Genomic DNA, 46496 nt, shown 5'->3' with positions numbered 1-46496 from the left:
GGCCGGGCGGGCCGCGAAGAAGAGGTCCGGAAGATCATCGGTGTTGCTCCGTGGGGGTCTGGGGGCGGCGCAGGTCGAGCAGGTCCGCGGCGGCCCGGGCGAAGGGGCCGAGCAGGCCGCGGCCCATCTCCAGGCCGAACCAGGCGAGCCAGGTCAGCTTGGCGGCGCGCTTCTCCTGGCCGGTCAGGCGTGGGTCGACCTTGATGCCGTCGATCTGGTCGCGTACGTAGGACTCCGCGGGGACGACGACCTCGCCGGCCAGGTGTGCCGGTTCGCCCTCTCGGCCGAGTTCCACGGTCAGGGCGCGGGTCTGCCGCCACACGTCGCGGCGGGCGCGGGCGTACTTGTGGCCCTCCAGCCACCAGCGGCCCCCGTCGGCGTCGGTCAACTCCAGCCGGTAGCGGAGGAGTTGGTGGCGCAGGCCGTGCCGGTGCGGGATGCCTTCCTCGGGGCGGATCCAGATGTCGCCGCGTGCCACGGTCAGCGGCTCGGGGTGCAGGGCGGGGCAGGTGACCTCGCCGCGGACGTCGACACGGCGTTCCGTGACCAGCTGGTGCATGCTCGCGATGGAGAGGGTGAGGGACATCGAACAGGGGGTGTCGGGGCTGCCGTCGACCGGGCCGACGCCGCCCCGGGTGGTCTCGGTGAACCACAGGTAGGGCTGGTCGTCCTTCTGCGGGAGCCGGGCCAGGCCGTCGTCGGCGAGGCGTTCGAAGGTCTTCAGCTGGGCCCGGGCGTCGTAGCGGGCGGCGGGCGGCAGGCCGAGGGCCTCGACGAGTTGGGTGGTGCGGTCGGCCGTGGCGGCCGGGCCCTTCAGGGTCGCCTCGCACAGTTTCAGGGCGGTGGGGCTCTGCAACACCCGGCTGAGGAAGGTCAGTTCGGGGATCGGCTCGGCCTCCAGGCGGGCGAGGGCGTCCACGCGCCACTCGTCCCAGTCGTGAACGCGGACGTGCATGCCGCCGAACGCCATGTCCCCCACGACGTCGTCGAGGGTGTTGGGCACACCGGTGAGGTTGTAGTCGAAGCCCCAGGCGTCCGGTTCGCAGACGGCGGCGACCACGACGCGGCTGACCCAGTCGACGGGGGCGGCGTTGAGATAGCGGAAGGCAGGAACCGTGCGGAAGCGGCCGAAGGCCGAGATGAGGCCGCTGCTGAGGTCCTGGGGGTTGTAGGCGCCGGTCCTGGTGTGGCCGCCGATGCCGCCTGGGCGCAGGGCCGTGACGACCAGGCCGTGGTCGCGCGCGCGGCGCAGGGCGACCTCGGCGGCCCACTTGGTCTGGTCGTAGCCGGCGACGAGCCGGTCGATGTGGGCGAGCGGGTCGTCCTCGCCCATGGAGGGGATGCCGACCTCGTTGAAGACGGCGATGGAGGAGATGTGGTGCAGGGGCTTGGGGCGTCCGGTCGCCGCCAGTTCGGCGAGGGTGAGGGCGCCGAGGACGTTGCTGCCGCGCAGGGACTGGTAGCCACGCAGGAAGTCCACGGCCGCCGCGACTCCCACGACGCTGTCGAGTTCGTGGGCGAGGGTGTTCCACAGGTCGTCGGACAGGCCCAGACGGGGTCGGCGGATGTCGCCGGGGAGCACGGTGATGCGGCGGCGGACCTCCGAGGACCAGGGCAGCCCGTACTTCTTGAGCGCCTCGCCGAGACGGGCCGTGGCCGCCTCCTCGTCGGCGGCGCGGACCAGGCAGTGGACGTGGGCGTCGCTGTGCCGCAACAGGTCCAGCAGCATGTGGCTGCCGAGGAAGCCGGTGGCGCCGGTCAGCAGCACGCGGCGGGGCGGCAGCGGGTCGGGTGAGGCGGTGAAGGGGAGGCGGTCGGCGAGGGCCAGGTCGGCGAGGATCTGGGTGAGGTCCTCGGGGCGGGCGGTGGAGTGCGGCGGGGCGCTGTGGGGACGCGCGGCCACGGCGGGTGGCGGAGTCGGCCGCGTCGCCGATGGATCGACCGGTTCCGGTACGGCGGTCGGCGGGGTGCTGTGGGGAGGCACGGCTGCCACGACAGTCGGCCGCGTCTCCACGAGTTCGGCCGTTTCCTGTACGGCAGTTGTGGTTCCCCTGGCGTGCAGCCGGCTCTTGGCGAGCGCGACCGGCCTGGCGTCGGCGAAGACCTCGTCCAGGTCGACCGACACGCCCAGCTCGTCCTCCAGCGCCGAGACGAGCTCCACCGCGCTCACGGAGGTGCCCCCGGCGTCGAAGAAGTCGGCGTCGGGCGACAGATGTCCCGCGGGGACGAAGCGACCCGCCACGGCCGCGATGGCGGCGGCGAGTTCGTCGGCGTCACGCGGCAGGGCGTTCCGGGCAGGCGGGGCCGAGCCCGTGACCCTGGCCAGCAGGTCGGAGACGGTCAGACCGACGCCGCCGCGCTCGATCGCCTCCGCGGTCGCCCGCTGGTCGGCGCCTGCCGACACGTTCTCGTTCACCTCACGCATGGGAGCCCTTCACGGTGTTGCCCTGCCCTTTCCTCGCTGCTGTCCGCATGTCCTCGTACCGTCGCCGACCTCGCCGGCCACGCCGGCATCACCCGCGTCACCGCCGTCGCCACGAGCGGAACGTCCGAAGGTGCTCCGGTGTGACCACGGTCTCCAGCCGGTCGTCGTCCTGGTCGCCGCCGCCCAGCGCCGACAGCAGGCGTCGGGCCGGCGTGTTGCGCTCGGTGCGTTCCGCTGTCAGGCGGACCTTCGCGCAGTCCAGTTCCTCGGCCCGGTCGGCCAGCCAGCCCAGCAGCCGTTCCTCGACGCCCCGGCCGAGTGCGCGGCAGCTCATCAGCCAGGCCAGGACGTCGAGCCGGTCGCCCTCGCGGCGGACGGCGAGGAGGCCGATCTGGCCGTAGTCGCCGAAGCGGTCCCGGGCCGTCGCCGTCCAGACCTCGCCGTGCTCGCGCCAGCGGGCGACGTCGCCGCCGTCCGCCGAGCGTGTGCGCAGGGTGAACTGGTTGGTGCGGCGCACGAGTTGCTCCGCCCGTCGCACATCGGCGTCGGACAGCGCGCGGACGTCCACCTCCAGCTCCAGCTGTTCCAGGAACTCCTCGAAACCGGCCTCCGCGCGGACGGCGTCCCGCGCGCGTTCCTGCTCGTAGAACCGTGCGCGCAGCGCGTCCTCGGCGGTGGCCGCCACCGGAACCAGTGGCCACAACCGGCCCAGGAACTCCGGGAGTTCGGCCGCCGAAGGGCAGGTCACCGACAGGACCTGCGGGAGTGCGGCGCGCATCCTGGCGATTTCGGCCGGGTTGTCGTCGAGGAACAGGAAGCTGTCCAGGCCGAGGTCGAGCGTGCGGGCCGCGTCGGCCAGGCGGGCCGGTTTCGGGCCCCACTCGGCGGAGAGCACGCTGAAGTGTTCCGCCTTCAGCGGGCTGTCCGGGCGGTCCAGTACGGCGCGCACCACGTCCTCGTCGTTGTTGCTGACCAGCACCAGCAGTGCGCCGGCCGCCCGCCACTGCAGCAACCTGCGGGCGAGCAGGGCTCGCGGACCGGTCAGGTCCACGGCCTCGGGGCCGGCCTCCCCTGCCACGCCGCCCCACAGGGTCTCGTCGCCGTCGACCGCGATCACCTTGGGCGCCGGACGCCGTACCGCCCGGACGACCTCGGCGAGACGGAGGGCCATGGCCGCCTGGAAGGGCGCGGTGAAGGGGAGGTGGGCCATACGTTCGGTGCGTTCGTCGAAACGTTCCCCGACGGGATGGTGGCGGGTCCAGTCGTCGGGGCCGAGGACGGCGATGCCGGGCGCCTCGGCCAGCTCGGCGGCGACCTCCTGTTCCCACCGGCCGAGCCGGTCCTCCCCCTGGGCGGTGGGCGGGAAGCCGACGATCAGCGGCTTGTGGGTGCGCTCGGCGACCGCGCGCAGCGCTGCCGGGTAGGCGGTGCGCAGTTCGGCGAGCAGCGTGTCGTCGACGGGACCGAAGCGTTGCAGGTCGGTGGCCCGCAGCAGGACGACGCCGGTCGTCGTGGCCGGGTCGGCGAACACTCCGGACGGGTCACGCAGGCTCGCCAGCACATGGTGGTACGGGGCTTCGGCGACGGTGGTCGGGCTGTCCGGTGCCGCGGCGTCGAGGGCCGTCTCGCACATCAGCGGCAGGTTGCCCAGCGCGAAGGTGGCGGCGAGGGCGAGCCTGACGCCCTCGGCCCGGGCCGGCCCGGTGTCCGGCGCCGGGACGCGTACCGGACCCGTCGGGTCCTCAGCCGTCTCCACAAGCAGCCGCAGCAGCTCCTCCCCCAACTCGGCGACCGTCGCCGCGTCCAGGATGTCGAGGTTGTGGTCGAGGCGGATACGGCCCGCGTCCGGGGTCATGGTGACCATCAGGTCGAGGTCGGAATAGCCCGTCCCGGCCGGAAGCACCTCCAGGGCGCTCAGTCCGCCCGCGGCGCGCACGTAGTTGAAGTAGACCTCCACCAGCGGAGCGTTCGCCCGGTACAGGCCCTGCCGGGCCAGCGCCGGCAGCACGTCGGAGAACATGGCGCCCTTGGTCAGCACCCGCTCCAGCCGCCCGTCGGTGCGGCGCAGCACGTCCTCGATCCGCTCCCCCGCGTTCGCCTCGGCCGGGAAGGGCACCGGCACGCCGAAGAAGCCCACCGCGTCGTAGGCGTCGGCGTGGATACGGGTGTCCACGGGCACGGCGAGGACGAAGCGTTCCTGCTCGCGCTTTCTGGCCAGCAGGACGGTCAGGGTGCCGAGGCAGAAGGCGGCGGGGGTCACGGCCAGACGGCTCGCGGCGGTGGAGATCCGGTCCATGAGCCCGTCGGGGATCGGCACGGTGACGCTGCCGGCCCGGTACGAGCGGGTCTGCGGGCGCGGTCGGCTCAGGGTCAGGTCGAGGCGGGCGCTGCCCTGGAAGGCCTCGCGCCAGTCGTCGGCGCCGGCGCGGGCGTCGGCCGGGTTGGCCTGCGCATCGGCATGGCCGCCGGTCTGCTGGGCCTCGATCAGCAGTTGGATGTCGCGGTTGGCGACGGTGTCGCCCAGCGCGTGCCCGGAGAGCTCGGCGTCGATCTCGGCCGCCACCAGCAGCAGCGACTGGAGATCGCTGACCGCGTGGTGGGCACCGTAGACCAGGATCTGGCCGCGATCTCCGCCGTCCAGCAGCTCGAAACGCCACAGGGGCGCTGCGGCCAGGTCGAACGTCGGCTCCAGAAGCTCGCGCAGCCGGTCGGCGGCGTCGAGGGCGACGCCCTGCGGAACAACGCCCTCCTGAACAACCCCCTCCTGAACACCTTTCTCCTCCAGAACGACCGTCCACCGCAGCAGCGTCTCCTGCAGCTCGCGGTCCACCCTCAGCTGCCGTCCGCCCTCGTCGGCGGTGACGATGGCGGTGCGCAGGGCCGCGTGGCGCGCGGTGAGGCGGTCGAGGATGCCGGTGAGTGCCTCGCGGGTGGTGGGGGTGGTCAGGCGTACGGCGAGGCCGACGGCGTGGGCCGCGTCGGGCATGCCGGGCTGGGCGCTGCGCAGCAGGCGTACGACGTCGCGGGTCACGGGGTGCAGTTCGGTCGCCGGTACTTCGGCGGTTTGCTGCGGCTCGTGCGGTGTTGTCGGAGTGTCCCGTTCGGGCAGCGCGGTGCTCAGGGCCTGGGCTAGGCCGCGGATGTCGGCGGCGGAGAAGACGGTGGCGGCGGGGAGTTCGACCCCGAGTTCGCGGGCGAAGGCGTTGCGCAGCCGCACCAGCATGAGGGAGTCGAGGCCGAGTTCCTTCAGCGCCGTGGTCGCGGACACCTGGACCGCGCCGCCGGAGACCTCGCCGACGCGGGCGCGGACGTATGCCTCCAGGCGTACGGCCCGTTCGGCGTCGGTCGTCGCCGCGAACACGTGCTTGACGAGGTCGTCCGTGGCGGGTGTGCCGGTGGGGGCGGTGATCAGGTCGGCCAGGATCGGGCGGCTGCGGGCCGCGTCGGGGTCGAGGGCCAGCAGGTCCCAGTCCAGGGCCATCGGGGCGAGCTGACGGCGGGAGGTGGTCAGCACCCGCTCGAACAGTTCGCCGCCGTCCTGCGCGGAGAAGGCGACCAGTCCGGAGCGGGCCGTCTGCGCCTCGCGAACGCCGGACTCGGACACCATGCCCACGCCGGCCCAGGCGCCCCAGTCGAGGCTCAGCGCTCGGCGGTCGCGGAGGGCGAGGTGGTGCGCCCAGGCGTCGAGGAAGGCGTTGGCCGCCGAGTACGGGCTCTGTCCGGCCGAGCCGAGCAGACCGGCCGCCGAGGCGAACAGGACGAAGTCCTCGGCGTCCGGGGTCAGTTCGGTGAGCAGGGCGGTGCCGAGGACCTTGGGGCCGAGGACGCGCAGGACCCGCTCGTCGGTCAGGCCCGCGATCGTGGCGTCGTCCAGGACACCGGCCGCGTGGACGACCCCGGTGATCGGGCCGAGCGCGTGCCGTACGGCGTCCAGCGCGGCCGCGAGGCCTTCACGGTCGGCGACGTCGGCGCGGGCCAGGTGCACCGTCACGCCCCGCTCTTCGAGCCCCCGGATCCAGCCCAGGGCGTCCGCGTTCGGCGCGCTCCGGCTCATGAGGGCCAGCCGTCGGGCGCCCCGGCGGACCAGCCGCTCGGCGACGACCCGGCCGAGACCGCCCAGACCACCGGTGATCAGGTACGCGCCGTCCGGGGAGGTCGCGCCCTGCCCGGAGTCGTCCGGGCGGGTGCGGGTCAGCCGGGGTACGAGGCGTGTGTCCTCCCGCAGTGCGACGAGCCGTTCGTCGTCGGCGTGCCACAGCTGGGTCCACAGGGCGTCGGCGCCGCCGGTGGGCGGGAGGTCGACGAGGGTGGTCCGCAGCTCGGGGTGTTCCTGGGCGACGGCGAGGGCGAAGCCCCAGGCGAGCGCCTGCTGAGGGTGTGTCACCTGGGCGCTGTCACCGGCGGCTTGGCTTCCCCGGGCGACGACGAAGAGGCGGGGCGCCCTCCCCCGGTCGGCGAGTGCTCGCACCAGATGCAGGGTGCTCAGGCAGCACAGCCGGGCCGCCTCGTCGGCCGTACGACCGTCCTCGATCGCCGGGGCGTCGAGCGCGGAGAGCTGCACGACCCGCTGGGGCGGTTCGTCTGCGAAGGCCTCGTCGAGCAGGCGCGCCAGCTGGGCCGGGTCGGCCGTGTCGAGCACGTACCGGCCGGGGCCCTCGGCGGTGAACTCCTCGCCTCTGCGGGCGATCACGCAGGTCGCGGCGGGCGCGGAGGTCGCGGAGGCGCCGAGTCGCTCGACCAGGTCGGCGGCCACGCCCGACTCGTCGGCCAGGACGAGCCAGCTGCCCGGTACGGGCGGCTCGTCGGCGAGCGGGCGCGGCTGCCAGCGGGTCTCGAACAGCGCTCCGTCCAGCGGTGAGAGCGCGGCCAAGCGGAACTCCTCGGCCTCCAGCAGCAGTTGGTCCTTGTCGTCGTACAGGCGGAGGTCCAGGGTGGCGGTGTCGCCGGACACGGACCGCAGCTCGCAGGTCACCCAGGCGGGGGTGGTGCGCAGTCCGGTGTGGCGAAGGCGTGCGACTCCGGCGGGCACGAACGCCCGTCCCTGGGGTGCGTCGCCGGGCAGTGCGGCGGTGTGGAAGGCGGCGTCGAGGACGGCCGGGTGGAGCAGATGGCCGGCGGCGGGCCGGTCGGCCAGGCGGGCGACGGCGGCCGCGTGGGAACGGCGGCCCGACTCCAGACCCCGGAAGTCGGGTCCGTACTCGATGCCGAGGGTGGCGAGGGTGCCGTACACGGTCGGGAGGTCTGCGGGTTCCGTGCACCGGGCACGCACGTCGGCCGGCGCTGCGGTCGGGTCGTTCTCGGCCGTGGGCTCCGCAGGCGTGACGGCTGTGGGTTCCGCGGGGGTGACGGCCATGCGGCCGTCGACGTGCCGCTCCCAGCGGGCGCGCTGTCCGTCGCCCGCCGGGGCCGACGAGATCGTGAAGTCCCTGATGCCGTCGACGGCCGGTTTCAGGACGAGTTGCAGCCGTGTCGGCCGGGACTCGTCCAGGCGCAGCGGCTGGAGGAAGACGACGTCGTGGAGCCGTACGTCCTCGCCGTCGTGCACGGTGGCCGCGGCCTCCAGCGCCATGCTCAGGAAGGCGGCGCCGGGCAGCCACACCTCGCCGGTGACCCGGTGGTCGGTCAGATAGGCGAAGCGGCTGTCGCGCAGGTCCACCTCGCTCTGGAAGAGGTGCCGGTCGGCCTCGTCGCTGGCCTCGACGTGCGTACCCAGCAGCGGTGAGGCGCCGGTCGCGGTGGCCGGGGCGGGGGCGAGCCAGTGGCGTTCGCGGGCGAAGGCGTAGGTCGGCAGGTCGACGCGGCGTCCGGCCGGAAACAGCGCGGACCAGTCGGGCGTGTGGCCGGCCCCGTACAACTCCCCCAGCCCGCGCAGCAGTACGTCCCGCCCGCCCCGCTGGCGGCGCAGCGAGCCGACGCCGACCGCGTCGATCCCGGCCTCGGCGGCCACGGCCTCGATGGACGAGCCGAGCGAGGGGTGCGGGCTGAGCTCGACGAAGTAGCGGTAGCCGTCGTCCAGCATGCGGGTGATGGTGTCCGAGAAGCGGACCGGTTCGCTGAGGTTGGCGTACCAGTACGCGGGGTCCAGTCGGTCTCCGGGTACGGGCTCGGCCAGCACGGTCGAGTACAGCGGGACGGCGGTCCGCGCGCCTCGGATGCCGGGGAGGCGGTCGAGCAGATCCTGGCGGAGCGGGGCCATGAGCGGGGTGTGGGAGGCGAACGGGGTCGACAGGGTCCGGGCCTCGACGCCCTGCTCGTCGAGGCTGCGGCGCAGCTCGGCCAGCGCGTCGGCGGCGCCGGAGACGGCCGTGGCGTGGGGGCTGTTGACGGCGGCGACGAACAGCCGGCCGGCGTAGGGCGCGAGGAGTTCCTCGACGCGTGGTCGCGGCAGGTCCAGGGACAGCATGCCGCCCCTGCCCGCGACCGGTACGACCGCCTGGGCGCGTCCGGTGACCACCGTCACGGCGTCGTCCAGGGTGAGCGCGCCCGCGCTGTACGCGGCGGCGATCTCGCCCAGGCTGTGCCCGGTCACGGCGTCCGGGGTGACGCCCAGCGAGCGCCAGGCGGCCGTCAGGGCGGCGTTCACCGCGAACAGCGTCGGCTGGAGATACTCGGTGCGCTCCAGCGGGGAGAACTCCTCCGGTGCCCGCAGCGCGTTGAGCACCGACCAGCCGACGCGCCGCTCCACCGCCTCGTCGATCCGGGTCAGCTCCGCGCGGAACGCCTCCGACTCGGCCATCAGGTCCAGGCCCATCCCTGGCCATTGGCCGCCGTGCCCGGCGTAGACGAAGGCGACCTTGCCCGTCTGCTCCTCCCGGGGCGGCGGCAGCGGGAGGCGTCCGGCCGCCAACTCGCCGAGCACGGAGCGGAGTTCGTCCCGGTCCTCGGCCAGGATGGCGGTGCGCCGCTCGAAGTGGCTGCGGTGGCGGGCCAGGGTGTGGGCGATGTCCGGCAGAGCGGTATCGGCCTCCGGGTCGACGGCCGCGAGGTGGTGGGCCAGCGCCGCGGCCTGTCCGCGCAGGCCCGCCTCGCTGCGGCCGGACAGGACGAACAGCCGCTTTCCCGGGGGCGGTTCGACAGCTGGCTCGGCGGTCTGCGGTTCCGCCTCCTCGACGATCACATGCGCGTTGGTGCCGCTGATCCCGAAGGCGCTCACGCCCGCACGTCGGATCCGCTCCGCCGACGCGGGCCAGGCCGTGGCCTCCCGCAGCAGGTGCAGTCCGCTGTCCGCCCAGTCGACGTGGCGGCTGGGGGTGTCGGCGTGCAGGGTGCGCGGGAGGGTCTCGTGGCGCAGCGACTGCACGACCTTGATCAGGCCGACCACGCCCGAAGCCGCCTGTGCGTGCCCGATGTTGGACTTCAGCGAACCCAGGTGGAGCGGGCGGCCCTCGGGACGCGAGGCGCCGAAGACCTCGGCGAGCGCGTTCGCCTCGATGGGGTCGCCGAGGGTCGTGCCGGTGCCGTGGGCCTCGATGTGGTCGATGTCGGCGGGTGTGAGTGCGGACCGCTCCAGCGCTCGCCGGATCACCTGCTCCTGCGCGGGTCCGTTCGGCGCGGACAGGCCCTGGCTGCGGCCGTCCTGGTTGACGGCGGTGCCGCGCAGCACGGCCAGCACCCGGTCGCCGTCGCGCCGGGCGTCGCTCAGTCGTTTCAGTACGACCATGCCGGCGCCCTCGGCCCAGATGGCACCGTCGGCGCTGTCGGAGAAGGAGCGGCAGCGGCCCGTGGGCGACAGGCCGCGCAGCCGGCTGAACTCGACGAAGGTCTGCGGCGTGACCATCAGGGTGACGCCTCCGGCGAGCGCCAGATCGCACTCGCCCGCGCGCAGCGCCTGTGCCGCCAGATGCACGGCCACCAGCGACGAGGAGCACGCGGTGTCCACGGTGAGCGCGGGGCCGTTCAGCCCGAGGGTGTACGCGAGCCGGCCCGAGGCCACGCTCAGGGCGGAGCCCGTGCCGACGTAGCCGTCCAGTTGGTCGAGCCGGGTGCCGGACAGGTAGTCGCTGCCGAACATCCCGACGTACACGCCGGTGGTGCTGCCCGCCAGCTCTGCGGGCACGATGCCGGCGCGCTCCAGCGACTCCCAGGCCGTCTCCAGCAGCAGTCGCTGCTGCGGGTCCATGGCCGCCGCCTCCTTCGGGGTGATGCCGAAGAACGCGGCGTCGAAGGAGTCTATGTCGTCGAGGAACCCGCCTTCGCGGGCGTACGACTTGCCGAGCGCGTCCGGGTCGGGGTCGTACAGCGACTCGACGTCCCACCGGCCCGCCGGGAACGGTCCGACCGCGTCCCGGCCCTCCGCGACCAGACGCCACAGCCCCTCCGGGTCGCGCACGCCGCCGGGCAGCCGGCAGGCCATGGAGACCAGGGCCACCGGCTCGTCCGACGGCGGCGTGTGCGCGGAGGCGGATCCGGGCGCGGATCCGGGCGTGGGCTCGCGGCTCGCGCTGCCCGGTGTCGCCAGGACGCCGGTCAGCAGGTACTCGGCGAGCCGGTCTGGCGTCGGGTGGTCGAAGAGGAGGGTCGCGGGGAGTTTGGAGCCGAGGCGAGTGCTGATGCGGTTGCGCAGGTCGACGGCGGTCACCGAGTCCATGCCGAGGTCCCGCAGCGGCTGGTCGGAGCGGACGGACTCCGCCGAGCGCAGGCCGAGCGCGTGGGCGGCCTCCTCGCGGACCAGGGCGAGGACCCGCGCGGCACGTTCGGGCTCCGGCAGCCGGGCGATCCGGTCGGCCAGGGTGCGGCCGCCGGCCCGGGCGGGGCGGGGCGCGGGAAGCAGCGTGCGCCACAGCGGCCCCGCGGGGGCGGCGGCCCGCAGCCGGGGCAGGTCCAGGGCCCAGGCGACCAGGTGGGCGGTGTCGCGGCGCAGGGCGAGCTCGGTCAGCTCGCGGCCCTGGTCGGGGGTGAGGGCGCGGTGCCCGAGGCGTGCCATCCGCTCCAGGTCGGCGTGCTGTGCCGCGAGCCCTTCGCCCGCCCAGGCGCCGAAGGAGACCGAGACTGCGGGCAGGCCCAGGGCGGCCCGTCGGTGGTGGGCGAGTTGGTCGAGGAAGGCGTTGGCGGCCGCGTAGTTGGCCTGGCCCGCGTTGCCGACGACTCCCGCGGCCGATGACACCAGGAGGAAGAGGTCCAGCGGCCGGCCGGCGGTGAGGCGGTGCAGGTGGGCGGCGCCGTCGACCTTGGGGCGCAGCACCTGTGCGAGGCGCTCGGGGGTCAGCTCGGCCACGACGCCGTCGGCGAGGACCCCGGCACAGTGGACGATGCCCCGCAGCGGCCTTTCGTCCCCGACGCCGGCCAGCAGCTCGGCCACAGCGGCGCCGTCCGCGACGTCGCACGCGGCGACCTCCACCTCGGCGCCGAACGCCGCCAGTTCGGCGACGGTGTCCGCGGCTCGGGGGTCCTCGGCTCCCTGACGAGACGTCAGCAGCAGGCGGGGGACGCCGTTCCCGGCGAGCAGCCGGGCGATGCTGCGGCCCACCGCGCCGAGGCCTCCGGTGATCAGCACCGTGCCGTCGGCGGGGAACGGGGTCTGGCGGTCTGACGGGGCGGGGCGCGCCCGTGTCATACGCGGCGCGAGCAACTGCCCGTCACGTAGGGCGAGTTCGGGCTCGTCCGCGTATGCCGCCGCGGCGAGCAGTGACGGTTCGTCACCGTCGAGATCGGGCTCAAGGTCGAGGTCGACGTCGAGCAGGGTCAGTCCGAGGTCGGGGTGTTCGGCGCGGGCCCCGCGGGCGAGGCCCCAGAGCACCGACTGGGCGAACCCGGGCACCGTGTCCCCGTCGGCTGCCGCGACCGCTCCCCGCGTCACCCAGACGGTACGCGCGGGCGCCTGGTCCGGCGGGAGGGCGATCAGCGTCTGGAGTTCGGCCAGCGCGATGGCCGCCAACTCCTGTGCGGCTGCTGCGGGTTCGGGATCGGGTGCGGTGCGGGGCCAGACGCGTACGACGGTGTCGGCGCCCTCGTCGGTGACCTGGGCGCCGGTCTCGGCCGGCGTCTCCGGTACGGCCGTCCACGCCACCTCGTACAGGTGGCGGCCGTTCTCCGAGGCGCTGTGCAGGTCGGCCGGGTTCGCGGCCCGCAGGCGTACGCCCTCCAGACGGCCCGCCGGGAAGCCGTCGGTGTCCCACAGGGTGACGTCGAGAGTGATGTCGGTCCCGGAGCCGCCTGCCCGGCGCACGGACGCGATCAGGTCCGTCGCGCTGCCGGGCGGCAGGACGCAGCGTGCCATCGCGACGGGCAGCAGGACCCGCTGCTCGGAGCTGTCGAGGGCGGCGGCCACGTGGAGGGCGGCGTCCAGGAGCGCCGGGTGCACCGGGTAGGGGTCGGTCGTGTCGCGGGCCACGGGTGGGAGCGTGAGGCGGGCCAGCAGGGTTCCGTCGCCGGTGACGGCTGCCTGTCGTACGCCCTGGAAGGCGGGGCCGTAACGGAGGCCGAAGTCGGTCAGCCGTTCGTAGGTGTCCTCCTGCCAGGCCGGTTCGGCCGTGTCGGGCCAGGCCGGGGGTTCGTCGGCCGGCGTGGCGGCACGCTCGGCGGCGGACGCCGTGGCGTGCAGGGTCCAGTCCGTGGCTTCCTGGCCGCGGGGACGGCTGTGGATCGTGATCTCCGGCGCGGCCCCTGCGGTGACCACCTCCACCGACACCTCGACGGTGCCGGTGGCGGGCAGGATGAGGGGCGCGAGGAGGAGCAGGTCGCTGACGTCGGCGGGGGTGTCCGGGCGGGCCGTGGCGAGGGCGGCCCGGCAGAGTTCCAGCAGGGTGGTGCCCGAGACCACGGTCCGGTCGAAGACGGTGTGGTCGGGCAGCCAGTCGGCGGTGGCCGGGGACCACTCGTCACGGAAGGTCCAGCGGGTCCGGTCCGTGGACCGGAGCTGGATGCCGAGCAAGGGGTGCGCGGCGCGGTCGAAGAGACCGGGTGCGGTCGCGGAGGCGGCCGGCTCGATCCAGTGGCGCTGTGTGTCCCAGGCGTACGTGGGAAGGTCGGCCGGGGTGGTGTGCGGGACGAGGCGGCGCCAGTCGATCCGCCGTCCGTGGACGTGGAGTTCCGCGGTGGCGCGGTCCAGGCAGGCCGGGCCGTCCTCGTCGCGACGGAGTGATCCGACGGCGACCAGGTCCTCGTCGATGGTGCGCAGGGCGGTGAGCAGCGAGGGGTGCGGGCTGAGCTCGACGAAGCAGCGGTAGCCGTCGGCGGCCATGCGCTCGACGGTGGGTGCGAAGCGGACGGGTTCGCGCAGGTTGGTGTACCAGTAGTCGGCTTCGAGTTCCTCCGTGACCGGCTCGCTCGTGACCGTGGAGTACCAGGTCACGGGCGTGGGGTAGGTGGTGACTCCGTCGAGTTCGTCGAGGATGGTGGTACGGATGGGCTCGACCTGAGCGCTGTGGGAGGCGTAGTCGACATCGAGGCGGCGGATGAAGACCTGCTGCCGGTCGAGGTCGGTGAGCAGGGCCTCCACGGCGTCCACGGCGCCGGCGATCACGGTCGAGCGGCCGCTGTTCACGGCGGCGACGGCGATCTCGCCGCCGTGGTCGGCGAGTCGGACTTCGACCTCGTTGTGCGGCAGGGCGACGACGGCCATGGTGCCGGTGCCGGACAGTTCGGTCAGTGCCTGGCTGCGCAGGGCGACCACGGCCGCGGCGTCGTTGAGGCTCAGCGCCCCGGCGACGCAGGCGGCGGCGACCTCGCCCTGACTGTGTCCGATCACGGCGTCCGGCCGTATGCCGCGGGCACGCCAGACCGCGGCCAGCGACACCATCACGGCGAACAGGGCCGGCTGGACGACGTCGACACGGTCCAGGGCCGGGGCGCCGGAGTCGCCGCGCACGACGGAGGTCACCGACCAGCCGGTGAACGGGCGCAGGGCGGCGTCGCAGCGGTCGAGCTCGTCGGCGAAGACGGGGTCACGGTCGAGCAGATCGCGGGCCATGCCGGCCCACTGGGAGCCCTGTCCGGGGAATACGAACGCCAACTTGCCCGCGGTGAGGGCGTGTTCGGGTCCGGTGATCAGCTCGGCGTCGGGGTGGTCCTCGGCGAGTTCGCGCAGGGCGATGAGCAGTTCGTCGCGGCTGCTCGCCCGGACGACGGCTCGGTGGTCGAAGTGGGTGCGGTGGTGGGCCAGGGTCGCGGCGACGGCGGGGAGCGGCGGCTCCGGTCGCGGTTCGAGGTCTTCCAGGAGGCGGCGGGCCTGTGCGCGCAGGGCGGGGTGAGTGCGGGCGGAGAGCGGGAAGAGGGTTGCGCCGGGGAGCTCGGCAGCCGGCTCCGCCGGCTCTTCCTCGGGCGCTTCCTCCAGCACCACATGGGCGTTGGTGCCGCTGATCCCGAACGCGCTCACCCCGGCGCGCCGCACCCGCTCGGGGTGCCGCGGCCAGGACTGCTGCTCGCCGGTCAGGCGCAGCCCGCTGCGCGCCCAGTCGATGTGCTCGGTCGGCGTCTCGGCGTGCAGGGACGCGGGTATGCGTTCGTGGCCGAGGGCGAGGACGGTCTTGATGACTCCGGCGATGCCCGCGGCGGCCTGGGTGTGGCCGATGTTGGACTTCAGGGATCCGACGCCGAGGGGGCGGTCGGCGTCGCGCCCGGGGCCGAAGACGGCGGCCAGGGCGCCCGCCTCGATGGGGTCGCCCAGGCGGGTGCCGGTGCCGTGGGCCTCGATGTGGTCCAGGTCGTGCGGCTGGAGCCCGGCCGCGTCGAGCGCGGCCCGCAACACCCGTTCCTGAGCCGGGCCGTTGGGGGCGCTGAGGCCCTGGCTGCGGCCGTCCTGGTTGATCGCCGAACCCTTGACGACGGCGAGCACCCGGTCGCCGTCGCGGCGCGCGTCCGCGAGCCGCTTGAGCAGCACCACACCGCAGCCCTCGGCCCACACCACGCCGTCCGCGTCCGCCGAGAACGGACCGCACCGCCCGGACGGCGACAGTCCGCGCAGCCTGCTGAACTCGACATGCCCGCGCGGGGTCACCAGCAGCGTCGCGCCGCCCGCCAGCGCGAGGTCGCACTCGCCGCCCGCCAGGGCCCGCGCGGCCAGATGCAGGGCGACCAGGGAGGACGAGCAGGCGGTGTCGATGGTGACGGCCGGGCCCTGGAGGCCCAGGGTGTAGGCGATACGGCCGGACGCCACGCTGGACGCCGAGCCGGTGCCTACGTGCCCGTCGAGCTGGTCGAGGGCGGCCGAGGCCAGATAGCCGCTGTCGTAGAGGCCGATGTAGACGCCCGTGGAGCTTCCGTTCAGCGTGTCCGGGACGATTCCGGCGCGTTCGATCGCCTCCCAGGCGGTCTGCAGGAGCAGCCGCTGCTGGGGGTCCATGGCGGCGGCCTCGCGCGGTGAGATCCCGAAGAAGGGGGCGTCGAAGCGGTCGATGCCGGAGAGGTAGCCGCCGTGCAGGGAGTAGGCCTTGCCGGTGGCGTCCGGGTCCGGGTCGTGCAGCCCTCGGGTGTCCCAACGGCCCGCCGGTACCTCGGTGATGGCGTCCTCGCCCGCGGCGAGCAGCCGCCAGAGCGCCTCGGGGTCGTCGGCGCCGCCGGGGAGGCGGCAGGCCATGGAGATGATCGCGATGTCGTCGTCGGTGCGCGGCGGCGTGCGGTCGGTGGACGGAACCGCTGCCGGGGTGGGCGTGGGTGTGTCGTCGAAGACCGCCTGGGCGAGGGCCGCGATGGTGGGGTGGTTGAAGATCAGGGAGGGGTCCAGGGTGCGGCCGGTGGCCGCCGACAGGTCGGCCGCCAGTGTCACCAACTGCCTTGATCCCAAGCCGAGTTCGGCGAGCGGACGCTCCGGGTCGACAGCCGGCGGGGCGACCCCGGTCGCCTCGGCGACGGCCGACTCCAGCCAGGCCCGCACACCGTCCGGTGTGGTGAGCGACGGCTCGGAGAACTGCTTCGGGGGCTCGTGCGCAGGCATCTGGAGAGGTGTCCTCGTGGATTCGGGCAGGGGTGGTGGCCGTACGTCGGGGTGGGCGCGCGTGGCGGTACGGCTGCTGGGGCCGCGGCCGGGCGGCGGACACGCGGGCGTACGACGCCCGGCCGGGCGGTGTCAGGTGTCAGCTCGGGTCGGGTGCGGCTACGGCGGCGAGGGTGCCGTTCAGGTAGGCCGCCCGGGTGGCGTGGCGCTGGATCTTGCCGCTGGACGTCTTGGGGATGGTGCCCGGCTCGACCAGGACGACGTCACGCACCGACAGGCCGTGGGCCTCGCCGATCTCGCCGCGGACGACGTCGGTGATCTTCTCCCTCTCGGACGCCGCGTCCGGGGCGATCTCGGCGACGACGACGGGCTGTTCACCGCCGGTGCCTCCCTCGTCTCCCCCGTCTCCCACGTCTCCGCCGTCGACGGAGAACGCGGCGGTGCAGCCGGGGCGCAGGGCCGGGTGGGCCATTTCGGCGGTCAGTTCCAGGTCCTGCGGGTAGTGGTTGCGTCCGTCGATGACGATGAGGTCCTTGAGGCGGCCGGTGACGAAGAGTTCGCCGTCGTGCAGGAACCCGAGGTCGCCGGTGCGCAGGAAGCGTCCCTCGTGGCCGGCGAGGGTGGCGCGGAAGGTCTCGCGGGTGGCGAGGGCGTTGCGCCAGTAGCCCTTGGCGACGCTCGCGCCGCGCAACCAGATCTCGCCGACCTCGCCGTCGGGCAGCTCTTCGTGCCGCTGGGGGTCGGCGATGACGACGGTCACGTGCCGGCCGGGGCGGCCGCAGCTGACGGTCGCGGCGTCGGCCTGGCCGGCGTGCGGGCCGGATTCGGCGGGCCGCAGGAGGGTGGGCGCGGTGTGGGCCGTGCTGCCGGTGACCATCAGGGTGGCCTCGGCGAGGCCGTAGCAGGGGTGGAGGGCCTCGTGGCGGAAGCCGGCCGGCGCGAAGGTCTCGGTGAAGCGCCGCAGGGTGGCGGCCCGGACCGGTTCCGCGCCGTTGACCGCGACCTTCCAGCTGCTGAGGTCGAGGCCGTCCAGGAGCCCGGGGCCGGCGTGCTTCAGGCAGAGTTCGTACGCGAAGTTGGGGCCGCCGCTGGTGTGCGGGCGGTAGCGGCTGATCGCGGTCAGCCAGCGCTCGGGCCGCTGGAGGAAGTGCAGCGGCGAGAAGAGCGTGGCGGTCACACCGAGGTAGGCCGTGTTGAGGACGGGGCCTATGAGGCCCATGTCGTGGTACACGGGCAGCCAGCTGACGAACATCTCGTGGCCGTACTCCTCGATGGTGTCCGGCGTGTGGCCCATGGACTCGGTGAGGATCCGCTCGTTGTCCAGCAGGTTTCCGTGCGTGACCATCACGCCGCGCGGGGCGGAGGTGGAGCCGGAGGTGTACTGGAGGAAGGCGACGGAGTCGGCGGTGAGGTCGGGCTCGCGCCAGGCGGCGGACATCTCGTCGGGGATGTCCTCGGTGGCGACACGGGTGATGTCGGCGAGCTCGGGCAGCTGCTCGGCCATGCCGGCCAGGGCGGTGATCACCTCGCGGTCGCCGAGGATCACCATGGCGTCGGCGTCGGCGATGAGCCGCTTCATCCGGATCAGGGCCCGGTGGTTGTGCGCGCGGCCCTGCGGCGGGACGCCCGGTACGGCGACGACTCCCGCGGCGAGGCAGCCCAGGTAGCCGCTGATGAACTCCAGGCCGGGCGGGTAGAGCAGCATGGCGCGGGTACCGGCCAGGCCGCGCTCCTGGAGCCAGGCGGCGACGGCTCGGGATCGGGCGGCGAGACGGCCGTAGGAGATCTCCTGGATCTCGCCGTCGCAGTCGCCCGTGACGAGGTGGCGGTAGGCGGTTCGGTCGGGGTGGTGCGTGGCGTGCTGGGTCAGCAGATCGACCAGGGATCGAACCATGTGGCGAGTCTCACCTGTCTGGATCGGTGGGCGAGGAACTGGAGTTCGAGAGCCAGGCACTGGATGGGCGCGGCAGCCTCGGTCGACCCGGCCCCCACCCGTCCCCCGTTGGCTTGCTACCGGCGAGTAGCACCATAGCAACTCCGTTCGGTCGACGGGCCGAACGGATGTAAACCCTACGTGTCCAAAGGGCGTTCGCGAAGCGACGCATGCCACACACGGTCCGTCACGACTTCCGACCCGACGAGAACACGGACCGACACACGGACGGACAGACGAAGGCCCGGACACCGGCAGCGCGGTGCCCGGGCCTCGAACGGCCGCTCGGTCAACCGCCGTTCAGCCGCCGTTCAGTCGCCTGCGCAGCAGCGTCTTGCCCAGCTCCGCGCCCTTGCGGCTGTCCGCCTGCGCCTTGCGGAACAGGTCGGCCACCTCGGTGTCCTTGCCGCGTTCCGCGTCCTCGATGTAGGTCTCCAGCCGCAGCGCGTTGCTCAGGCACGCCTCCACGTACCAGATCAGGTTGTAGTCCTTGTCCTGTGTACCGGTCACGCCACCGGTCTCGGTGCCACTGGTCATTCCGGGCCTCCTCCGGCGTGGTCGTTCCTGGGCTCGCCGAGTACCCGTCGTCCGACCGGGCACACACCGTGTCGATCGGGGCAGACATCCGCGTCAACTCCCCCATGTTGTACGTCAATTCAGACAGTCCGCGCAGAAGCGAGCAGAGTCCCGGCAGTTTCGAAACGAAGTATCGATCGACCGTGCGAGACCGGTCGATGACGGTGTGTACTGTGCTCCGAGCGCCTCGCCCCACGGCCGTGGAACCAGCCCTGCCCGACTGTCCCCGATCCGACTCCTGGGAATCCGACTCGATGATCGAACTACCGGACCTGGCGACCGGCGGTCTCGCCGTCGGCATGCTGTCCGCGCTCGCCCTGGGCGGCGGTCTGCTGCGCGCACAGCGGCAACAGGCGAAGCAGCGTGCCGAGATCGAAGCGTTGCGCCGCCAACTCAAGGGCGTGCTCCAGGCGTTCACGGCCGAGGTGGAGCACCTGGCGCAGCAGCGCGTTCCCGCCGCCGCCCGGCAGCTGGCGCACCCCCATGTCACTGTGCCGGGGCCGCTGCATCCGCAGACCGCGGGCTCCGCCCTGGACCTCGCCCTGGAGCAGGTGCTGACCGGGCTGCGCACCGAGCTGGCCACGCAGCGCACGCGCATCGACGCCGCCGCACAGGCGGGCATGCGAGGGGCGACACGCGAGATCCAGGCGGCCCTCTACCGGCTCCAGGACGCCCTGCGCCAGCTCCAGCAGAAGTACGACGACCCGGAGTTGGCGCAGACTCTGTTCCAACTGGACCACGAGAACGAGCAGTCGCTGCGACGAGCTCAGGTCGCCGCCGTGGTGTGCGGGGCCTGGGTCGGGCTCGCCCGCGAGGAGTCGCATCTGGTGGAGGCGGTGACCGGCGGTCAGGCCCGGCTCGCGGGCTACCACCGGGTCCGGGTCCACAACCACCTTGCCGCGGGCACCGGGCTGGTGTCGCACGCGGTGGAGCCGGTCGCGATCATCGTCGCCGAACTCCTGGACAACGCCCTGCGGCACTCCGCGCCGGACACGGACGTCGTGGTCAACCTGGAGCACGTCCACCACGGCGTCTGCGTCACCGTCGACGACTCAGGCCTGGGCATGACCCAGGACGAACGCGCCCGCGCGCAGCGCCTGGTGGCGGGGGCGGAGCCGATCCTGCTCACCGACCTCGGCGATCCGCCGCGCATGGGGCTCGCCGCGATCGGACAGCTGACCCGGCAGTTCGACCTGAGCGTGGACCTGTCCTCGCCGTCGCCGTACGGCGGAGTCCGGGCCGTGCTGCTGGTCGACAGCCACCTGCTCAGCGCCATCGACCCGACCGAGCGGCCGCCCGCCGCGAGCGCGCCGCGCTCCACCCGGAAGGCCGCCCGCGACGAGGCACCCGTCGAGCCCCGGGCCGAGGCGTCCGGCACCTCGCACGACTACGGCGCCGAGCAGGACGACGAAACCGCCGACGCGGTACCCGGGCATCACGCTCCACGCGACGCCGGTGGTCTGCCCCGGCGCCGGCGCCGTACGCGCGTGGCCGCGGCGCGGGAGGTGCCCGAGGCGCGGCCCGCGACACGTCGGCCGGAGCAGGCCGCCGCGGCACTGGGCGCGCTCCAGGCGGGGACCGCAGCGGCCCGCGCCGAGGACGGTCAACGCACCGACGACGATGCCTCCGCCGCCGTGCCGGAGACCGGGCGAGCGGCCGACGAGAACCGTCAGACCGAACAGAGCGACCAGACCGACCAGACCGACCAGAACGTCCACGAAGGGGGAACGGCTCGATGACCAGCCGCGATACGGGAGACACGGCGTGGGTGCTCGAACCGATCCTGGAGGTGTCGCACGTGGTGGCCGCCGTACTGCTGACGCGGGACGGGCTGGTCACCGGGTACACGGACGCCCTCAGCCAGGCCTCGGCCGAGCGGGTGGCGGCGATCACCAGCACCGTGCAGGGGGCGTGCCGTACGGCGGCCGCCGCGTTCGCCGACCGGGACCGGGCCGAGGTACGGCAGGTCGTCATCGAGTCGGACCACGGTTATGTGCTGATCGTGCCGACGGACCACGGCACGTGCGTGGCCGCCTACGGGGACGCGGAGGTGCGCCTGGACCTGCTGGCGCACCGGGTGCACTCGCAGGTGGCGAGACTGGGCGAGAAGGCGATGGCCGCGGCGGCCCGTCATGCCGACGGCGGCGCACCGGTATGACGGGCCGCCCCGGCGGCCGTCCCCTGGTTCCCGCGTATCTGTCGACCGGTGGCGTGGCCCGGCCCAGCCGGCCCCAGCTGGAGCGGCTGTCGGTGCTCACCGGCACCGGCACGTCGCCGCCCACCGGTCTGCCCGCCGCCCAGCTCGCCCTGCTGGACGCCCTGGACGACGGTTCACTGACGGTCGTGGAGGCCGCGGCGCTGCTGCGGCTGCCGGTGTCGGCGGTGCGGGTCCTGGCCGGCGAACTCGTCGACCGGGAGCTGGTGCTGGCCCGCGCGCCGATCCCGCCCGCCGGACGCTTCGACCCCGACCTGCTGGAGAGAGTGGCCGATGGCCTTCGCGCCCTCAAGCACAACTAGCCCCCGACCGGGCACGACGCGGGGCATCCATCTGCCCGACACCGCCCGTGACCTGGTCAAGATCCTGGTCGCCGGCCCGTTCGGCGTGGGCAAGACGACCCTGATCGACTCCGTCTCCGAGATCCGGCCGCTGCACACCGAGGAGCCGCTCAGCGAGGCGTCCGCGCAGGTGGACGATCTGGCCGGGGTGCGGGACAAGTCGACGACCACCGTCGCCGTCGACTTCGGCCGGATCAGCCTGCCGGGCGGGGTCGTGCTGTATCTGTTCGGCACGCCCGGGCAGGAGCGGTTCCGGGCGCTGTGGGACGACATCGCCTACGGCGCGCTGGGCGCTCTCGTGCTGGTCGACAGCCGTCGGATCGACGCGTCGTTCGACGTGCTGGGCCTGGTGGAGGAGTCGGGGCTGCCGTACGCCGTCGCCTTCAACGCCTTCCCGGACGCGCCACGGCACCACACCGAGGAGCAGCTGCGCGCCGCCCTGGACCTGGAGGTGGGGACGCCGATGGTGACGTGCGACGCGCGCGACGCCGGCTCGTCGGTCGACGCGCTGCTCGCGCTGGTCCAGCACCTGATCGACCGCAACGCTTCGGAGGACTCCCGGTGACCACCGACACCCCCGACCGGCAGGCCTTCACCCGCTCGGCGCCCGTGCGGCTGTGGGAGGACGGCTTCGCCCTGGACCCGTACCGCTACTACGCGGCGCTGCGCGCGCAGGGGCCGATCGGCTGGGCGGAGTTGGCTCCGGGCGTGCCCGCGTACGTCGTCACCGACCGGCAGGCCGCGCTGGACCTGCTGCACGACACCGAGACGTTCTCGCACGATCCGCGGCCGTGGGAGTCGACGGTCGCCGACGACTCTCCGATCCTGGGCATGATGCGCTGGCGGCCCAACACGCTGTTCGCCGACGGCGCTGCCCACGTCCGGTACCGCACCTCGCTGATCGACACGTTCGACCTGATCGAGCCGCACGACCTGCGGGCGCGGGTGCACCGGGCGGTGCGGGTGCTGGTGGGCCGGTTCGGGCCGCGGGGCGAGGCCGATCTGGTGGGGGACTTCGCGCGACCGCTGATGGCGCTGGTGTTCAACAACCTCTTCGGTCTGCCGGACAGTCAGAGCGACCGGCTCGACGGAGCGTTGGGCAAGATGATGGAGGGCGGCGCCGAAGCGGCCGAGGGTGAGGCGGAGTACGGCGGTTACGTACTGGAGCTGATCGCGGCCAAGACCGAGCGCCGGGGCGACGACCTGCCGAGCCGGCTGCTGGACCACCCCGCCGGGCTCACGCCCGAGGAGGTCACCTGGCAGGTGTTCCTCACCCTGGGCGCCGGGCACGAGCCGACGGCCAACCTGGTGTCCAACGCGCTGTCCCGAATCCTCGGCAACCCGCTCTACTACTCCACTCTCACCAGCGGGGCCCGCCCGGTAATGGACGCCGTGGTCGAGGTGCTCCACCACGAGACTCCGCTGGCCAACTACGGCATCCACTACGCCCGCAACCCGGTGTCCTTCCACGGCACCTGGCTCAGGGCCGCGGTGCCGGTGGTCGTCTCCTACGGGGCGCTCGCCCACTTCGCCGAGCAGGAGGTCACCGAAGGCCGGCACCCCAAGGACGCCTCGCATCTGTCCTGGTCGGCGGGCCCGCACGCCTGCCCGGTGCGACAGCACACGCTGCTCATCGCCACCGAGGCGATCGAGCGGCTCACCCAGTGGCTGCCCGACCTGGAGCCGGTGCTGCCCCGGGCCCTGCTGACCTGGCGGCCCGGCCCCTTCCACCGCTCGCTGACCTCCCTGCCCGTCCGGTTCAGCCCCCGCTCCCCCGACCAGCCAGGAGTGCCCTCGTGACCGTGACCGACCGCACCGACCGCTTCGCCATCGACCCGTTCGGCTCCGACATCGCCGCCGAGAGCGCCCGGCTGCGCGCCCTCGGCCCGATCGTGCCCGTGGAGCTGCCGGGCGGCATCCCCGCCTGGGCGCCCACGGGTTACGACATCCTCAAGGAACTCATCCTCGACCCGCGGGTCAGCAAGGATCCCCGGCTGCACTGGCGGCTGTGGCCGAAGATCGGCGAACACCCCTCCTGGGGCTGGATCCTGGGCTGGGTCGGCGTGGTCAACATGCTCTCGACGTACGGCCCCGACCACGCGCGGCTGCGCAAGCTGGTCGCGCCGAGCTTCACCCAGCGGCGCACGGAGATGATGCGCCCCCGCGTCCAGGCCATCACCGCCGAGCTGCTCGACGCCCTCGACACGCTCGACGACGGCGGGTCGGGGGGCGAGTCGGCGGTGGATCTGAAGGCCGGGCTCGCGCATCCCCTGCCCATGCGGATGATCTGCGAACTGTTCGGCGTGCCCGAGGAGTTGCGGGAGGCCACCCGCACCCTCATCGCCGCGATCATGGACACCACCGACCCGTCCCCGGAGCACGCCGCGTTCGTGCAGGAGCAGATCGGTACGGTGCTGGGGTCGCTGATCGCCCATCGCAGCGAGCACCCCGGGGACGATCTGACGACCGAGCTGATCCGGGTGCGCGACGAGGACGGCGACCGGCTCAGCGGCGAGGAGCTCGTCTTCACCCTGCTGCTGGTGATCGGCGCCGGCTTCGAGACGACCGTCAATCTCATCGGCAACGCGGTCGTCGCCCTGCTGACCCACCCCGAGCAGCTGGCCGCCGTACGCTCCGGGGAGATCGGCTGGGACGCGGTGATCGACGAGACGCTGCGGGTGCATCCGTCGATCGCGTCGCTCCCTTTGCGGTTCGCCGTCTCCGACATCGAGATCGGGGGCGTGACGGTGCCGGCCGGGGACGCCATCATCACGACGTTCGCCGCGGCGGGACTGGATCCGTTGCACTACGGGCCGGAAGCGGACGGCTTCGACGCGTCGCGCGGGGCGGACGACCATCTGGCGTTCGGGATCGGGGTGCACCGGTGCATCGGCGCCCCGCTGGCCCGCGTCGAGGCCCGCACGGCACTTCCCGCGCTCTTCGACCGCTTCCCGGACCTGCGGCTGGCCGTCGACGAGAAGGAGCTGCGTCAGGTGCCGTCGTTCATCGCGTTCGGCTGGCAGGAGATTCCGGTGCGGCTACGGGCCTGAACGAAGTACACACGCGGGGACGCGACCGGTCCCCCGTTCCGGTCGTGCCCCCGCGGGAAGTCGAACCTACGTCTGCGGCGGAGCGCTTGGGTATCGCGTCGATGCCCGATGCGCCGCCGCCGGGACTCACTTGTGCACAAGTGAGTCCGGAAGGCCCGGTTTCGTCGTCGGCAGTGCGGGCTGATCCAGTTCCCCCACCGCGAGATGGGCCAGGACGACCTCGTACAGGTCGCTGCCGCCGGCGAGGAGCTGGCGTTCCAGGACGGGTTCCGCGCTGCGGACGTGCTCGCGGACGGTCTGGGCGTGTACGCCGAGGGTCTGCGCGGCGCGTTCGGCGTTGCCGCCCTCGGCGATCCAGGTGCGCAGGGTGCGGCGCAGGTCCCGGGTGTCCTTGTCCAGGCGGGCGAGGACGTCCTGTGCCCAGGTGTGCATGGGGGGTCCGGAGAGCAGATCGCGCAGCGAGGCCCGGCCCTGCTCCGGCGTGCCGTCGTCGGCGGGGGCGTCGGCGAGGCTGACCTGGGTGTTGAGCGCGAGGTGGACCACGGCGCGGGCGGTCAGGTCGGAGAAGTCCGTGCGCAGGAGGGCTTCCACGCGTTCCATGCGGGCACGGACGGTGTTGCGGCTGACGCCGAGGACCTTGGCCGCGTTCACGGCGGTGAACTCCAGGCCCAGCCGGGTCGTGGCGAGCAGTTCGGCGCGGGTGTGGTGCGCCAGGGTGTCGAGCGGGTGCAGCAGCCGGGCGGCCCAGCCGCGCAGGGGCGCCGGGTCGATCAGGCGCTCGGGGTGGGTGCGTTCGGCGTACACCGCCGCCTTGTCGGGACGGAAGTGGGCGACGGCCAGGGCACTGACGGCCTGACCGTACGCGGTGGCGGTGCGGGCCAGGCTCTGCCGGGCGCTGCCGCCTATGAAGGTGCGGGGCCGCGGGCCGATCAGCGAGCGCAGTTCCCCGGCCTCCCCTTCCCCGGGCGTCACGACGATGACGTGCTCGTCCACCGCGGGACAGAGCACGACCAGTGCCCGCTCTCCGGTCACCTCCAGGCATTCCTCGGCAAGCCGGTCACGCTCGTCGGCGGGGCTCTCGACGACATGGACGCAGGCGGTGTCGGTGTCGAGCAGACCGGGCCAGAGGCCGGCGGCGACGCGGCGGGCGGAGACGGTGTCCTCCACCATCAGCAACTGAAGGATGGCCAGGCGCAGATCGGAGGTCGCCTGAGCGAGCCGGTGTCCGGCGGCGGTCGTCTCACTCGCCTTCAGCAGGAGTTCGATGACCTGGACGGTGTGCGTGACCATGTCGGAGGCGCGCCGGTCGAAGGGGGCTTCCCGCGACACCGCGAGCACTCCGGCCGACGCCGGGTTCGGGTACGCCACCCTGACCAGCCGCAGGTGGCGGCCCTGGCCCTCCCAGGCGGCGGAGGCGATGCGGCCGGCGGCGACGGCCGCGACGAGGGTGTCGTCCAGGTCCGGGCGGGTGCCCGTGAGCAGGGTGCCGGTGTCGTCCTGCAGTGAGGCGGTGCCCCGCACGGCGTCGGCGAGCCACGCGACGACCCGGCCGACGTCGCGCCCGTTCGGCCGCAGGTGCTCCAGCAACTCCTGCGCCCACACCGAGGTGTCGGCGCCGCCCATCCCCGCCTGACGAACCCCGTCCTCTCTGCCAGCCACGTCGGCCTTCACCTCGTCCTGCACTTCACTCACGGCATACCGCTCGGGACGTTACCTCACCCGTGCGCTGCGGCAAGTCGGCGCTCGCGTCCGGGAACGGTTTCCCGGGAACCCGGCGCGCATTCCACCGGCCCGCCCGGGCCTGCATCGCCGAGGCGGCCGCAGGGCATAGGCTCGTCGAATGGCGAAGTACTTCGACGTGCACCCCGACAACCCTCAGTCGCGCACCATCTCCCAGGTCGCCGACAGCGTCCGCTCCGGTGCGCTCATCGCGTATCCGACGGACTCCTGCTACGCGCTGGGCTGCCGGCTGGGCAGCCGTGACGGCATCGACCGGATCCGGGCCATTCGCCGCCTGGACGACCGGCACCATTTCACCCTCGTCTGCCAGGACTTCGCGCAGCTCGGCCAGTTCGTACGGGTCGACAACGACGTGTTCCGCGCGATCAAGGCGTCGACGCCCGGCAGCTACACGTTCATCCTGCCCGCGACGAGGGAGGTGCCGCGCATGCTGCAGCATCCGAAGAAGAAGACGGTCGGCGTGCGCATCCCCGACCATGTCGTCACCCAGGCGCTGCTCACCGAGCTCGGGGAGCCGCTGCTGTCCAGCACGCTGCTGCTGCCCGACGAGGACGAGCCGATGACCCAGGGCTGGGAGATCAAGGACCGGCTGGACCATGTGCTGGACGCGGTGGTCGACTCCGGGGACTGCGGCACCGAGCCGACGACGGTGATCGACTTCTCGGGCGGCGAGGCCGAGATCGTGCGGAAGGGAGCGGGCGACACGTCCCGGTTCGAGTAAAGCGGCCGGTAAAGCGGCCCCCAAGCCGTCCTCAAACGGGAGGGGGTGCCATGGGTCGTTGAATGCTGCATGAAACCATGTGCGCGACCCGGTTCCACCGGGTCGGCGACCCGTTCGCCGTGAACCGCGCAGAGAGGCAGCCCCCCATGACCTCCGTACAGGGCACCGCCGTGGACATCCCCACCGAGGACGGCACCGCCGACGCCTATCTGACCCACCCCGCCGACGGCGAGCCCCGTCCGGCGGTTCTGCTGTACATGGACGCCTTCGGTCTGCGGCCGCAGCTGCGGGCGATGGCGGACCGGCTTGCCGAGGCCGGGTACACGGTGCTGGTGCCGAACGTGTTCTACCGTCACGGGCGCGCCCCGGTGTTCGAGTTGCCCGAGTTCATCGATCCCGGGGCCCGGCCGGAGATCTTCCAGAGCATCATGCCGGTCATGCAGGCGCTGACGCCCGAGGCGGCGATGCGGGACGCGGACGCCTATCTGTCCTGGCTGGCCGACTGCCCGGTGGCGGCCGACGGGCCGGTGGCGCTGACCGGTTACTGCATGGGCGCCCGGTTGTCGCTGCTGACCGCCGGCACGTTTCCGGACCGGGTCGCGGCGGCGGCCGGCTTCCACGGTGGCCGGCTCGCCACCGAGGAGCCGGACAGCCCGCACCTGGTGGCCGAACACATCACCGCCGAGCTGTACTTCGGCCACGCCGACCAGGATCCGTCCCTGCCCGTCGAGCAGATCGAGCGCCTGGAGAGCGCGCTCACCGAGGCCGGGGTCCGGCATCGCTGCGAGGTCTACCCCGGGGCGGGGCACGGTTTCACCCAGGCCGACACCGCCGCCTACCACCGCGAGGGCGACGAGCGGCACTGGGCGGCGCTGCTGGATCTGTTGAAGCGGACGTTCTGAGCGACGGGCCGGGACGACCACCGGTTGTCGGCTACCGGCTGTCGACGGCGCCCGGTCATTTCACGAACCGGTACTTCAGGTGGGTGGCGAGAGGGGTGTCGACCACCCGGACCGGTTCGAGGCGCCGTGGCCCGGCGCCCGGTCCCTCGAAGAGCCGCAGGCCGTCGCCGAGGAGCGCGGGCACCACGTGCAGTTGCAGCTCGTCGATGAGGCCTTCCCGGAGGAACTGCCGCACGGTGCTCGCCCCGCCCGCGATATCGACGTTCCGGTCACCGGCGGCGGCCTTCGCCTGGTCGAGGGCGTTGTGGACGCCGTCGGTGACGAAGGTGAAGGTGGTGCCGCCCTCTTTCACCAGGGTCGGCCGGGGACGGTGGGTGAGGACGAAGACCGGGGTCCTGAAGGGCGGGTTGTCGCCCCAGAACTCCTCACCCGTGTCGTACATCATCCGCCCCATGACCACCGCGCCGGTGGCGTCGAACCACTCGCGCATCAGCTCGGAGTCCCGGTTCTCCTCCCCACCGGCCATCCCCTGGCGCTCCCGCCAGCTCGCCAGGTTGTGGATCCACTCGAAGAGCGGCTCGGCGCCGTTCCCTCCGGGGTTGTCGAGGGTGACATCGGTGCCGGCGATATAGCCGTCGAGGGAGATGGCCAGGTCCGCGGTCACGATCACGATGGGTGCTCCTGGTTCTTCGGGTGTACTGCTTTCACCCTCACGTCGATCGGGGGCCGCCGCTTTCGACAGGCCGCACACGCCGCGACAGTGATGACCGCCGTCGCGGTCAGGACGATCCCGGCGCCGACGTAGAGCGGTGCCGTGTAGCCGTACCCCGCTGTGATCGCCAGGCCGCCGAGCCAGGCGCCGAGGGCGTTGCCGATGTTGGAGGCCGAGACGTTGGCGCCGGCGGCGAGTGCGGCGCCGTGGGCGTGGTCGGTGACGCGGGTGATCAGGCCGGGTACGGGGGCGAAGCCGGTCAGGCCCAGCAGGAACACGAGGATCACCGACGCGAGGGTGCTCTCCGCGAGGAGACCGAACGCGGTCAGGGTGACGGTGAGGGCGAGCAGGGAGAGGACCAGGGTGCGGTCACGGTCGTGGTCGGCCGCGCGGCCGCCGATCAGGTTGCCGACGACCAGGCCGACGCCGTAGACCATCAGCAGCCAGGCGACGTCCGCCGAGGAGAAGCCGCCGACCTCGGTGAACGTGTAGGCGATGTAGCTGAAGGCGCCGAACATCCCGCCGTAGCCGAGCGCGGTGGCCGCAAGGGTGAGCCAGACCTGCCGGGACCGGAATGCCCGGAGCTGGGCCCGCAGGCCGGCGGGCGGTGCTGTCGGCGGCAGTGCCCCGTCCACTCGACCCGGGACGAGGGTCACGATTCCCGTCAGTGCCAGCACGCCGATCGCGGTGACCGCCCAGAAGGCGGCCCGCCAGCCCCAGCGTTCCCCGACCAGTGCGCCGAAGGGCACGCCGAGCACGTTAGCGACGGTCAGTCCGGCGAACATGACGGCCACCGCGCGGGACTTCCTCTCCGGCGCGACCATGTCGCGCGCGACCAGTGAGCCGATCCCGAAGAACGAGCCGTGGCAGAGCGCCGCGACGATCCTCCCGAGCATCATCACCGGATAGCTCGGCGCGACGGCCGACAGCAGGTTGCCGACGACGAACAGCACCAGCAGGCCCACCAGGACCTGCTTCCTCGGCAGCCGTGCCGTCGCCGCGGTCAGCGCGATGGCGCCGATCGCGACACTCAGCGCGTACCCGGAGATCAGCCGGCCGGCCGTCGCCTCGGACACCGCGAAGCTCGCCGCCACCTGCGGCAGCAGCCCCGCGATCAGGAACTCGGTCAGCCCGATGCCGAATCCGCCGAGCGCCAGTGCGACGAGTCCGCTCGGCATGCGTGGCCGTTCGTTCGCGCGGCCCGGTAAGAGGAAATCCGTGTCCCCGGCCCTGAATTCGCTCATGGTCCCCACCTTCACGGGTGGTGGCGGATCCGCCCATGGACAAAGATCGACGGGCCCTTGGACGGAAGTGACAGCCCTGGCCCGGGTGTGCGAAGCGGATGTGCGGCGCCGGAGGGGTGAGCGCAAGCTGGAGGGGGACCCGTCCCGAACCCGTCGCGACCGTGAGCGGTGCCCTCAGCAGCACAACCGTGGGAGGTCCTGGAATGACTTCGACGTCGAACCTGCCGGCGGTGGTTTCGCGTGAGGAGTGGCTCGCCGCCCGCAAGGAGCTGCTGGCCAGGGAGAAGGAGCTCACACGGGCGCGGGACCGGGTCAACGCCGAGCGGCGGCGGCTGCCGATGGTCCGCGTCGACAAGCCGTACACCTTCGAGGGGCCGAACGGCCGGGTCGGTCTGCTGGATCTGTTCGAGGGGCGGCCCCAGCTGGTCGTGCACCACTTCATGTGGACGTACGACATCGACGCCGACGGCACCGAGCACCCCCGTGACACCGGGTGCAGCAGTTGCTCCTCCGCGGCCGACCAGATCCCCGCCAGGCTGCGGCAGCTGCACGTCCGCAACACCTCGCTGGCCGCGGTGAGCCGGGCGCCGTACGAGAAGCTCGCCGCGTACCGCGCGCGGATGGGCTGGGCGTTCCCCTGGTATTCGTCGGCCGGCAGCGACTTCAACTACGACTTCCACGCCACCGTAGACGACCGGGTGGCGCCGGTTCAGGTCTACCTGCGCTCCGAGGACGAGCTCGCCGAGGCGGGCATGCCGTGGTCGGCGGACCTGCGCGGCGACTATCCGGGCATCAGCGCGTTCCTGCGGGTCGGGGACGAGGTCTTCCACACGTACGCCACGTTCGGCCGTGGCATCGAGGAGTTCCACAACTGCTACCCGTACCTCGACCTCACAGCCCTGGGCCGCCAGGAGGACTGGGAGGAGCCTGAGGGCCGCGCGGAGCCGCTCGGGCTCGAGGTCGGCGGACCCGGGCTGCGGGTGCCCGACGAGTACGACACCTGACAGCCGGTGGCGTGCCGGGCCGGGTGCGGGCGGTGAGCGGCGTTACCGTCGGCGGCATGGACGGTGATCGCCGGGGGTGGCGTACGTGTCTGTCGGCCGGCGCGGTGTTCGCCGTGTGCATGGCCGGCACCACGCTGCCGACGCCGCTCTACGGCCACTACCAGGACAAGTTCGGCTTCTCCGAGCTGATGGTGACCGTGGTGTACGCCGTGTACGCCTTCGCGGTCATCGGTGTGCTGCTGCTCGTGGGCAACGCCTCGGACGCGGTGGGCAGGCGCCCGGTGATCCTGTGGGGGCTGGGCTTCGCGGCCGCGAGTGCCGTCTGCTTCCTGTGCGCCACCGGGCTGGGCTGGCTGTTCCTGGGGCGGCTGATGTCGGGACTGTCGGCCGGTCTGCTCACCGGGGCCGCGACGGCGTACGTGATGGAGCTGGCGCCCCCGGGCGGCGCGTCGCGGGCCACGCTGGTGGCGACCGCCGCCAACATGGGCGGCCTGGGGTGCGGCCCGCTGCTGGCCGGAGTACTGGCGCAGTACGCCTCCTGGCCGCTGTACCTGCCGTTCGCCGTGCACCTCGCCCTGGTGGCCTGCGCGGTCGCCGTCGTGCTGTGGCTTCCGGAGACCGTACGGGAGCGGAGTCCGCTCGGTACCGTACGGCCCCAGCGGCCCGGTCTGCCTCCGCGGGTGCGGGCGGTGTTCGGGCCGGCGGCCATCGCCTCGTTCGTGGGTTTCGCCCTGTTCGGGGTGTTCACCTCGGTGAGCCCAGCGTTCCTCGCCGAGTCCCTGAACGAACGCAATCACGCCGTGAGCGGGCTGGTCGTGGCGCTGGCGTTCTTCTCCTCGACCGCAGGTCAGCTCGCCGTCGGCCGGGTCGGGGTCGGCCGGTCGCTGCCGCTGGGCTGCGCCGGTCTGCTCGCCGGTCTCGCGCTGCTCGCGGGCGCGCTGCGCTGGGATCTGCTGGCGCTGGTGGTGCTGAGCGCGATCGTCGGCGGGACCGGTCAGGGGTTGTCGTTCCGCGGGGCGCTGTCCGCGGTCGCGGCGGCCTCTCCGTCGGAACAGCGCGCGGCAGTGATCTCGACCCTGTTCGTGGTGGCCTACACGGGCATCTCGGTGCCGGTGATCGGTGTGGGCGTGCTGGCCGATCCGATGGGCCTGGAGGGCGCGGGGCTGGTGTTCATCGCCTGCATGACCGTCCTGGTCTCGACCGCGGCGGCCTATCTGCTGCGGCGACCGGTGCCGGCGAGGACATGAGTTCCCCGCCATGCGCCGACCGCGCCCGGGATCCCGTGAGCGAGCGGCGATGACTTCCGCGCCTTGCGACGGTCTCACTGTCGAACCCCGTACCGAGGAGGACTCCTGATGCGCAAGGTGACCTATTCGATGAACGTCTCGCTGGACGGCTACATCGTCGGTCCGGACGGCAGCTTCGACTGGTCGGAGCCTGACAAGGACGTCTTCCGCTTCTGGATCGACGAGATCCGCGGGGTCGACGTCCACCTGCTGGGGCGGCGGCTGTACGAGACGATGCTGTACTGGGAGACCGCCGCCCAGGATCCTTCGCTCGACGACGACCAGCTCGAGTGGATCGCCCTGTGGAATCCGCTCCCCAAGGTGGTGTTCTCCAAGACGCTGTCGACGGTGCAGGGCGCCGCCCGCCTCGCCTCGGGCAGCCTCGCGGAGGAGATCGAGCGGTTGCGAGCCGAGCCGGGAGAGGGCGAGATCGCGATCGGCGGCGCCACTCTCGCCGCCGAGGCCGCCGCGTCGGGCCTGATCGACGAGTACCGGGCCGTCATCTACCCGGTGCTGGTCGGCGGTGGCATCCCGTTCTTTCCCCGGCACGAGCGCCGGGTGGACCTCGAACTCGTCGAGACCCGCACCTTCAACTCGAAGTTCCCCCTCCTCTGCTACCGCGTGCAGCGCTAGGGGGTGTTTTGAAAGTCCGGTGCGGTGCCCGCGGTGGTCGGTGCGTGCCCTCGGCGTGCCGGACGAAGGCCCTCGTAGCGGAGCTACTTGGGCCTTTGGCCGGTGCGGCGAGGGTGCGTGCCGGGCGCCGTGGGTGCTGTGCGGGACTTTCAAAACACCCCCTAGGTCGAGTCCGCAAAGGCCAGGCCTCGGCGCAGGCATTCGGCGAGGCGGGCGGCGATCGTGCCGTCGGGGTCGAGGCGGGGGTTGAAGATCGTGACGTCCAGCCCGACGGCTCCCGGGTCGCTCAGCGCCGTGCGCAGCACCGTCTGAAGCTCCTCCCAGCTCAGACCGCCGGGGAGTCGGTAGTCGACGGCGGGCATGATCGCGTCGTCCAGGACGTCGACGTCCAGATGGACCCAGAACCCGGCCCCGGTGCGGGCGGTGAGCCGGTCCACCGCCCGCCGTGCCGCCGTGGCGGCGCCCGAGGCCCGTACGCCGTCGAGGTCGACGGCGTGCAGCCCGGGCGGCAGCGGCTGCATGCCGGCCTGCTCCGATTCGTCGGTGTCGCGGAAGGCGAAGGCGACCACGTCCTCGTCCCGCACCAGCGGGCCGTGGCCCTCCAGGTCGGTGAGCGGCCGAGGTCCGCGCCCCGTGGCGAGGGCGAGGTCCATCGAGGCCGCCTCGCCGTACGGCTCCGCCGAGGGCTGGTAGAAGTCGGTGTGACCGTCGAGGAAGAGCAGACCGGGGCGTCGTCCGCGGCGGCGCAGGGCGAGGAGGTTGCCCAGCAGGATGCTGCAGTCTCCGCCGAGGACGACCGGGAAACGGCCCGTGTCCAGCACGTCGCCGACGGCGTCGGCCAGTCGGGCGGAGTAGTCCGCGATGCCGTGGGGGTTGAGTACTCCGGTGGTGGGGTCCCGTGTCGGGTCGTAGGCCGGCGGTTCGACGCGGCCGGCCCGTACGGCGTCGAGCCCTGTCGACAGACCGGCGTCGAGCAGCGCCGTCGGCAGGTCCTGGACCCCGGAGGGCCGCAGGCCGAGCACGGACGGTGCCTCGATGATCGCGAGTTCCCGCATGTCCGGCCCTTTCCGCCGCTGCCGCCTTCTGGTCGCCGCTGCCGCCCTTCTGAGTCCATCTGTGCCACATCCCGGGCACGGGCACCACTCGTGGCCCTCCGGTGCGGGGGCGGGGCACGGCCACCCGTCTCGTAGCAGGTCGCGGCAGGAGTCTCCGACGAAGGCGTGCGCCTGGCCGGAACTCGCCCAAGTGTGACCAAAGTTCAATCGCGATGGTGCAGGGTTCAACTGCTACCGGTGGTAAAGGCTTGCTTTACGCACTCTTGACACGTAGACCTTGCTCCACGACTGCATCACAACTGGCCAGAACTCTGGGGGGAGTTGGCTTATGCAAGGCACGGTTGACGGGTTCCGCTACGGTGCGGTGACCCCGGTGGCGGCCTATCTGATGGCCTGCCTGGGAGGGGCGTTAGGACTGCGCTGCATCGTCCGCTCCCTGCTCAACGGAGAGTCCTGGCGGCCCGGTTGGCTGGCGCTCGGCGCCGCGTCGATCGGCTGCGGCATCTGGACCATGCACTTCATCGCGATGATCGGCTTCCAGGTCGAGGAGGCCCGGATCCGCTACGACACGGGCCTCACCGTCCTCAGCCTCGCCGTGGCGGTCGTCGTGGTCAGCGTCGGCGTGTTCATCGTGGGCTATCGCGGGGCGGGCAAGGGTGCGCTGACCGGCGCCGGCGTGATCACCGGGCTCGGTGTGGCGGCGATGCACTATCTGGGCATGGCGGCGCTGCGCCTCGACGGCAGCATCCGGTACGACGTGTTCACCGTGGGCCTCTCGGTCCTGATCGCCATCGTCGCCGCGACCGCCGCGCTGTGGGCGGCCGTCACCATCCGCGGCTTCCTGACCAGCCTGGGCGCCAGCCTGGTCATGGGCATCGCCGTGTCCGGCATGCACTACACCGGCATGGCCGCCGTGAGCGTGCATCTGCACGGCACGGGCGGCTCGTCGTGGGCGGGGGACTCGCCCTCCTCACTGCTGCTTCCCATGCTCCTGGGTCCGGTCATCTTCCTCGTGCTGGCCGGAGTCGTGGTGATGTTCGACCCGCTGCTGGTCCTCGGCGACGGTGAGCGCGGCCGGTCCGGCACGGCTCGGCGCACCGGGACGACCGCGGGTGTCTTCCCCCAACCGTCTGCTCGTGACACGGAGTTCAAGGATCCCGTCGGCACGTCGCGCGGCCGTCGGGACCCGTACGCCCGCAGGGGGTGACTCGGGAGCGGCGGCGCGGCGACGCGCCCGGGCCGCGCTCCCCCCTCTCGGCGTTCTCTAGATCGTTGTTACGGTGCTCGGGTGTCTGACTCCTCACGCGATACCGCCGAAGGCGCCGGCTGGGGCGCCGCCGAACTCGGCACGTACAAGCGGCTGATGCCGCACAAGGTCGAGAAGATCTCCTGGCTCGACCCGAGAATGCTGTGGGCCGCCCGCAACGGTGTACTGGCGTCCTGGTTCGGCGACCCCACGGGCCGTATCCGCAGCCGCTGGGTGGCCGAGCGGGCGGCCGCGGGAGCGCCGGCCGACAAGGTGATCAGACGTGACGATCCGGACCGGTTCTCCTTCCTCGTCATCGGGGACACCGGAGAGGGCGACGACCCCCAGTACGCCGTCGTGCCGGGGTTCTTGAAGGCGGGTCAGGGCACGAGCTTCTCGGTGCTCGCGAGTGACGTGATCTATCCGGTCGGCAGTGCCGACGACTACGGCAGCAAGTTCTTCCGGCCGTACCAGGAGTACCAGGCGCCGATCTACGCGATACCGGGCAACCACGACTGGTACGAGGATCTCGGCGCGTTCATGCGCGTCTTCTGCGGCGACGCCCCGCCGCCGGCACCCGAGCCCGCGCCGCGTCCGCTCAGCCGGGCCTGGCTGCGGTCGCTGCTGTGGCACCGCCCGCGCAAGGGCGACGGCCAACGTCTCACCGAGCAGCGGACGTTGAGGTCGGCACCGGCCCAACAGGCCGTCCAGCCGGGGCCGTACTGGGCGATCGACGCCGGGCCCATACGCATCATCGGCATCGACACCGGACTGCTCGGGACCATCGACGCCGAGCAGGGCGCGTGGCTGCGCGAGGTGTCGCGGGATCCCCGCCCGAAGATCCTGGTCACGGGCTCGCCCCTGTACGTGGACGGCGAGCACCACCCCTGCGCGATCGAGGGCGGCGGGACCGTCGACGAGATCGTCCGCGACCCGGCGCACCGCTATGTCGCCGCGATCGGCGGCGACATCCACAACTACCAGCGCTATCCGGTGCAGGTGGACGGCCGCACGATCCAGTACGTGGTCTCGGGCGGCGGCGGTGCGTTCATGCACGCCACGCACACCATCCCGCGCGTGGACATCGGAAACGTCACCGAGAAGGAGTTCCGCTGCTATCCGCTGCGCGGTGACTCCCTGGCGTTCTACAGCAGGCTGTACGGCCGCCGGCTGCGTATGCGGCGCTTCTTCACCCTCAGCGAGGCCGAGGCGTCGGCCGTCGTCGCCGAGCGGCTCGGCATCCCGCTGACCCGGGCCCAACAGCGGACGGCCCGCATCACCCGGCGCACCCGTCTGGTGGCCGCCCTGCTCGGCGCGGGCCGCCGCCCCGACCGCACGGCACGCTTCCGCCTCCCGGTGCGCAAGATCTACACATCCTTGTTCTCCCCGAGCTCGGCGACGTACAGCCCGCCGTTCTTCAAGCAGTTCCTCCGTCTCGACGTCACCCCGGAGACCATCCGGCTGCGCTGCTACGCCGCGACGGGCAGCCTCGCCCAGGAGCTGGAACCTCCGGTCGAGGACGAGGTGACGATCCCGTTGGTCTGAGCGCGGGCGGCGGGAACAGGGCGGGGCGTGATCGAGTTGGCAGTGACGCACACCCATTGAATTTTCAATGATGGAGGAGTCCATGCCGTCGACCTCACGCCCGCTGCGCAAGCTGGGCTTCCTCACCATCGGGCTCTTCGACGAGGCGGAGCCACGCCGGGGCCATGAGTCCACGCTGGGGATCATCGAGCTCGGCGAACGGCTCGGCTTCGACAGCGCGTGGCTGCGCCACCGTCATCTCCAGTACGGCATCTCCTCCCCCGTCGCCGTTCTCGCCGCCGCCTCCCAGCGCACCAGCCGTATCGAGCTGGGCACCGCGGTCATCCCGCTCGGCTGGGAGAACCCGCTGCGGCTGGCAGAGGATCTCGCGACGGTCGACCTCCTGTCGGGCGGCCGCCTCAACCCGGGCGTCAGCGTGGGCCCGCCGATGCACTACGACCGGATCAAGGAGGCCCTCTACCCCGACACGGCCGACGCCGAGGACTTCGGCTACGAGCGGGTGCGAAGGCTGCTGGACCTCGTGCGCGGCAAGCCTGCCACGGACTTCAGCGGGGTCGAGGGCTTCGAGGTGTTCTCCGACCGAGTGCAGCCGCACTCCCCCGGCCTCGGCAGCCGTATGTGGTACGGCGGTGGCAGTCTGAGTTCGGCGCGGTGGGCCGGTGAGCACGGGATGAACTTCCTGACCAGCAGCGTCGTCAAGGCGGAGGGTCCCGAGGGCGCGGCGGCGACGGCACCGGACTTCGCGGAGATCCAGCTCTCCCACATCCGCGCGTTCCGCTCCCACCACCCCGACGGCGAGAACGCCCGTGTCTCCCAGGGCCTCGTCGTCATCCCCACCGACTCCGCCACGCCGCGGCAGCGCGCGAAGTACGAGGAGTACGCCGCCAAGCGCACGCCGCGCACCACGTCCCCGCAGGGTCCGGCGCGGCTGCTGTTCGCGCCGGACCTCGTCGGCACCTCGGCTCAGATCGCCGAACGCCTCCACGCCCACGCGGCGTTCCGCGAGGTGGACGAGGTGGCGTTCGCGCTGCCGTTCACCTTCGAGCACGAGGACTACGTGCAGATCCTCACCGACATCGCTACCGGGCTCGGTCCGGCGCTGGGGTGGCGCCCGGGCGGATGACCCGGTCGAGCAGGTGCAGCGGCGCGGGCCGGATCCCGGCGGCCTCCACCGCGTCCCAGTGCGCGAGGGCGCCGGGCAGGTCGACGAGGCCATGCGTCAGGGGCAGTTCGCGCGCGGGCGGGCCGGAACTCCTGAGGTGGGCGTGGAGCAGTGACTCCAGTCGGCACGAGGCCAAGGTGCCCTCGATCCCGGGCGGCCGTAGCGCGAAGCCCGCGCTCGCCACGGCAGGCAGGTCCTCGCCGAGCCGGGTCCCGGTCCGGTCGAGGGCCAGCAGGCCGCCTCCGACGACCAGCACGTCCTGCTCGCGACTCATACGGTCCAGTGCGCTCGCGGTGTCGAAGCAGTGCGGGAAGGAGTCGTCGACCACGATCGTGCCGGGGCGCAGCCGGTCCACGTCCAGGAGACGCGTCGCCCCGCTGACGGCGGTGACGATGACGTCGGCCCCGTAGACGGCGGCGGGCAGGGTCTGCCCGGACTCGACGACCTCGACCGGCATCCCCGGATGCCCGGACGACAGCTCCGCGGCCAGCCGTTCGAGCCGCGCGGCGCCTCCGGGCAGGTCGCAGAGCAGCAGTCGGGCCGGCGGAGAGGGCGCGGTCGCCAGCAGCAGCCGTAGGGACGAGACGCCGATCGAACCGCAGCCGACGACCGCCAGGGTCAGCTCGTCGAGGCGGCGGCCGGTCGCCGCGAGCGCGACGCCGACGGTCTTGACGACGGCGACGGTCGTCGAGGCGTGTCCGGTGGTGAGCGCCACGCCGGACGTCGTCTCACGCAGGACGTCATAGCCGTAGCCGGTGAGCGACGGGATCATGCCCGCGAGCGAGACACAGCGGGCGCCCAGCGAGGCGGCGTGCTCGACGGCGCGGGCGGTGCGGGCCGCCAGATCGCCGGCCGGGGCCAGCTCGTCGGCGAAGAGCGGGAGGGCGACGAACCCGGAGTTCCCCAACGGGGTCCCGGTCTCCTCCAGCAGACGGGCACGACCGTCCGGGAAGAGGAGCGAGCGGATCTGCTCACGGCCGAGGCCGGGAGTGTCGTGCGGGAGTCCTGCCAGGGCGGCGAGGTGGTGGGGCGCGGGCAGGTATCCGACCAGCGCGGCGTCGAGCCGAGGGCGGCGGCGGCCGACGGGACCGCGAACGGCTTCCCGCAACTCCCTCTCCAACTCCCCTGCGAATCCGGCCACTTCAGTGGAGGTGAGGGCGGCCGCCGAGGCCCGTACGGTGACGCGCAGGCCCTCGCCGTCCGCCACCGGACGCACGGCCAGGAAGACGTCGGTGCCCAGCGGCGGCGGGGCGAGGGAGGTGTCGGACTCGTCGGGCCGAAGCGACAGGGTGCCGCCCGACTCGAAGCCCAGGGAGGTGAAGTCGAGGAAGGTGAAGAAGAACTGGGCGTGACACGGCAGTCCCGCAGCCGTGCGCACATCGCTGGGGCCTTCGGCCCGTGCCAGATCGGCCTCGACCGACAGACGCCGCAAGTCGTCCTCGAAGGCGGCCGGTTGGCCCCCGTTGTCCGTGGGCAGCGTGGGGCGCAGTGTCACCGCCTCCGCGAACGGGCCGAATACCCGATGTGCGTCCGCCGTGGACTCCTCGCGTCCGGTGACGGCGAGACCGAGCATGAGGTCGCGCTGTCCGGTGAGTTGTGCGAGTGCCCGGTAGTACCCGGTGAGGAGCGGTGCGTACAGGGTGCGGTGGGCGGCTCGGGCGAGTCGGCGCAGTGCGGTGGTCGTGGCGGGGTCCAGGGTGAAGCCCCTGGTGTGGAACGCCCGTGGGGAGTCGGTGGCCGGGTCGGAGTCGGTGCTCGGGTCGGCCGGTCGGCGCAACGCGGGCGGCGTGTAGGGCGCGCGGAGTCGGGCGCGGTACGCGTCGGCCTCGGGACCGTGCGGGCGCGGTCGTACGGCGGAGTGGGTGACGTGGTCACGGAAGGTGCTGTCGAGCGGCGGCAGGCCGTGGGGCAGACCTCGGTCGAGGCGGTCGTAGGCGGTGAGCAGTTCCCCGGCGAGGAGGGCGGCGCTGTAGCCGTCGCCGATGAGGTGGTGCGCGTGGACGAGGAGCACGTGCTCGCCGGGTGCCAGGGTGAACAGCCTCAGCCGGAGCAACGGCCAGGCCCAGGGCTCCAGTCGGCGCTGCGCCTCCTCGGCGATCCGCCGCTCCAGCAGCTCGGGATCCGAGAGGGTCTCTGTCTCCACGGGCAGCCGCAACGAGTCCGGCAGTTCCTGCTGGACGGGCGGACGGGTGCCCGCCGGGAAGAGGGTGCGCAGCATCGGATGACGGGTCACCAGGACGTCCACGGCACGCTGGAGGACGTCGTGGCGCAGCGGACCGGTCAACCGGAACCGGGCGAGCCAGCCCGAGCCCGCCTCCGGGTTGATCGTCTCGGCGAGCAGGAAGCCCCGCTGGGAGGGCGTGAGGGGGTAGGGCGCCTGGGACTGCGCCGGGGCGGGGCCGGGGTGCGGGTCCGGCGGGACGTCGGTGGCCGCGGTGTCGACGGCAGCCGCGAGGGCGCTGAGGGTGCGGTGGGTGTAGACGGTGGTCGGCCGTGGGACCGCGGGCAGTTCCTCGCGCAGGCGGGCGAAGAGTTCCAGCACCATGATGGAGTCACCGCCGAGCCCGAAGAAGTCGTCCTCGCGGGTCACGTCCGGTACGTCCAGCAGGGCCGACCAGATACGGGCCAGGGTGCGCTCGGTCGGGGTGGCGGGCGGAGTTCCGGGGCCGGAGTGCGAGGGCTCGGGGTGGGGCTCGGAAGCTTCGGGATGAGGCTCGGAGGGTCCGGAGGGTTCAGGATCGGGCTCGGAGGCCAGCAGAGCGCGGTCGATCTTGCCCGTGCCGGTCAGCGGGATCACCGGGATCGAGCGGATGCGTCCGGGCAGCATGTAGGGCGGCAGCACGCGGGACAGGAAGGCGCGTATCGCGCGTGCGTCCGGCTCCGCCGAGCCGGAACGGGGCTCGACGTACGCCACCAGGCGTCCCTCGACGAGCAGTACGGCGGCGCGGGCGACGTCCGGGTGGGTGAGCAGCGCGGCCTCGACCTCGCCGAGTTCCACCCGGTGGCCGCGGACCTTGACCTGGTCGTCGAGGCGGCCGAGGAACTCCACTACCCCGTCCGGCGACCGGCGGACCCGATCGCCGCTGCGGTACCAGCGTCGCCCGTCGCGCTCGACGAAGGCCCGCGCGGTGAGCTGCGGCTCGCCCAGGTAGCCGGGGGTCAACCCGACACCGGCGATGAGCAGTTCACCGGGCTCACCGGGCGCGCAGGGACGCCCGTCGTCGGTGACGACGGCCAGTTCGGTGCCGGCCACCGGCCGGCCGATGGGCAGCTGTCGTACGTCGTCGGCCGGACGGCTTTCGATGACATGGCAGGTGGCGTTGATGGTGGACTCGGTGGGCCCGTAGAGGTTGGAGATCCGGTGCTCCGGTCCCCCGCGTCCGTCGAGCAGGTCGAACCAGCGCCGCACGTGCGCGGCGGGCAGTGCCTCGCCGCCGACATGGACCCAGCGCAGCGCCGACAGGTCCGGTGGTGTCCCGTCCCGCCTCGCGCGGGTCTCGGCGGCGGTCAGGAGCCGCTCCCACAGCGTCGGCACCGAGCTCCACACCGTGATCCGGTCGTCGACGATCCGGTCCAGGAGGGCCTCGGGGTCGCGCAGGAGGTCCCGGGTGAGGGTGTGGACGGTGGCACCGGCCAGCAGCGGTGCCAGCAGCTGGCGCACGGAGGCGTCGAAGCAGACGGACGCCGTCTGCGCGAGGCGGTCACCGGGGCGGTAGCCGAAGGCGGTCAGTGCCCAGTCGAGGTAGTTGAGCATCGACCGGTGGGTGATCGGGACGGCCTTGGGGCGGCCCGTCGAGCCCGATGTGAAGATGACGTAGGCGATGGCGTCCGGATCGGCGGGCGACGTCACCTCGTTCGGGACCGGCGAGGCGGACGTCCGGTCGTCGAGCGCGACCGGCGTGATCCCGTCCAGCGCGGTGACCGCCTCGTGTGTCGCGGTGTGGCAGACGACCACGCCGACGCCGGTGCGTGTCACCTGGTCGCGTACGCGGGCCAGGGGATGGGTGGCGTCCAGAGGTACCCATCCCGCGCCCGCCCGGAGGATGCCCACGACGCCGACGACGGTGTCCGCGCCCGGTTCGGTCAGCAGGCCGACCAGGTCGCCGGGGCGTACGCCGCTCGCTCGCAGTCGGGACGCGAGCGTGCCGGAGGCGGCGTCGAGTTCGGCGTAGGTGAGCGTGGTACGGCCGGTGTCCACCGCCACGGTCTGCGGTGCGGCTCGGAAGCGGGCACGGAGGCGGTCGACGATGCCTCCGTCGCTGTCGTGCTGCGAGGGAAGGGTGGTGAACTGACCGGTCACTGCCCGCAGTTCCTCGACGTACTCCCCCGCCAGGCGTTCGACGGTCTCGCGTCGGAAGAGGTGCGCGGGGTGGTTCCAGGAAAAGTGCAGGGTCGCGTCCGCTTCCCAGCACAGCAGTCCGAGCCGGGTCGCGGCGGAGGCGGTGGCCGCCGCGGTCGGGGTCACGGTGACCGGCCAGTCCCGGCCGTGGCGCACGGGGAAGCGGGCGAAGCTGAACCCGGCCGGGGCGACCGTACGCGGGGCGGGGCCGGTGGTGGGCAGCAGCGCGGCGATGTCGGGGCTGGCGAGCGTCGCGTGGGACTCCGCCTCATGCCAGATCCGCCGCAGCCGCCGGGCCAGCACGGGAACCGGCTCGTCGGGGTCGACGGTCGCGAACACGGGCAGCGTGTCGGCGAGCGGGCCCACGAGCCGGTCGATCCCGGGCAGGGGAGCCTCACGTCGGGCGCGGGCCACGTTCACGGCGATGGCCCGCTGTCCGCCCCAGCGGGCCAGGCAACGGCCGTACACCGCGAGGAGCAGGTGGAAGAGGGAGACCTCGTGGCGGGCGGCCACCGCGCGCAGCGCGTCGGTGAGCGCAGTGTCGACGGTCGTGTGGTGGTGGGTGAGCGGAGGCACCGGGAGTGCTTCCGGGTCGCCGTCGTACGGCAGTGCCCCGGCCGTGACCACGGCGGTGTGCTGCGCGATGCGGTCACGCCAGTACCGCTGGTCCCGGGTGAAGGCTGGGGACTGCCGGCCCGCGGCGGTCAGTTCGGCGTAGTCGATGAACTCGGCCCTGGGTGCGGCGAGTTGAGAGGTCCGGCCATGGGCGAGATCGGTGTAGAGCCGCCAGAGTTCCTCGCACAGCACCTTGAGGCTGAAGCCGTCCGCGGCGCTGTGGTGGACGACCAGCAGCAGGTGAGCGAGGTGCGGGTTCTGCCGGTCGCGGACAAGGACGGCGCGGGCCGGGTCCTCGGCGGTCAGGTCGAACGGCCGGTTGTACAGCCGCTGTTCGAGGTCCGACAGGGATGCCGTGGTGGCGTCGGACTCGTGGACCGAGTACCAGCGGGGCGCCCGGTCGGTGGGCTCGGCGGGCGCGGTGTACTGGCTCGGCGGTGTGCCGTCCCCGGTGATCCGCAGGCGGAGCATGGGGTGGCGGGCGGCGAGGTGGGCGAGTGCGCGGCCGAGGAGGTCGGGGTCGAGGGGGCCGTGGACGGTCTGGCGGAGATAGCCGTACGCGGTGACGCCTTCGTACAGCGCCTCGGTGGTGAGGAAGGCGCGCTGGAGGCGGGTGAGGGGGTACGGGGTGTGCGCCGGGGTGCGGTGCTCGGTGGTGGCGGCCGGCGGAGGGGACGGCCGCGGGCTCTGTGTACCGAGGTAGGCGGTCAGTTCGCCGATCGTGCGGTACTCGAAGAGCAGGGTGGCGGGCAGCGGCAGCCCGAGTTCTGTCTCCAGGCGGCGGGCCAGGTCGACGGCGGTCAGCGAGTCCAGCCCGAGGGCGAGGAACTGTTCGTCGTCGCCGATGTCGTCGGAGGCCCGGTGCAGGGCCTCGGCCAGCAGGTGGCGGACCAGGTCGGCGGTGCGGGCCGGGTCGGTCACTGGGGTGGTGGCCTGGGCCGGTGCGAGCCGGGCCGCGGGCGACGAGGCGTCAGCCGGAAGGCCCGGAAGGGCTGCCGCCGCTACGGAACTCTCGCCCTCCTTCACGGACCGGGGCGTCCGAGCCGGATGAGGCGGCGTACGGACCAGCACGTGCGCGGCGCCGGTGGCCACGGCCGCGCGCAGCCCCGTGATGGCGGCACGCGTGCTCATGGGGCTCAGTCCGTGGCCGCGCAGCCGGGTCTCGGCCGACGTCCCGGCAGCCAGTCCCGCGTCGGCGACGGGACCGAAGCCGATCGACTGCCAGGGCCGGCCGGCCAAGCGCTCGGCGGCGGCGAAGGCGTCGAGGAAGGCGTTGGCCGCCGCGTAGTCGCCGAGCGCGCCTGCGAGACCGGGCAGCGCCGAGGCCACGGACGAGAAGGCGACGCGTACGGCAGGTTCCTGGCCGTGGCGGTCCATGGCCGCGGCGAGCACCAGGGTGCCCCGTACCTTCGCGGCGAGCACCTGCTCGATCTCGTCGTCGGTCTTGGCGCGGAGGGTGCCGGGCCGGACCGTGCCCGCGGCGTGGAAGATCCCGTCCAGCGGCGGCAGGGACGCGAACAGGGCGTCCACGGCGGCTTCGTCGGACACGTCGGCCGCGTGGTAGCGGGCGCGGGCGCCCCGGGCACGCAGGTCGGCAAGGAGTTCGTCGGGGACGGTTGCGGAACGTCCGGTCAGGATCAGTTCGCATGCGCCACGGTCGGCCAGGTCACGGGCGACTGCGGAGCCGAGCGCACCGGCGCCGCCGGTGATCAGGTAGGTGCCGTCCGGCGGCAGGTCGGCGGGCGGCGTCGAGGCGTCCGCCGCTTCGACCGGCGTACGGCCGAGCCTGCGCCCCGCGCGCCAGGCCACCACGCCCTCGGCGCCTGTCTCGTGTGCCGAGTACAACTCCCGTTCCAGGGCGTCGACCCGAGCGTCGAGCGGGTCGTGGGAGGACAGGTCCACACTGCGGGCGGCGAGCCCTGGGTGCTCGTCCGGGAGTGCGAGTGCGAAGCCGTGGAGGAGTGCCCGGGCGGGGCGCGGCCGTTCTGGCGAGGCGCCGGTGACGTACGCGTCCTCGGTGACCGCCAGCAGTCGGGAGCAGTGGGTGGGGAGGAGGTCGAGTACGTGGCGCAGAGAGGCTGTCGCGGAGGCCGGGGCCTGCCGTCCTTCTGCGCCGGTGCCCGGGACCTGCCGTCCGTCTGCTCCGGCGTCCCCGTCTCCGCCCAGCCACACCACGGTGTCCGCCGACGCCGGACTGCCCGGGTCATGCGCGCGGTCGTCCCCAAGAACCGTCACTCCACGGCCGGTGAGCCGTTCGGCCAGGGCCTGGCCGAGTTGCCGGTCGGCACCGATCAGCCGGACCACGCGGGGTCCCTCCGCGGGCGTGAGCGGTGCGGCCGCCCAGTCGAGCCGGCGCATCAGGGGCGTCGTGCCGGGCTTGCGCGGCCAGTGGCGGGTGCGCTGGAACGGGTACGTCGGTACCGGCACCCTCGGGCGGACAGCAGAGCGGGTGGTCAGGTCCAGCGCGGCTCGGTTCAGGGTCGCCCGGTTCAGGGCCGCGCCGCGTGTCCACAGCCGGCCCGCCGTTTCCAGCAGCGCCCGTGCTCCCGAGGGCTCCGCGTCACTGCCCGGCGCTGAGAGCCCTGCCGCCAACACCGCCGTGTCCACGGCACCTTGAGCGCTCGCGACCGCGCGGACGGCCCCGCCGAGGCTGTTCCCGGGTCCGAGCTCGACGAACGTGTCGTAGCCCTCCTCCAGCAGCTTCGCGACAGCCGCACCGAAGCGCACGGGCCGTACGGCATGTGCCTGCCAGTAGTCGGGCGTGAGGCCGGGCCGCCATGCGCCGGTGACCGTGCTCAGCATCGGAACGGCCGCCGGTCTGACGGTCAGGGCCTTCGCGGCGTCCCGCAGCGGATCGAAGACCGGCTCCAGCAGCGGTGAGTGGAAGGCATGGGACACGCGGAGCCTGCGTACGGCCACGCCGCGGCTCGTCAGCTCCGCGAGCGCGCGGTCGACGGCGTCCTCGTCGCCCGAGATCACCACCTGCCCGGGCCCGTTGACGGCGGCGACGCCCAGCGCGCCGTCGGACGCGGAGACGAGCCCGGCGACGGTGTCCTCGTCGCCCCGGACCGCGGCCATGGCTCCGGGGCGGGCCAGTTCGGCCACCAGCCGTCCGCGTTCCGCGGCGAACCCCACCGCCTCGTCCAGGGTCAACGCACCGGCCACGCACGCGGCCGCGATCTCGCCCACGCTGTGCCCGGCTACGGCGTCGACCGACACTCCCCACTCCGCCAGCTGCCGGGCGAGCCCCACGCCGAAGGTGACGAGCAGCGGCTGCGCCACCTCGGTCCTGGCCAACTCTCCGGGATCCGTCCGGGGGTCCAGGGACCACTCGGCGAGCGACCGCCCACGAATGGGACCTGTCAGCGACGAGGCCTCGTCCAGGACCTCCCGGAACACCGGCGCCGACCGGTACAGGTCGCGTCCTTGGCCGGGTCGCTGGGCGCCCTGGCCCGGCAGGAGGAACACCGTGCGTGGGCGGGACCGGACGGGAGTGAGGCCCGCCGTGGCCGTGCGGGCGGCGTCGAGACGGTCCGCCAGGTCGCCCTCTGCGACGACGGCGAGCCGATAGGGACCGTCGTCGCGCGCGGTGTTCACGGCGGCGCAGATGTCCGCCTCGTGGGCGTCCGGGTGCGCACGGACATGAGCGGCCAGGTCGGCGACGGCCTCGCGCAGGGCGTCGGAACTGCGGGCCGACAGGGTGAGCAGGTGAGGGCCGGGGGTGGCGGCCGGTGCGGAGGTTATTCGCGCGGACGCTGTTCGTTCGGTGGTTGTTCGTGCCGAGACCGTTCCTGCCGCAACCGTTCCTACCGCAACCGCTCCTGCCGAGGCCGCTCCCGCCGACGGCCCTTCAGATCCCTCCGACCCGCCCGGCTCCCCCGC

23 protein-coding genes are annotated in these 46496 nt (G+C 73.0%); 14 read left to right on the top strand and 9 right to left on the bottom strand.

Going from position 1 to position 46496, the window contains the following annotated elements; all coding sequences use genetic code 11:
• Positions 1 to 34: 34 nt before the first annotated feature.
• From L0P92_RS13925 to L0P92_RS13910, 4 genes are all read right to left on the bottom strand, one after another.
• On the bottom strand, positions 35 to 2425 hold the full coding sequence (locus L0P92_RS13925; protein WP_234762928.1) for a thioester reductase domain-containing protein: 2391 nt from the start codon (positions 2423 to 2425) through the stop codon (positions 35 to 37).
• A 97-nt stretch (positions 2426 to 2522) separates the two neighbouring features.
• A complete protein-coding gene (locus tag L0P92_RS13920; protein WP_234762927.1) occupies positions 2523 to 16295 on the bottom strand; it encodes a type I polyketide synthase in 13773 nt (4590 codons plus the stop codon).
• A 139-nt stretch (positions 16296 to 16434) separates the two neighbouring features.
• Entirely contained in the window at positions 16435 to 18189 is a 1755-nt protein-coding gene (locus tag L0P92_RS13915) for a fatty acyl-AMP ligase (protein WP_234762926.1), read from the bottom strand.
• Positions 18190 to 18528: 339 nt separating this feature from the next.
• A complete protein-coding gene (locus L0P92_RS13910) occupies positions 18529 to 18765 on the bottom strand; it encodes a hypothetical protein (RefSeq protein ID WP_234762925.1) in 237 nt (78 codons plus the stop codon).
• 293 nt (positions 18766 to 19058) lie between these two features.
• Here L0P92_RS13910 and L0P92_RS13905 point away from each other — a divergent pair, with 293 nt between their 5' ends.
• From L0P92_RS13905 to L0P92_RS13880, 6 genes are read left to right on the top strand one after another with little or no spacing between them, the layout of a single operon-like run.
• Positions 19059 to 20543, top strand: a complete 1485-nt coding sequence (locus L0P92_RS13905) for an ATP-binding protein (RefSeq protein ID WP_234762924.1) — start codon at positions 19059 to 19061, stop codon at positions 20541 to 20543.
• On the top strand, positions 20540 to 20962 hold the full coding sequence (locus L0P92_RS13900) for a roadblock/LC7 domain-containing protein (protein WP_234762923.1): 423 nt from the start codon (positions 20540 to 20542) through the stop codon (positions 20960 to 20962). The genes L0P92_RS13905 and L0P92_RS13900 overlap by 4 nt, the downstream gene beginning before the upstream one ends.
• Positions 20959 to 21321, top strand: a complete 363-nt coding sequence (locus L0P92_RS13895; protein ID WP_234762922.1) for a DUF742 domain-containing protein — start codon at positions 20959 to 20961, stop codon at positions 21319 to 21321. The genes L0P92_RS13900 and L0P92_RS13895 overlap by 4 nt, the downstream gene beginning before the upstream one ends.
• On the top strand, positions 21293 to 21925 hold the full coding sequence (locus L0P92_RS13890; RefSeq protein WP_234762921.1) for a GTP-binding protein: 633 nt from the start codon (positions 21293 to 21295) through the stop codon (positions 21923 to 21925). Before L0P92_RS13895 ends, L0P92_RS13890 begins: the two co-directional genes overlap by 29 nt.
• The gene (locus L0P92_RS13885; RefSeq protein ID WP_234762920.1) at positions 21922 to 23160 is read left to right on the top strand and encodes a cytochrome P450 family protein; all 1239 of its coding nucleotides are present in this window, start codon (positions 21922 to 21924) and stop codon (positions 23158 to 23160) included. Before L0P92_RS13890 ends, L0P92_RS13885 begins: the two co-directional genes overlap by 4 nt.
• On the top strand, positions 23157 to 24410 hold the full coding sequence (locus L0P92_RS13880; RefSeq protein WP_234762919.1) for a cytochrome P450 family protein: 1254 nt from the start codon (positions 23157 to 23159) through the stop codon (positions 24408 to 24410). The genes L0P92_RS13885 and L0P92_RS13880 overlap by 4 nt, the downstream gene beginning before the upstream one ends.
• A gap of 126 nt (positions 24411 to 24536) precedes the next feature.
• On the opposite strand, the gene L0P92_RS13875 is transcribed toward L0P92_RS13880, so the two are convergent.
• The gene (locus tag L0P92_RS13875) at positions 24537 to 26069 is read right to left on the bottom strand and encodes a helix-turn-helix domain-containing protein (RefSeq protein WP_372497260.1); all 1533 of its coding nucleotides are present in this window, start codon (positions 26067 to 26069) and stop codon (positions 24537 to 24539) included.
• A 181-nt stretch (positions 26070 to 26250) separates the two neighbouring features.
• Here L0P92_RS13875 and L0P92_RS13870 point away from each other — a divergent pair, with 181 nt between their 5' ends.
• The gene (locus L0P92_RS13870; protein WP_234762918.1) at positions 26251 to 26871 is read left to right on the top strand and encodes an L-threonylcarbamoyladenylate synthase; all 621 of its coding nucleotides are present in this window, start codon (positions 26251 to 26253) and stop codon (positions 26869 to 26871) included.
• A 146-nt stretch (positions 26872 to 27017) separates the two neighbouring features.
• A complete protein-coding gene (locus L0P92_RS13865; RefSeq protein WP_234762917.1) occupies positions 27018 to 27773 on the top strand; it encodes a dienelactone hydrolase family protein in 756 nt (251 codons plus the stop codon).
• Between the two features lie 55 nt (positions 27774 to 27828).
• On the opposite strand, the gene L0P92_RS13860 is transcribed toward L0P92_RS13865, so the two are convergent.
• Both L0P92_RS13860 and L0P92_RS13855 read right to left on the bottom strand, forming a co-directional pair.
• Positions 27829 to 28443 carry a dihydrofolate reductase family protein gene (locus L0P92_RS13860; RefSeq protein WP_234762916.1) on the bottom strand — a complete coding sequence of 205 codons (615 nt, stop codon included), beginning with the start codon at positions 28441 to 28443 and terminating at the stop codon, positions 27829 to 27831.
• Complete coding sequence (locus tag L0P92_RS13855; protein ID WP_234762934.1) at positions 28440 to 29663, bottom strand: MFS transporter; 1224 nt, start codon at positions 29661 to 29663, stop codon at positions 28440 to 28442. The genes L0P92_RS13860 and L0P92_RS13855 overlap by 4 nt, the downstream gene beginning before the upstream one ends.
• Before the next feature lie 269 nt (positions 29664 to 29932).
• Between L0P92_RS13855 and L0P92_RS13850 the strand changes: the two genes are divergently transcribed.
• The 3 genes from L0P92_RS13850 (at position 29933) to L0P92_RS13840 (ending at position 32652) form a co-directional block, all read left to right on the top strand.
• Positions 29933 to 30733 carry a DUF899 domain-containing protein gene (locus L0P92_RS13850; protein ID WP_234762915.1) on the top strand — a complete coding sequence of 267 codons (801 nt, stop codon included), beginning with the start codon at positions 29933 to 29935 and terminating at the stop codon, positions 30731 to 30733.
• Between the two features lie 56 nt (positions 30734 to 30789).
• A complete protein-coding gene (locus tag L0P92_RS13845) occupies positions 30790 to 31980 on the top strand; it encodes an MFS transporter (RefSeq protein WP_234762914.1) in 1191 nt (396 codons plus the stop codon).
• Positions 31981 to 32088: 108 nt separating this feature from the next.
• Complete coding sequence (locus tag L0P92_RS13840; protein WP_234762912.1) at positions 32089 to 32652, top strand: dihydrofolate reductase family protein; 564 nt, start codon at positions 32089 to 32091, stop codon at positions 32650 to 32652.
• A gap of 161 nt (positions 32653 to 32813) precedes the next feature.
• Here L0P92_RS13840 and L0P92_RS13835 read toward each other — a convergent pair whose 3' ends face one another.
• Positions 32814 to 33707 (bottom strand): arginase family protein, encoded by an 894-nt coding sequence (locus tag L0P92_RS13835; RefSeq protein ID WP_234762911.1) that lies wholly within the window; start codon positions 33705 to 33707, stop codon positions 32814 to 32816.
• A gap of 328 nt (positions 33708 to 34035) precedes the next feature.
• On the opposite strand from L0P92_RS13835, the gene L0P92_RS13830 reads away from it, so the two are divergent.
• The 3 genes from L0P92_RS13830 to L0P92_RS13820 all read left to right on the top strand — a co-directional run bounded on the left by L0P92_RS13830 (position 34036) and on the right by L0P92_RS13820 (position 37621).
• Positions 34036 to 34914 (top strand): MHYT domain-containing protein, encoded by an 879-nt coding sequence (locus L0P92_RS13830; protein WP_234762909.1) that lies wholly within the window; start codon positions 34036 to 34038, stop codon positions 34912 to 34914.
• Between the two features lie 81 nt (positions 34915 to 34995).
• A complete protein-coding gene (locus L0P92_RS13825) occupies positions 34996 to 36498 on the top strand; it encodes a metallophosphoesterase family protein (protein WP_234762907.1) in 1503 nt (500 codons plus the stop codon).
• Positions 36499 to 36580: 82 nt separating this feature from the next.
• A complete protein-coding gene (locus L0P92_RS13820) occupies positions 36581 to 37621 on the top strand; it encodes an LLM class flavin-dependent oxidoreductase (RefSeq protein ID WP_234762903.1) in 1041 nt (346 codons plus the stop codon).
• On the opposite strand, the gene L0P92_RS13815 is transcribed toward L0P92_RS13820, so the two are convergent.
• The coding region (locus L0P92_RS13815) for a non-ribosomal peptide synthetase (protein WP_372497259.1) at positions 37578 to 46496 on the bottom strand (8919 nt) is incomplete at its 5' end. The two genes, L0P92_RS13820 and L0P92_RS13815, sit on opposite strands and share 44 nt — an antisense overlap.

This window comes from Streptomyces muensis (assembly GCF_021474425.1).
Classification (GTDB): Bacteria; Actinomycetota; Actinomycetes; order Streptomycetales; family Streptomycetaceae; genus Streptomyces; species Streptomyces muensis.
The sequence above is the reverse complement of the archived record's forward strand: the minus strand, read 5'-3'. Positions and strand labels throughout refer to the sequence as shown.

Excerpts from the sequence above, each read along its gene's own strand:
- L0P92_RS13910 (WP_234762925.1), bottom strand. The coding sequence starts at position 18,765 with ATGACCAGTGGCACCGAGACCGGTGGCGTGACCGGTACACAGGACAAG.
- L0P92_RS13925 (WP_234762928.1), bottom strand. The coding sequence starts at position 2,425 with ATGCGTGAGGTGAACGAGAACGTGTCGGCAGGCGCCGACCAGCGGGCG.
- L0P92_RS13890 (WP_234762921.1), top strand. The coding sequence starts at position 21,293 with ATGGCCTTCGCGCCCTCAAGCACAACTAGCCCCCGACCGGGCACGACG.
- L0P92_RS13920 (WP_234762927.1), bottom strand. The coding sequence starts at position 16,295 with ATGCCTGCGCACGAGCCCCCGAAGCAGTTCTCCGAGCCGTCGCTCACC.
- L0P92_RS13830 (WP_234762909.1), top strand. The coding sequence starts at position 34,036 with ATGCAAGGCACGGTTGACGGGTTCCGCTACGGTGCGGTGACCCCGGTG.
- L0P92_RS13850 (WP_234762915.1), top strand. The coding sequence starts at position 29,933 with ATGACTTCGACGTCGAACCTGCCGGCGGTGGTTTCGCGTGAGGAGTGG.
- L0P92_RS13835 (WP_234762911.1), bottom strand. The coding sequence starts at position 33,707 with ATGCGGGAACTCGCGATCATCGAGGCACCGTCCGTGCTCGGCCTGCGG.
- L0P92_RS13865 (WP_234762917.1), top strand. The coding sequence starts at position 27,018 with ATGACCTCCGTACAGGGCACCGCCGTGGACATCCCCACCGAGGACGGC.
- L0P92_RS13845 (WP_234762914.1), top strand. The coding sequence starts at position 30,790 with ATGGACGGTGATCGCCGGGGGTGGCGTACGTGTCTGTCGGCCGGCGCG.
- L0P92_RS13915 (WP_234762926.1), bottom strand. The coding sequence starts at position 18,189 with ATGGTTCGATCCCTGGTCGATCTGCTGACCCAGCACGCCACGCACCAC.
- L0P92_RS13855 (WP_234762934.1), bottom strand. The coding sequence starts at position 29,663 with ATGCCGAGCGGACTCGTCGCACTGGCGCTCGGCGGATTCGGCATCGGG.
- L0P92_RS13900 (WP_234762923.1), top strand. The coding sequence starts at position 20,540 with ATGACCAGCCGCGATACGGGAGACACGGCGTGGGTGCTCGAACCGATC.
- L0P92_RS13840 (WP_234762912.1), top strand. The coding sequence starts at position 32,089 with ATGCGCAAGGTGACCTATTCGATGAACGTCTCGCTGGACGGCTACATC.
- L0P92_RS13905 (WP_234762924.1), top strand. The coding sequence starts at position 19,059 with ATGATCGAACTACCGGACCTGGCGACCGGCGGTCTCGCCGTCGGCATG.
- L0P92_RS13870 (WP_234762918.1), top strand. The coding sequence starts at position 26,251 with ATGGCGAAGTACTTCGACGTGCACCCCGACAACCCTCAGTCGCGCACC.
- L0P92_RS13895 (WP_234762922.1), top strand. The coding sequence starts at position 20,959 with ATGACGGGCCGCCCCGGCGGCCGTCCCCTGGTTCCCGCGTATCTGTCG.
- L0P92_RS13820 (WP_234762903.1), top strand. The coding sequence starts at position 36,581 with ATGCCGTCGACCTCACGCCCGCTGCGCAAGCTGGGCTTCCTCACCATC.